The organism is Agaribacter marinus, assembly GCF_030160655.1.
GTDB classification, from domain to species: Bacteria; Pseudomonadota; Gammaproteobacteria; order Enterobacterales; family Alteromonadaceae; genus Glaciecola; species Glaciecola marina.
The window spans coordinates 865,073-922,743 of sequence record NZ_BSOT01000005.1; the positions used below are offsets into that span (position 1 = coordinate 865,073).

At 40.8% G+C, this 57,671-nt stretch carries 41 protein-coding genes and 3 tRNA genes (2 of these 44 running past the window's edge); 16 read left to right on the plus strand and 28 right to left on the minus strand.

Annotation, left to right across the window (positions count from 1 at the left end):
- Positions 1-3,067, minus strand: partial view of a TonB-dependent receptor domain-containing protein gene (locus QQK00_RS05385; RefSeq protein ID WP_284216454.1) — the 5' portion only. It extends 650 nt beyond the left edge of the window; 3,067 of the gene's 3,717 nt are visible here — the first part of the coding sequence; the start codon lies at positions 3,065-3,067; its stop codon lies off the left edge, out of view.
- Between the two features lie 809 nt (positions 3,068-3,876).
- Positions 3,877-6,549 (minus strand): type I DNA topoisomerase, encoded by a 2,673-nt coding sequence (gene topA / locus QQK00_RS05390; protein ID WP_284216455.1) that lies wholly within the window; start codon positions 6,547-6,549, stop codon positions 3,877-3,879.
- A 271-nt stretch (positions 6,550-6,820) separates the two neighbouring features.
- Here topA and astB point away from each other — a divergent pair, with 271 nt between their 5' ends.
- On the plus strand, positions 6,821-8,158 hold the full coding sequence (gene astB, locus QQK00_RS05395) for an N-succinylarginine dihydrolase (RefSeq protein WP_284216456.1): 1,338 nt from the start codon (positions 6,821-6,823) through the stop codon (positions 8,156-8,158).
- A 99-nt stretch (positions 8,159-8,257) separates the two neighbouring features.
- Here the strand turns inward: astB and QQK00_RS05400 are convergent, their stop codons facing one another.
- On the minus strand, positions 8,258-10,453 hold the full coding sequence (locus QQK00_RS05400) for an Ig-like domain-containing protein (RefSeq protein WP_284216457.1): 2,196 nt from the start codon (positions 10,451-10,453) through the stop codon (positions 8,258-8,260).
- 138 nt (positions 10,454-10,591) lie between these two features.
- Here QQK00_RS05400 and QQK00_RS05405 point away from each other — a divergent pair, with 138 nt between their 5' ends.
- Positions 10,592-11,938 (plus strand): dicarboxylate/amino acid:cation symporter, encoded by a 1,347-nt coding sequence (locus QQK00_RS05405; RefSeq protein ID WP_284216458.1) that lies wholly within the window; start codon positions 10,592-10,594, stop codon positions 11,936-11,938.
- A 1-nt stretch (position 11,939) separates the two neighbouring features.
- Here the strand turns inward: QQK00_RS05405 and QQK00_RS05410 are convergent, their stop codons facing one another.
- The 7 genes from QQK00_RS05410 to dnaQ form a co-directional block, all read right to left on the minus strand.
- Positions 11,940-13,181, minus strand: a complete 1,242-nt coding sequence (locus QQK00_RS05410; RefSeq protein WP_284216459.1) for an FtsX-like permease family protein — start codon at positions 13,179-13,181, stop codon at positions 11,940-11,942.
- A gap of 4 nt (positions 13,182-13,185) precedes the next feature.
- Positions 13,186-13,866, minus strand: coding sequence for a lipoprotein-releasing ABC transporter ATP-binding protein LolD (lolD, locus tag QQK00_RS05415; RefSeq protein ID WP_284216460.1), 681 nt, complete (start codon positions 13,864-13,866; stop codon positions 13,186-13,188).
- Positions 13,867-13,974: 108 nt separating this feature from the next.
- Positions 13,975-14,051, minus strand: a tRNA-Asp gene (locus QQK00_RS05420).
- 18 nt (positions 14,052-14,069) lie between these two features.
- Positions 14,070-14,146: transfer RNA gene (locus QQK00_RS05425), tRNA-Asp, on the minus strand.
- 21 nt (positions 14,147-14,167) lie between these two features.
- A tRNA-Asp gene (locus QQK00_RS05430) sits at positions 14,168-14,244 on the minus strand.
- A 136-nt stretch (positions 14,245-14,380) separates the two neighbouring features.
- Entirely contained in the window at positions 14,381-15,808 is a 1,428-nt protein-coding gene (locus QQK00_RS05435; RefSeq protein WP_284216461.1) for a TIGR03503 family protein, read from the minus strand.
- Positions 15,750-16,472 (minus strand): DNA polymerase III subunit epsilon, encoded by a 723-nt coding sequence (gene dnaQ / locus QQK00_RS05440; protein WP_284216462.1) that lies wholly within the window; start codon positions 16,470-16,472, stop codon positions 15,750-15,752. Before dnaQ ends, QQK00_RS05435 begins: the two co-directional genes overlap by 59 nt.
- An 89-nt stretch (positions 16,473-16,561) precedes the next feature.
- Between dnaQ and rnhA the strand changes: the two genes are divergently transcribed.
- Positions 16,562-17,023, plus strand: a complete 462-nt coding sequence (gene rnhA, locus QQK00_RS05445) for a ribonuclease HI (RefSeq protein ID WP_284216463.1) — start codon at positions 16,562-16,564, stop codon at positions 17,021-17,023.
- Positions 17,024-18,217 carry a class I SAM-dependent rRNA methyltransferase gene (locus QQK00_RS05450; RefSeq protein ID WP_284216464.1) on the plus strand — a complete coding sequence of 398 codons (1,194 nt, stop codon included), beginning with the start codon at positions 17,024-17,026 and terminating at the stop codon, positions 18,215-18,217.
- Positions 18,218-18,244: 27 nt separating this feature from the next.
- On the opposite strand, the gene QQK00_RS05455 is transcribed toward QQK00_RS05450, so the two are convergent.
- The 3 genes from QQK00_RS05455 to QQK00_RS05465 form a co-directional block, all read right to left on the minus strand.
- Positions 18,245-18,547 carry a PilZ domain-containing protein gene (locus QQK00_RS05455; RefSeq protein WP_284216465.1) on the minus strand — a complete coding sequence of 101 codons (303 nt, stop codon included), beginning with the start codon at positions 18,545-18,547 and terminating at the stop codon, positions 18,245-18,247.
- A 106-nt stretch (positions 18,548-18,653) separates the two neighbouring features.
- Complete coding sequence (hrpA, locus tag QQK00_RS05460; RefSeq protein WP_284216466.1) at positions 18,654-22,532, minus strand: ATP-dependent RNA helicase HrpA; 3,879 nt, start codon at positions 22,530-22,532, stop codon at positions 18,654-18,656.
- Positions 22,533-22,768: 236 nt separating this feature from the next.
- Entirely contained in the window at positions 22,769-23,017 is a 249-nt protein-coding gene (locus QQK00_RS05465; protein ID WP_284216467.1) for a hypothetical protein, read from the minus strand.
- 558 nt (positions 23,018-23,575) lie between these two features.
- Between QQK00_RS05465 and sbcB the strand changes: the two genes are divergently transcribed.
- The 6 genes from sbcB to QQK00_RS05495 all read left to right on the plus strand — a co-directional run bounded on the left by sbcB (position 23,576) and on the right by QQK00_RS05495 (position 31,198).
- Entirely contained in the window at positions 23,576-25,042 is a 1,467-nt protein-coding gene (gene sbcB / locus QQK00_RS05470) for an exodeoxyribonuclease I (RefSeq protein WP_284216468.1), read from the plus strand.
- 21 nt (positions 25,043-25,063) lie between these two features.
- Positions 25,064-26,707 carry a flagellar assembly protein A gene (locus tag QQK00_RS05475; RefSeq protein ID WP_284216469.1) on the plus strand — a complete coding sequence of 548 codons (1,644 nt, stop codon included), beginning with the start codon at positions 25,064-25,066 and terminating at the stop codon, positions 26,705-26,707.
- A 242-nt stretch (positions 26,708-26,949) separates the two neighbouring features.
- Entirely contained in the window at positions 26,950-27,738 is a 789-nt protein-coding gene (locus QQK00_RS05480; protein WP_284216470.1) for an enoyl-CoA hydratase-related protein, read from the plus strand.
- Between the two features lie 37 nt (positions 27,739-27,775).
- Positions 27,776-28,693 (plus strand): hydroxymethylglutaryl-CoA lyase, encoded by a 918-nt coding sequence (locus QQK00_RS05485; protein ID WP_284216471.1) that lies wholly within the window; start codon positions 27,776-27,778, stop codon positions 28,691-28,693.
- A 196-nt stretch (positions 28,694-28,889) separates the two neighbouring features.
- Entirely contained in the window at positions 28,890-30,143 is a 1,254-nt protein-coding gene (gene glgC / locus QQK00_RS05490) for a glucose-1-phosphate adenylyltransferase (protein WP_284216472.1), read from the plus strand.
- Positions 30,144-30,379: 236 nt separating this feature from the next.
- On the plus strand, positions 30,380-31,198 hold the full coding sequence (locus QQK00_RS05495; RefSeq protein ID WP_284216473.1) for an acyl-CoA thioesterase: 819 nt from the start codon (positions 30,380-30,382) through the stop codon (positions 31,196-31,198).
- Between the two features lie 18 nt (positions 31,199-31,216).
- On the opposite strand, the gene QQK00_RS05500 is transcribed toward QQK00_RS05495, so the two are convergent.
- Positions 31,217-32,044, minus strand: a complete 828-nt coding sequence (locus QQK00_RS05500) for an HDOD domain-containing protein (RefSeq protein ID WP_284216474.1) — start codon at positions 32,042-32,044, stop codon at positions 31,217-31,219.
- 24 nt (positions 32,045-32,068) lie between these two features.
- On the minus strand, positions 32,069-33,121 hold the full coding sequence (locus tag QQK00_RS05505) for a 2-dehydropantoate 2-reductase (protein WP_284216475.1): 1,053 nt from the start codon (positions 33,119-33,121) through the stop codon (positions 32,069-32,071).
- A 98-nt stretch (positions 33,122-33,219) separates the two neighbouring features.
- Here QQK00_RS05505 and QQK00_RS05510 point away from each other — a divergent pair, with 98 nt between their 5' ends.
- A complete protein-coding gene (locus tag QQK00_RS05510; protein WP_284216476.1) occupies positions 33,220-34,551 on the plus strand; it encodes a glycosyltransferase in 1,332 nt (443 codons plus the stop codon).
- Here the strand turns inward: QQK00_RS05510 and QQK00_RS05515 are convergent.
- The gene (locus QQK00_RS05515; protein ID WP_284216477.1) at positions 34,523-36,190 is read right to left on the minus strand and encodes an aminotransferase class V-fold PLP-dependent enzyme; all 1,668 of its coding nucleotides are present in this window, start codon (positions 36,188-36,190) and stop codon (positions 34,523-34,525) included. The two genes, QQK00_RS05510 and QQK00_RS05515, sit on opposite strands and share 29 nt — an antisense overlap.
- Before the next feature lie 210 nt (positions 36,191-36,400).
- On the opposite strand from QQK00_RS05515, the gene QQK00_RS05520 reads away from it, so the two are divergent.
- The gene (locus QQK00_RS05520) at positions 36,401-37,045 is read left to right on the plus strand and encodes an energy-coupling factor ABC transporter permease (RefSeq protein ID WP_284216478.1); all 645 of its coding nucleotides are present in this window, start codon (positions 36,401-36,403) and stop codon (positions 37,043-37,045) included.
- A gap of 24 nt (positions 37,046-37,069) precedes the next feature.
- Here QQK00_RS05520 and QQK00_RS05525 read toward each other — a convergent pair whose 3' ends face one another.
- From QQK00_RS05525 to QQK00_RS05535, 3 genes are all read right to left on the minus strand, one after another.
- Positions 37,070-37,999, minus strand: coding sequence for a hypothetical protein (locus tag QQK00_RS05525; RefSeq protein ID WP_284216479.1), 930 nt, complete (start codon positions 37,997-37,999; stop codon positions 37,070-37,072).
- A gap of 166 nt (positions 38,000-38,165) precedes the next feature.
- Entirely contained in the window at positions 38,166-38,729 is a 564-nt protein-coding gene (locus QQK00_RS05530) for a phosphoribosyltransferase (RefSeq protein ID WP_284216480.1), read from the minus strand.
- 95 nt (positions 38,730-38,824) lie between these two features.
- The gene (locus QQK00_RS05535; protein WP_284216481.1) at positions 38,825-40,024 is read right to left on the minus strand and encodes a lipoprotein-releasing ABC transporter permease subunit; all 1,200 of its coding nucleotides are present in this window, start codon (positions 40,022-40,024) and stop codon (positions 38,825-38,827) included.
- 110 nt (positions 40,025-40,134) lie between these two features.
- Here QQK00_RS05535 and QQK00_RS05540 point away from each other — a divergent pair, with 110 nt between their 5' ends.
- From QQK00_RS05540 to QQK00_RS05555, 4 genes are read left to right on the plus strand one after another with little or no spacing between them, the layout of a single operon-like run.
- On the plus strand, positions 40,135-40,725 hold the full coding sequence (locus QQK00_RS05540) for a PilZ domain-containing protein (RefSeq protein ID WP_284216482.1): 591 nt from the start codon (positions 40,135-40,137) through the stop codon (positions 40,723-40,725).
- A gap of 18 nt (positions 40,726-40,743) precedes the next feature.
- Positions 40,744-44,235: a transcription-repair coupling factor gene (gene mfd / locus QQK00_RS05545; protein ID WP_284216484.1), complete on the plus strand. Its 3,492-nt coding sequence runs from the start codon at positions 40,744-40,746 to the stop codon at positions 44,233-44,235.
- Positions 44,228-45,559 carry a CsiV family protein gene (locus tag QQK00_RS05550; RefSeq protein WP_284216485.1) on the plus strand — a complete coding sequence of 444 codons (1,332 nt, stop codon included), beginning with the start codon at positions 44,228-44,230 and terminating at the stop codon, positions 45,557-45,559. Before mfd ends, QQK00_RS05550 begins: the two co-directional genes overlap by 8 nt.
- Before the next feature lie 28 nt (positions 45,560-45,587).
- Positions 45,588-47,939: a penicillin acylase family protein gene (locus QQK00_RS05555; RefSeq protein ID WP_284216486.1), complete on the plus strand. Its 2,352-nt coding sequence runs from the start codon at positions 45,588-45,590 to the stop codon at positions 47,937-47,939.
- Between the two features lie 57 nt (positions 47,940-47,996).
- On the opposite strand, the gene QQK00_RS05560 is transcribed toward QQK00_RS05555, so the two are convergent.
- The 9 genes from QQK00_RS05560 to thrS all read right to left on the minus strand — a co-directional run.
- Entirely contained in the window at positions 47,997-50,375 is a 2,379-nt protein-coding gene (locus tag QQK00_RS05560; protein ID WP_284216487.1) for an alkaline phosphatase D family protein, read from the minus strand.
- Positions 50,376-50,526: 151 nt separating this feature from the next.
- Positions 50,527-51,150, minus strand: a complete 624-nt coding sequence (locus QQK00_RS05565; protein WP_284216488.1) for a hypothetical protein — start codon at positions 51,148-51,150, stop codon at positions 50,527-50,529.
- 5 nt (positions 51,151-51,155) lie between these two features.
- Positions 51,156-51,455 (minus strand): integration host factor subunit alpha, encoded by a 300-nt coding sequence (locus tag QQK00_RS05570; RefSeq protein ID WP_284216489.1) that lies wholly within the window; start codon positions 51,453-51,455, stop codon positions 51,156-51,158.
- A gap of 5 nt (positions 51,456-51,460) precedes the next feature.
- Positions 51,461-53,848: a phenylalanine--tRNA ligase subunit beta gene (gene pheT, locus QQK00_RS05575; RefSeq protein ID WP_284216490.1), complete on the minus strand. Its 2,388-nt coding sequence runs from the start codon at positions 53,846-53,848 to the stop codon at positions 51,461-51,463.
- A 12-nt stretch (positions 53,849-53,860) separates the two neighbouring features.
- Positions 53,861-54,841 (minus strand): phenylalanine--tRNA ligase subunit alpha, encoded by a 981-nt coding sequence (gene pheS / locus QQK00_RS05580; RefSeq protein WP_284216492.1) that lies wholly within the window; start codon positions 54,839-54,841, stop codon positions 53,861-53,863.
- Positions 54,842-55,081: 240 nt separating this feature from the next.
- Positions 55,082-55,438 (minus strand): 50S ribosomal protein L20, encoded by a 357-nt coding sequence (gene rplT / locus QQK00_RS05585; protein WP_284216493.1) that lies wholly within the window; start codon positions 55,436-55,438, stop codon positions 55,082-55,084.
- Between the two features lie 23 nt (positions 55,439-55,461).
- Positions 55,462-55,659, minus strand: coding sequence for a 50S ribosomal protein L35 (rpmI, locus tag QQK00_RS05590; RefSeq protein WP_284216494.1), 198 nt, complete (start codon positions 55,657-55,659; stop codon positions 55,462-55,464).
- A gap of 106 nt (positions 55,660-55,765) precedes the next feature.
- Positions 55,766-56,329 (minus strand): translation initiation factor IF-3, encoded by a 564-nt coding sequence (gene infC, locus QQK00_RS05595; RefSeq protein WP_284216495.1) that lies wholly within the window; start codon positions 56,327-56,329, stop codon positions 55,766-55,768.
- Between the two features lie 82 nt (positions 56,330-56,411).
- Positions 56,412-57,671 carry the 3' portion of a threonine--tRNA ligase gene (thrS, locus tag QQK00_RS05600; protein ID WP_284216496.1) on the minus strand. 657 nt of this gene lie beyond the right edge of the window, so the window shows 1,260 of its 1,917 coding nt (coding positions 658-1,917); its start codon lies beyond the right edge, outside the window; its stop codon occupies positions 56,412-56,414.

The following is a 57,671-nucleotide window of genomic DNA, read 5'->3' on the forward strand; positions in this document are numbered from 1 at the left end:
AAAGATCTCTGTAATCATCAGAAATAACCAGAGGGTCATTACCTTGGAAACCTAAGTCTGTGGTTGTTCTCACTGGTGAACAATTATTTAGACCAAAGTTATCAGCTTCACTATCAGTAGCTTCTAAGCGCAGATCTGCAGGGTCAAATACGCCATCAACTTGTCTCAAATCAGCGATATACTGGTTAATGGTAGATTCTGTTTCAACAAAGTTGATAATATCTTTTTGGAAGTAGGCAATACTTACATAAGAAGAAGGATTAAAATACCACTCCAAAGATAAATCTAAATTATCAGACTCAAGTGGTTCTAATTGCGTATTAAATAAGTCAACTGTACCTCGGCCAATATCGTCACGATGACCGCCGCCCCAATAGGTAGCCCATTGCTGATTAAAGCTAAAGCCCGCACGTGTATCCTCTAACTCTGGACGAGTCATTGTACGAGAAATAGCAAATCGACCTACTAGCTCATCACTAATGGCGTAATTCAGGTTTAAACTGGGGAGTACATTTGTATAACTATGTGAACCCGCCGTTGGAAAAGATACTAGCGAAGCATCTCGTGTATTTAGTACAGTATAGTTAGCCCAACGGCCATCGGTTACGCCATTCCACTCAACATTTGGTGATGTAAGCGTAGGATCCCAGCCATTATCAGATGTTACCGTTACATCCGCGTAACGCCACATGGTTTGCCAACCAATTGCTGGTCCATTATATTCAGTGCCATTTCGTTGCGCATCTGCCCAATCCGCATAATTAGCATCGTGACAAGCATCTTGTATGCCATCGCCATTTGGATCAAATACAGGGATACGTGTCCAATCAGCTGGATCTGGACTACCATTAGTCTCCCACCCTGTACCATCAATACGACTAAATTTCTCTTCGTATTGTAAACGGTTGTCGGGATCAATATAAGTTGCCGCAGGACATTCAGGTAAACTTCTATCTCGTAAGTCTTTTAATGTAAGCCAATCAAATTCTGATTCATCCGCGTGCTGAGGGAAATCATGGAATTTACCACCAGAAAAGCCTACAGTTTCGATATCGGTCTTAACATATCTCAGGCCTATATCACCTGTTAACCTATCGTCAAATAAGGCAAAGTTAACTTTTAAGTATGCAGCCTGTGTATCAATTTCAGTAGAGCGCGTATCTGTATTGTCTACATTCCTGACCAAGCTGTCTGTATCAGAAACTAGATCGAACGCTCTACGTACATCAATGATAGTAGGATTTTGCGTAATGCCCGATCTTGGAATACCAAGCGAATCAAGAAAATCACTGACACCGATCCCATTGGGATCTAAAATATCAACCGCTCGTATATTATTTAATGGGCCAGAAGGACGGCCAATAACAACACCTTCATTATTTTGAACAGGTTCACTTTTTGTAATCGAGTTAAAAGTAAATTCTTGGTCATCAACCAATTTTTCACGACTAGTTACCTTAGCACCAAACTCAATTTTTGTAATTGCATAATCATAAAGCTCGTAGTCAAAATCGACTTGTGCGCTTTTTATTGTGTCTTCAACTGTGACCGCGTCTTCGGTAAAACTACCCAATGAAAATGCATTAGGATCTGAAGGGTTAAATCCTGTTAGAACATTAGAATTGTCAAACCACCCAGGACGATTGATAGTGCTACCGTCGTCTTGAAGTTCATCGTAGTTACCAATATTTTCACCAATATCTATGAGTTCAGTTCCAGCAACAATTATACATTGGCCACTTGTACAATCGACACCAACTGGCTGTACATTTCTTCCTGCTTGTTCAATTAGCTGGTTAGGCACCTGCAAAAAGTTTTGAAGGTTACTAAAGGCATTCGGTAAGTTCTCTGATTTAGAATCAGAAACACCAACTTGCGCACTCATAAATAAATTATCAGTAAACTCATGTGTCAAATTTAGTGAAAATGCACTGTTTGTATTCTCTGTTCCGCCATCAGAACGTGAGATATCACCGACAGCAAAACGGTCCAATCGTCTAACTAAGGAATTTGTACGCGTATCAACATGATACCAGTCTTGTTGTGGATCGGTAAATGGCGCAGGTAGACTTGTAGAGTCACTTAGCGGAACAACACCCTCAACAAAATTCTCTTGACCAGGAAAACGAACAGTAAGACCAGTGTAGTTGGTTTCGCGAGTTTGCTTGCTGTATGTCGCGTTAAACATCAATTCAGTTACGTCACCCAGAATGTACTGAATACCTAAAGAACCACCTTGTCTGTCACTGGTATTCTGATTGAGGCGATAATCTAAGCCACTCGGTTCTATCGCTCTAACATTGTTGATGATTCTTCCATCCCAGTCTGTAGCGACTCGATAATCTGTTGATTGACGGAAAGTATTAGCAATGACTTGGTCTTTACGATATGAGTTTGTTTCATCACTTATAGAAAGCGCGAAACCCAAAGTTTCATCAAGGAACTTTTTGGTTGTAGTGAACTGAAGTTTGTGATCATACTCTTCAGATAATTCGTTAAAACGCCCTTGAGCAGTAACAGACACTACGTCGTTAGCGACATCCAGTGGACGAACAGTAATCAGGTTCACACTGCCACCTAGTGAACCTTCGTCTTGATCAGCGCTTGAGGTTTTAAAAACCTCTAATTTAGACAAAATATCAGCAGAAAATGAACTTAAATCAACACTCTGGTTAAAATCAGTTGATGATAGTTGCTGTCCATTTAACGAAATATTGTTTTGCGTAGAGCTAGCACCGCGAATACTTACCTGAGCGCCTTCCCCGTCACGGCTAACAATACTAACACCAGTAACCCGACCGAGTGCATCAGCAATGTTTTGGTCTGTGCTTTTGCCTATATCTTCAGCATTAATTGTATCGACGATGCTAGATGAGAATCTCTTATCGTTGATGGTTTTCTTTAAGCTGCCGCGAAATCCCTGCACGGAAATCGTTTCGACGTCTTCTGCTACCGGAGCATCTTCTTGTGTTGCGTCATTCTCTTGAGCATATACATTTGTGCCCATTGCAGAGATTACAGCAGCACAGACAGTGCTCAGATAAAACTTCTTGTGTGCGTCTACCATTTTGTCTAATCCTAGTAGTTTATATGTTTGTGTGTGGCTTATTTTGTAAATAGCTTGTGTGTGTTCTATCTGTAAAAAAGCCTGTTTTAAAACCAGTGTGTGAATGGCTTACTATAAAGGTCGTTTTAAGAAATCCTCATAAAGTTTCTGTATTTACAGCTATTGTTATACAAATGTAAATTCATAAGAGGTAAGTGTCAACTATTTTTGTTAACAATTTTCAATATTATTGTAAACAAGAAAAAATCAAGATTAAGTATTTTTTATATAATTAACAATGAGATACAAAAAAACAATAAAAAATATTAAATACATAATTATTCAATTTATATAAAAAATATTGATTTTATTGATGAATTAGCTAAAGCGCTATAACAATAAAGTTAATCTTTAGACCAAATAAAGTAAATGCCTAATTCCAGTCGTAAGGTATATGTGAGAGGTTTTGGGTATATTTTCTCATATCATTTAAATTACCAATACAAAGGCAAATTTAAATATGATTTTCTAGTCAGGAAATGGCTTCAACAACATACCTAATAGCTTGCTTATGTAATAAAAACTTACAAATGATTTGCAAATGTGTCTTTACATTTACTGATAACAGTGGGGTAACATCGTGATGTAAATTCAGAAAAGGGGTTATAAAATAGAAATTCAAGTTAGGTATAGTATGTATAGTTAGTCAATATCTTTAACAAACATTCACTATCAATCTCGAAACAAAATTTACAAAGAGTGATGTGACACAACTTAATTTGGCATCACTCTTTGTATAATAAAATTTATTTGGACGTTATTACGCCCATTTATTTTGCTTTTTTACGTTTATCTTCGACCACCCATTTCCCATTTGAATGCCATGCGGCCCACCCTGACGCTTTAGGCTTTTTTTCCTTCGCTGATGACTTCTCTTCTGACATTATATACTGTTGTTTAGTCTTGCGACTATATCTAACGATACTGGGGTTCCCATCAGGATCTTTTTCAGGTGCGTCGGCTAAATAATAAAATTTAGGGGATATTCTTTCTCTAAAGCGCTTTAGCTCACTCACTAGAGGCGCACGCGTTTCTCTAGACTTAGGAAACGTAGATGCGGCTAAAAATATGCCAGCAGCGCCATCCCGCAACACAAAATAAGCCTCAGAGTTTTCGCATTCAAGTTCAGGTAAGTGCACAGGATCCTCTTTTGGTGGTGCAGCCTCACCGCTTTTTAGTAATTTACGTGTGTTTTTACACGTCTCACTCGTGCAGCCAAAATACTTACCAAAGCGCCCGTTTTTAAGCTCCATATCGCTTTGACACTTATCACATTCGATGATTGGCCCGTCATAACCTTTGAGCTTAAATGTACCGGCTTCAATCTCAAAACCGGTGCAAGAAGGTGTATTACCACACACATGCAAACGACGTTTCTCATCAATCAAATAGCTGTCCATTGCAGTATCGCATATTGGACAGCGCTTCTTAGCTCTTAATACTTCGGTTTCTAACTCTTCTTCGGACGCACTTACGACTTCTTCACCGGGCGTCAAGTTCATTGTTGTGGTACAACGTTCTTTTGGAGGTAAGTTGTAACCTGAACAACCTAAAAATACGCCTGTACTAGCCGTACGTAAATTCATTTGTCGTCCGCATTTTGTGCATTCAACATCAACCGGGACTGCTTGATTTGGGCGCATACCGCCCTCATCAATATCCAATTCAGCTTTACTTAGTTTATTTGAAAAGTTCTCATAAAATTGGTCGAGTACCTGTTTCCAACTCAGTTCTCCATGCGCTATATCGTCGAGGTGTTGCTCCATATTCGCGGTAAAATCATAGCTAATTAAGTCAGAAAAATTATCTACTAAGCGATCATTAACAATCTCTCCCATCTTTTCAGCGTAAAACCTTTTTGCATCTAATCGAACATATCCTCTGTCTTGGATCGTAGAGATAATATTCGCGTAGGTAGATGGACGACCAATGCCACGCTTTTCCAATTCTTTAACTAACGATGCTTCATTAAATCGCGCAATTGGCTTAGTAAAATGTTGCTTGGGATCGAGGCCATGTAGAATAAGTGCATCGCCTGGTTTCACGTTCGGTAATTCTGCTTCTTTATCGTCTTTTTTCTTTATCTGCGAAAGTACTGCCGTCCAGCCATCAAAAACGAGCACACGCCCTTTGACTGTTAACTCAAATTCTCCACTTTCTTTTGTCGGTATTGCATTCGCTCGAATAGTCGTTGAATCATATTTTGCATTTGTCATTTGGCATGCGACAAATTGGCGCCAGATTAAATCATAGAGGCGCTGAGCGTCTTTCTCCATGTCTGACAGACTAGCAGACTTAACAACGACATTACTCGGCCTAATCGCTTCATGAGCCTCCTGCGCACCTTCTTTGCTACCATACTGTATAGCGTTAGCTGGCATATATTTATCACCAAAGTGTTTACCAATATATGATCTACACGCTTCAACCGCTTCGGTACTTAAGTTGGTCGAGTCAGTACGCATATAAGTAATGTGCCCGGCTTCGTATAGGCGCTGGGCCATCATCATTGTCTTCTTAACGCCAAAACCTAAACGTGTGCTCGCTGCTTGTTGCAGTGTAGACGTAATAAAAGGGGCTGATGGCCTACTTTGGGTCGGCTTGGAATCTCTACTTACAATTTCATAGTGGCTTGACTCTAGCGCGGCTACCGCTTCATCCGTTTGAGATTTACTCACTGGTTTGAATGCTTTGCCATCGCGCTTTGCAACGAGCATGTTAAGCGCATCGCCTTTTGCTGTATTTAGGGCAGCATGAACATCCCAAAACTCTTCAGGCACAAAGGCCTTAATCTCTCTTTCACGTTCAACAACCAGTCTGACTGCAACCGATTGAACTCGACCAGCAGATAAGCCCCTTGCTACTTTTTTCCAAAGTAACGGCGACAGCATAAACCCAACAACTCTATCTAGAAAGCGTCTAGCTTGCTGGGCATTCACTCTTGAAATATTAACGTCACTGGGTTTTGAAAATGCGTCTTGAATAGCACTTTTGGTTATTTCATTAAAAACCACTCGCTGAAACTGCTTGTCATCGTCTTTTAGCAATTCCTGCAGGTGCCATGCAATAGCCTCTCCCTCTCTATCCAAGTCGGTTGCGAGATAGATAGTGTCAGCATCTTTTGCGAGTTTTTGTAACTCATTAACGACTTTTTCTTTACCTTGTAGTACTTGATAATGCGCATGCCAGTCGTTTTGAGGATCAACGCCCATCCTGTCGACTAACTTTTTATACTCATATTCCTTTAAATATTTTTCTTTCTTCGCATCCGTCCACTGCTTCAATTCTTTTGCAGGTTTTTTAGGCGCAACCTTGCCAAGAGATTTAGTTGGTAAATCTCTCACATGTCCGACACTCGACTTCACGATGAAGTTTTTACCTAAATATTTATTTATTGTCTTTGCTTTCGCAGGTGACTCTACTATAACTAGTGATCTACCCATTTAAAGAGGAAACCTTATATTATTTATATACTTACAACTTATTTGAACAACTTTCCTGCAAGTATGAGTGAATGCTTCTTTTTTAACATATATCTATAAAGTGCATAGAAAACAAGTTGTTCTATATAATTATCTTGCAAAGGTAAAGCAAAGTAATTGTTTTTACTATACTTTTCTATAAATAAGGATTGGAAAATAAATTTTTGGCCGTATAATCGGCGTTTTCGCCACAATACTGTGTAATATTCAACCATATTCGAGAGGTAAGTAAATGTCTGCAATCGAAGCAAATTTTGATGGCCTAGTAGGGCCAACCCATAATTATGCAGGCCTCTCATACGGCAATGTCGCATCTCAATCAAACGCGACAGCTATCAGTAACCCCAAGCAAGCCGCATTACAAGGTTTGGCTAAGATGAAGGCGCTTGCTGATATGGGCATGATACAAGGTGTGTTAGCCCCACAAGCTCGCCCAGATACGAATATCCTTAGACGTCTTGGATTTTCAGGAACTGATGCACGTGTATTGTCTGATGCTTATCAGCGCGCACCATATTTACTTATGGCGGCAAGCTCAGCGTCAAGTATGTGGACTGCAAATGCTGCGACAGTGTCGCCAAGTGCAGATACCCAAGACAAGAGAGTGCATTTTACGCCCGCAAATTTAACTAACAAATTTCACCGTTCCATCGAACCGCAAGTAACTGGCAACATCTTAAAGGCAGTGTTTAGTGCGGATGAATATTTTATGCATCATGATCACTTGCCCGAAAACGATCATTTTGGCGACGAAGGCGCTGCGAATCATACGCGATTTTGCGCCGACTATCATGATGCTGGCGTCGAGTTTTTTGTGTATGGCAAATATGCCTTTGATACAAGCAAACCTGCCCCAGAGAAATATCCGGCTAGGCAAACATTAGAAGCCAGTATGGCCATTGCTAGGTTACACGGATTAGATTCAAATATGACCGTTTATGCTCAGCAAAATCCAGCGCTAATTGACCAAGGTGTTTTTCACAATGATGTCATCGCAGTAGGTAATAAAAACGTTATGCTTTGCCATGAACAAGCATTTTTAAGTAACCTAGACGTTAAGCAGCAATTAACCCATTTATTCCGAGAAGGTGACTTTCATTTTATTGAAGTTGCCACGGAGGACGTTAGTGTTGAAAATGCAGTAAAAAGTTATCTGTTTAATACACAAATAATTAATTTACCAACGGGTGAAATGGTCATTATTGCGCCTAAAGAATGTGAACAAAATATACAGGTAAATACCTATCTAAATAAACTAGTTGAAAACGCCAATCCGATTACCGCAGTCCACTTTTTTGACGTAAAACAAAGCATGCAAAATGGCGGAGGGCCAGCGTGTCTTCGCTTAAGGGTTGTATTAAATGAGTCTGAATTAAATGCTACGAACGCCGCATGTTTGATTAACAACAAGAGTTACGCGTTACTATGCAGCTGGGTAAATAAACATTACCGCGACCAATTATCTGACAAGGATTTAGCCGACCCACTATTGCTAAACGAATCCCAAACAGCGCTAGACGAGTTAACGCAATTATTAAATCTAGGTTCAGTCTATCCGTTTCAAAATTGAGCATTAATTGGCATTAAATGAAATCCTCGACACGTTTAACTTAAAAAAATGTCCTGCAAAATTGCAAGACATTTTATTCATGTTAAGTTGTTGTGTTAATTAGTCCAAATCGTTACAGTTTGCACTTTGCCCGAATGGATTTGGCGGTGGTGGCGTTGAGCGCTCAGTCAAATCATCTGCAGCCACTGTTAGAGTGTAGCGTTGGAATTCTGATGATTCAGTTCCTAACGACTGGCCGAACACTTTAGCATCAATCGTGACCCAAGGCGCAAATTGTTTGGCATAGCGAATTTCTATTGTCGCTTGACCAAATTCATTTGTTCTTGCAACACCGTCCTTGAAAGAAACGGTAGCAACGTTACCTGGCGTTAACTGGCCATCGTCATTCAAATCTTCACCCATGTCCAGTCGATTATTAGCTTCAATAATACTGTCTTCAGAATCACATACAGCAGTTACAAACGTTTGCCATACGTTCTCATCAGTATTCCAAAGCCAAAACCCTTTTCGATATGCATTGCGCAATGAAGGCGTGCCAGATGCAGTCAAATCTGCATCATTTACTGGACGACCTGCAGCATCCGTCACAAATACGGCAAACTCTTTCAAATAACTTGCATCGTCTGGGCTTTGAATTAAGTTACCAGTACCTAAAGAAATATCAAACGCACGATCACCAACAGTCAATGCAGTTTCACCTTGCGCGTTACCGCTAAATGCACGTATTAGGATGCCATTTTCAGAACTCACTGCATTAGATGTATAAACGGTGCTCGCGATACCATTGGAGTCTGTGGTCGCGGTATTTGGAGAAATACTGCCGCCTGTAGAATCAGCAACAATCGTAAAATCTACAATTGAGCCTTTCACCAAGTTACCGGCACTGTCTCTTACGATTGCAGTAATTGTAGATGTTTGTCCTTCCGGTCCAATTAAATCAGGTGTTGCATCAACGGCAATACTATTTGGTTCCGTCGCAATGAATTCAATGGTGGCTCTAGCCGTTACCGTTTCTCCGTCACTATCTGTGCCCACAGCCGAAATGGAAGCTGGACCAGCAAACGCTGATTGAATCTGGATAACGGCAATGCCGTCACTATCCGTTGTTGTCGTATTTATATCAGCGCCATTTACACTAATAGTGCCTCTAGATGCGGTAACAACAATGTCTCCATTTGCAAATGGCGTGCTGTTTTTAAACCAACGTAATGATATATCTTCTGGCGCATTTAATTCTATTTCTTGCGTTGGCAAGTCAACAAAACTAAAGTCATCCTGTTGGATTTCAACATTAAAAGATGTACTTGCGTTCAATGCACTGGCGGTTATTGTCGCCTCACCAGAGACTGATGAAGAAAATTCCACTGTTACTTGTCCATTCGCCCCTGTTTTTGCGATTTCAGTAGACAAGGCGCCTAAATCTGTACTTAGTATTATGTCTTGATTGGCAATGCCCACCCCATCAGAATCAGACACAATAATGGTAATGGGAGACACGTCATCAATGATGATAGATGATGCACCGTTGACATTAATTTCAGTACCGACGACGCTGATGTTAATTTCTTGAGATAGATCTCCCGTAGTTGCAACTACGGTAATTACGCGATTTTCAGGGTCATTTTGCGTTGATAGTAAAGCTCTTGCTGTGCCGTCTTCACCAGTACTCAAATCAACAGATGACAACGAGGCATTTTGATCTGCAGAAAACGTCATCGGGATATTATTTAATAAGATGTTTTTATCATTTTTTACAACAGCAATCAGCTCAACACTATCCGAACCACTTGATGGTAATTGGACGATATTAGCAAATAACTCTAGACTAGACGCTTCTTGCTGACGAGTACCTGTTGAAGTAAACCCTATGTCATCGGAAGCTCCAGCGTCGATGGTTGCTGAAATAGTGCCACTACCAGCGAGCGCTTCTGCATAAATATTTATTGACGCAACGCCATTCTCATTCGTTAACGCAGTACCAGTATCATTATCAAAACGAGCTAGTCCTGGCTGATTAAATGAAAATGTCACCAACTCATTATTTATAGTATTGCCATCTTGATCGCTTAGCGTCGCACGTAAAGTAAGTGGGCTGCCGTCATCCACTTGAGTGGATACGTCACCTTCAGCATTTACCATACTCAAACTTAAACTTACGACAGGTTCACTAGGTGTAACCGGAGGCGTAGGTGTATTTCCATTGTTTGTTCGCTCTAATGGTTCTCCCCCACCGCCACATGCGAAAAGGAACAAGGCTACTGCTAATAACCCAAATATTCGTATACTGTGTTTCATGTTTATAACCCGTATTATCGCTCTAAAAGCGCAGTTGGCATCAATATCAAATTAATTTAGCAAAGTATCTTTTGCTTTTAAGCCATTGTTGTTAACCTTTGGTATCAAGACACATAACCAAAATAATAAGGTCTGCATATGCCCCACTCGTCCAAAAAATCAAATTTGACCCTTAAAATCTTTATCGGCATGGGAGCCGGAATCATAATAGGCTTATTGCTTCAGGGGGTTCGCGCCCTGTTCGGCGACGGAGATGAAGATTTAATATTTTCAATACTAGGTTTTACATTTTCTACTTACGGATTTTTTGTAGAAGGTATATTTAATATTGGAGGGAGCATTTTTGTTAAAAGTTTAAAGATGCTAGTTGTCCCATTAGTATTTGTTTCATTGGTATGTGGTGTATCCAGTCTATCCGATCCGGCTAAACTTGGTCGTCTCGGCGGAAAGTCTGTCGGCCTATATTTAATGACAACTGCCATCGCGGTCTCAGTTGCACTAAGTGCCGCTCTAATCATTCAACCTGGTGCTGGATTTTCTCTCACTGAACAAGCCAGTTACGTAGCTAAAGAATCGCCTGGTTTTGCTAACGTTGTGATTAACATGTTTCCATCAAACCCCATTGAGTCAATGGCAGAAGGCAATATGCTACAAATTATTGTCTTCTCAATTTTAGTCGGTATAGCAATATCAATGAGCGGTGAAAGCGGGAATAAAGTTCGCTCTGGTTTTGAAATGCTCAACGACGTAATAATGAAAATCGTCACCATCATTATGAATTTAGCGCCTTACGGCGTTTTTTGCTTGATTGCCAAATTGGCAAGTACTATTCGCTTAGAAGATTTTAGCAGTATTATTCAGTACTTCGTTCTAGTCTTTGTTGTACTGATTATACATGCAATTGTCACTTACCCTATTTTACTGTCAGTATTTGCGCGCTTAAATCCAATTAATCTACTTATAAAAATGAAAGACACCGCAATGTTTGCTTTTAGTTCATCCAGTAGTAACGCTACGTTGCCCATTACGCTAGCAACCGCCAATAAACGACTAGGTGTAGACAATAGTGTTGCGTCTTTTACCGTACCATTGGGTGCAACCATTAACATGGATGGCACCGCCATAATGCAAGGCGTTGCGACAGTATTTATAGCGCAAGTATATGGCGTAGATTTAACAACGTCACAACTTTTAATGGTGGTTGCTACAGCTACACTAGCGTCGGTAGGCACTGCTGGTGTGCCAGGTGTCGGCTTAATAATGCTAGCGATGGTATTGCAACAAGTAAATCTACCTGTTGAAGGTATTGCCCTAATTATTGGTATAGACAGACTGTTGGATATGACCAGAACGGTCGTCAACGTGACGGGTGATTGCACCGTCACCTGTATCGTTGCAAAATCTGAGGGCGCCCTTGACGAAACGGTTTACAATGATATGTCGTCATCGATCGAGGTTGTTCCTACAGAGAAGCAGTCGGCGTAATTTAATGAAGATTAGCTGCTGGCTTTACGCTAGCAGCTTTATTCGCAGGGTAAAGGGTCGCCAATAAACCAATTAACACAGCGACCAAAAAAGTACCTGCAACATTCCACCAAACAACTTTAGAGGGAATGCTACTTGTAAAATAAACACCTGCATTTAGTATTTCCCATCCAGTAAGCATTTCTATTGCATTTACCAAATCGGGTAAAAAAATACTCAACATAGTACCCAATGTACAGCCAATGAATGCACCAACAAACGTGCTTTTTATACCTTTTAAAATGAAAATCTGGCGAATCTGTTTATGACTGGCGCCCATCGTTTTTAGAATAGCGATGGCTTTGCTCTTTTCTTTTACAGACATCACCAAAGAAGAAACGACATTAAAACAAGCAATACAAATCAATAAAAACAACACGATATATATGACTGTTCTGACCAACTGTATGTCGTAAAATAGATGTCCTTTTGTCAAAAACCAACTCGACATGTATACCGCTTGATTAAATTGGTAGCCGTATTCCCTAACAAATGACTGAGCGATGAACGGATCATGTAGAACAAATTCGATGTTACTCGTCATTTCGGGCGAAAACGCCATTAATTCGCCAAGTTCCTGAGTATTCACAAACGCAATAAATGCATCAAGTTCGCCACCTAGTTTCACATCACCGACAACAGAAAACCACGCACTAATAGGCGCCTTAAAGCTTAAATCTTTACTTGTTTGAGGAAGTAAAAGCTGTATTTTGTCGCCTACCTCAACATCTAAGGCCTGCATAATACCTTCGCCCAATAAGATTGGTTTTACTTTGTTACCTGCCGTATTGATATCGAATAAATCAGCAGCATTAAATAAGTTAGCGTATTTAGCTTGGTAATAATCAGAATTAATACCGACAATTTCAGCAGACTTAATACGATTCCCTCGCTGCAACAAAGCAGATGCCTTGTTTAATTGAAAAACATGTTTAAGTCTTGCATCAGCGCTCAGTTTGTTTTTAATGTCTGTTGGTAAGTTAATACCGCTACCATCAACATTGATAAACTCTGCGTGGGGAATCAACTTCAACAAATTTGTTCGAAGTTCGTATTCGAAACCATTCATTACTGACAATAAGATAATTAATGCAGCGCATCCTAAGCCAACGCCAATTGATGACATTTTTGCCACAAAACGGATAAAACCCTGTCCTTGACTAGTTTGAAAACCTTGAGCAAGTAGTCTGACTGCGTAAGCCATTATTTTATCCTTCTACAAAAGAACCTTTGTGTAACTTGAGCGTACGATCCAATTGTGACGCTATGGATTGATCGTGAGTAACAATGACAAATGCTGTTCCTGAAGTTGCATTAATGTCTTTAATTAGATCTACAATTGATTGGCTTGTATCGGCATCTAGGTTACCAGTGGGTTCGTCCGCCATAATAATACTTGGTTCATTAATGAGCGCTCGTGCAATAGCAACGCGTTGACGCTCACCACCTGATAACTGATAAGGTTTGTGGTTCGTTCTCTCAGCTAAACCAACCTTAGTAAGTAATGTAGATGCTCTATCTAACGCCTCTGACTTATTTTTGTTTGCGATAAACAGAGGCATTGCTACATTCTCAAGCGCGCTAAACTCCGGCAACAAATGATGGAATTGATATACGAACCCCAAATGCTCATTTCTAAACGCGGCTTGTTGATTAGCGCTTAAATCGAGTAAGTTCTGTTTATCAAATATTAGTTCACCTGCATCAGCCTCATCCAGAGTACCCATGATATGCAATAAGGTGCTTTTACCTGAACCAGAACTGCCTAGGATAGCTAGCATTTCGCCATTTGAAACATGTAGATTTACGTTTTTTAGCACATGTAGCTTATTTTCGGCTTCTTGAAAACTTTTCGAAATACCATTACAGGCAAGTAGTACTTGATTCATTTTAGGTTTGTTATTGTTTTTGATAGAAAATATTATGAGGGGAGTGTAACGAAACTAATTGTCTAACCCAAGAAAATACTACATAAATATTCACTTGATAAACCATAATGGCGGAGTGGACGGGACTCGAACCCGCGACCCCCGGCGTGACAGGCCGGTATTCTAACCAACTGAACTACCACTCCAATGGTAGATATTTTTTCTGGCGGAGTGGACGGGACTCGAACCCGCGACCCCCGGCGTGACAGGCCGGTATTCTAACCAACTGAACTACCACTCCTCAGAAAAAAGTTGTTTGAAATGGCGGAGTGGACGGGACTCGAACCCGCGACCCCCGGCGTGACAGGCCGGTATTCTAACCAACTGAACTACCACTCCTAATTTCAAACTGCGCACTCAATTATTAAGTCATCCTTGAGTGCGGCGCAGATAATACGGTGCTGCAGAGCACTAGTCAACTGGTTTTTTTACACTTTTGTGAAGTTGACTAAATAAAGCACAATGCGACTGTTTTTTATGCTTTATTTTCCGCTTCTTCATCTTTTTTGGGCTTTCTTTTTACTTTCAAAGAGAGGCGTTTAAAGAAAGGATTTTCAGGATTTTTGCGTTTATCCAGTATGATGAATATCACACCACACCCGATGAAAAGTATGCCAATATTTATCCCTAACACGAGTGCAAGCGTACTGCCAGTCGATTCTTCAACGGGCGTTTCAACAACCGTTAACTCTTGAGCTTCAAGCGCTTCCTCGTTAACAATAGGTTCTTCGAGAATTGGCATTTTGTGATCAAAAGTATACTCCGGCACATTCAACACGAGGTCTCTACCCGATACAGAATTTGAAAATACCGTCATGTTAATTTTATATTCTCCATAGCCAGCATTTATAATATCAACGATACGTGCATCTTCAGATATTTCTGTCACCGAAAAACGCTCAATATCACCATTTGGATGTTCGATAGTACCATCAAGAAGCAAGCTATGGATATCTACATAATCCCTATTTACATCGACATGCAGCAAGTGATAACCAGCCGTTGTTTCATCTAGGGTGTGTGACACCGAGACTGGGCTTTCGAGCAACACGACAGGTGCTGGTAATTGTTCCCGTGAAAACAGAGGTGTCCGCACAGTGAATATCGGTTGCCATTCACCTGGTGAGATTTTTAAATCAAACTGCCCAGTAAAAATGCCATCACCATCTTGCTCATCGTATCCTCGTCCATTGTCTTCAAACCTTGCAACTGACTTTGTGCCTAGCCCAAAGTTCTCATAATTGGGGTTGTTTGTACTCGAAAACTCTACTGATAACGAGACCACATCTTTAAAGCCGCTAAAATCAATTTTATTGCCCGCATTTTGCAGTTCAGATGTAATTTTTATCGTCTCTCCGGAAAATACAGGTGACGGAACGGGATCTGTGTCTAAGGTAATGTCCGCAATAACCATTACCCTACTTTGAGGTAAAACACTACCGACCGCCTGCCAGGGGCCTGGCATTGGATCATTTAATGAAATCATGTCGTAGGTATCAGTGTCATACCAATCGTAACTATCGTCTACGCCCTCATTATCTAAATACAACTTAGAACCATCGGGGCGGACTAATACAATGGGCGCACTGCCGTATTCACGGAAAAAGATTAATGTGACCTTCTTAACGTCACTGTCTATTCGGAAACGGTTATTTAGCAATTGAATACTGTTTTGATACTCGTTTCCGATTGGATTTACTTTTTCAAGGACTTTTCTTGCATCTAAGTCTGCTTGGTATCTTTTTTCCGCATCAGATGTTTGTGAGTTTTCTGTGGTTTCCTGAGCAAATATATTTACACTAAAAACAGCACAAAAAAGAACAAATAACCAAAGGTATTTATCCTTAAGAAAGTGTATCCGCTGAAAGCGAACGCCAAATAACTTTTTCCGCTTTTTTTTCAATGCCGTCTAAATAGTTTTCATGCTTTGATAATTCATCGGCAGAGGCACGCAAAATCTTTAAATTTGGTTTATTTATCAGCTTTTTAACTTTTACCTCTGAACCGCCGAGTGCACCGTTATCTTCTTCCGAAAGGCTTAATGCTGTCTGACCACCGGTCATATACAAATAGACTTCGGCAAGAATTTCACTATCTAATAATGCGCCGTGGTATGTTCGATGGCTATTGTCAACATTGTAAACTCTGCACAAGGCATCTAGGTTGTTTTTCTTACCCGGTCGCATTTTGCGCGCAAGTTCGAGAGAATCAAGTACCCCACAAATGTCAGCCGTCATAGGCAGATTTCGGCCACACAACTTGAATTCGTGATTCATAAAACCTACGTCGAACGGCGCGTTATGAATGATTAACTCAGCCCCTTCAATGAATTCAATAAAAGCATCAGCCACTTGATTAAACCTTGGCTTGTCTACCAGAAATTCATTCGTAATTCCGTGAACATCAATAGCCTCCTGCTCAACTTCTCGTTCAGGATTAATAAATTGATGGTATGTGTTGCCGGTCAGTTTACGGTTTATCATTTCAACACACCCAATCTCGATGATTCGATGGCCATCTTGCGGATTTATGCCCGTAGTTTCCGTATCTAGTACTATTTGACGCATATTATTTTACTTGTTGTCTCTATTAATGACAGTATACTGCCGTTTGCTTACAGAGGATACGTCAACTTGTTTAGAAACTGCGCAATTAAATGAAAAAAGTAATCGTATATACAGATGGTTCTTGCTTAGGAAACCCTGGCCCAGGAGGTTACGGCGCCTTGCTAATGTTTAACGGCCACGAAAAAGAGTTAAGTCAAGGGTTTACCATGACGACGAACAACCGCATGGAGCTATTAGCAGCAATTGAAGGCTTAAATGCGCTAACAACAAGCTGTGACGTGACACTTTACACGGACAGCCAATACGTAAAAAATGGTATCCAACAGTGGATTCACAACTGGAAGAAAAATAACTGGCGCACGGCTAGCAAAAAACCAGTCAAAAACGCAGATTTATGGAAAAGGCTCGATACTGTTGTAAAAACTCATCAAGTCACTTGGCGTTGGGTCAAAGGCCACTCTGGTCAACCCGAAAATGAACGTGTAGATGACCTAGCACGCTTTGCAGCAGAGTCTGATGACCATATTGTCGATACAGGATTTACCGAATAAATGCAGCTACAAATGGTTTTAAAAGCAGGTAAAGAGAAATCTTTAAGCCGAAAACATCCTTGGGTATTCAATGGAGCAGTTGACAAAATCATTGGTAAGCCCCGAATAGGCAGCACAATAGATATCATCAGCGACAAAGGTGATTTTTTAGCAAGAGGCGCATACTCTCCTAATTCCCAGATTAGCGCACGAGTATGGACGTTTGATGAAAACGAAAGTATTGATGATGTTTTTTTCAAGCGCAAAATTGCGACTGCAATTTCTGTTCGTCAACGATGGTTAACATCAGCAAACACAAATGCCTATCGCGTTATCGCAGCTGAGTCTGATGGTTTACCTGGCATTACTGTCGATAAATACGCAGACGTCATCGTGATTCAACTATTGAGTGCGGGTGCAGAAAAGCACCGAAGTAAAATTGTCAACGCGCTTAAAGGCGCTTTTCCTGACCATGTTGTACATGAGCGCAGTGACGTTGCTGTAAGAGAAAAGGAAGGTTTACAGCCAATAGTACAAACGCTAGAAGGTACGCTTCCAGAAAAAGTGGTCATCACTGAAAATAATGTAAAAATTGAAATCGACCTAATAAATGGACATAAAACGGGTTTCTATCTTGATCAACGTAAAAATCGCCAAATTGCGGGCAACCTCTGTAAAAATAAACGCGTACTTAACTGTTTTAGTTATACCGGAACGTTTGCCTTATATGCACTGAACAATGATGCAAATGAAGTCATTAACATGGATGTTTCTGCTAACGCCTTAGAAACATCTAAGCGAAATTTGTCACTTAATTTTGATGCCGAAAGGGCTGGAAACGTTAAACATTTGAAAGTTGACGTATTCGAGCAACTAAGAAAATTTGATGAGAACGGCGAAAAATTTGATGTGATCATCATGGATCCTCCCAAATTCATCGAGAATAAACACCATCTCGAGAAAGCAGCAAGAGGCTATAAGGACATTAATCGACTAGCCTGTAAATTACTCCATCATAACGGCTTGTTAATTACCTTTAGTTGCTCAGGACTAATGCCTGCCACTCTATTTCACAAAATCATCGCCGACGCCGCATTAGACGCGGACACCGAGCTAAATTACGTAGAATATCTGTATCAAGATAGCGATCATATGACCGCTAGCTTTTTTCCAGAAGGGATGTACCTGAAAGGTTTAGTGTGTGTTAAGCGATAAGTTTTACTTTGCGTAATCGCGAGACAATTATTTCATCTCGGTAATTTCGACGCCAACTAAACATGTCTCATCTTCACCTGCGTCGCATCTCACCACTTTAGCTTTTGCTTCAAGTGTTGGGATTTGGTCGCTATTAGATTCGATTGTAATTTCCAATGCTGAACCCATCTCAACACTGGGTAAGTCAAGTTCAATCGACATACCAGTCGCACTTATGTCACGACATACCGCTGACAAACTGGTTACCGATGGTTGATCCAATAATTTCACATCACACGGCGAATTAACCATCATTCGATAAAAATTCCGTTTATCGTCATACCCTAACATCAGGTTACCTCTATTTAGTAAGAATGATTTCCCCCCATTTATAGGGGTATGTGTAAAACGTGTCAACTATTAATTATGTATAAAAAAGAGCTTTTACACATGCTAGTTACAATTCATCAAGCTTATTTTTTATACGTTTCAATGATATAGGATAATTAGTTCCGAGTTGTTGCGCAAACAATGAGACTTTAAATTCTTCAAGCATCCACTTCACTTCGTCTAAGTCATCTGTAGATAGCATTTGTTGCTTGCGTTTATTTAACGCTGATTGATATAGGCCTTCCGCTTTATCAAGCTCAATTTGATTTAGCCTATCGCGATTAGGATCAATTTTAAGTTTTTCTGCCCGTTGCAATAAAGCAAGTAAGTAGCGGTTCCAGTCGTTGAGTTTTCCTTCTCCAAAATGTTCAACAAAGCCTTTAAATACAAGTAAATCTAGTTGTTTTTTCACGTGCCCGACACTAGTGATCATGTTTAAGGGGACATTTCCTTTAATGAGTTTTTGGATACTGTTCGCAGTAGCAAGCCCCAGCTCTACGTCTTTTGCAATTTCAAGTGCCTTATCATTCAAATTCATTCTGCCATGTTCAAGTAAACGATTGAAGTCAATCGTTTCGCGTACCGCTTGTATGGGCATTAGGTCGTTGCATAGACTGTTTAGAGACGCATAAATAATGTCGTCAATTAAAATGGATATTTGTCCAAATGGATTAAAATATAAACTCAATTTTGCTTTATTGGGCAGTTTTTGTTGCAAATATTTTACGGGGGACGGGATATTTCGCTTTATGAGTGTTAAGACGCCATGTGCGTGCGATTTTTTAGCTAAACTCTTGTCGCTCAATACAACCACATCAACTTTATTGTTGTTAACCTGTAGCGCCGGAAAGCCGTTAATTTCAAACCCGGCCTGCTTACGTTTGTAAACTGTGGGTAAGCTACCGATTGTCCATCGCTGCAAATCTTTGTCTTCTATCTCAACAGACGCAACCTCTTCAATGGTTTGTTTTACTTCACTTTGTAGTTTTTTCTTCAAGGCATTTAACGACTTGCTATGCGAAATAATTTTGCCTTTCTCGTTTACCACTGCAAAATTGAACTGCAAATGTGCAGGTAAATTCGTTAACTCAAAATCTTCGGCATTAACACGCACACCAGACATCCTAAACAGTTTTTGAGCGAGTGCGTCTAGCAGAGCAACTGCTGCACCATTTTTATCTTGCCACTGTATCTCAGACAAACATGCATGCGCATAATCAGGCGCCGGCACAAAATTGCGACGCAAGCGTTTAGGTAAGGCTTTTATCATATTTACAACTAGTTCGTGACGCATGCCGGGTACTAGCCAGTCAAAACCAATGTTATGCACTTGATTCAACACGCTAAGTGGAATGTGCAAACAAACACCGTCGATATCTTGATTTGGTTCAAAATGATAGCTCAGTTTGAGTGTAAGATTACCTTGCTTCCATTCATCTGGAAAGTCGGATTTACTGATACCATCAGGTGTTTTCTTTAATAAATCGTTGTAATCAAAGTTGAGTAAATTGGGGGATTTTTGCGAGGCTTTTTGCCACCATTTTTTAAAATCAGCTTCTGTGTTAATACTCGGTGGAATTTTTTCTTGATAAAAGTCACTTAACACTTCTTCATCAACTAAAATGTCTCTGCGACGCGCCTTTTTCTCGAGCAATTCTACTGCGTCAATCTGTGATTGATTGTGACGTAAAAAGGCGTATTTCAAGCGGGTGTGACCAAACACTAGCGCTTCTCGAATAAACAGTTCACGACTAACGACAGGATCCACCTTTGAATAATCTGTACGTCGACGATTTACGATAGGCAAGCCAAAAAGTGTAATGGTTAGAAATGCTTGCGCGCAGCCCCTTTCTTTACTCCAATAAGGCTCAGCGTAATGTTTCTTGGCAATGTGTTCACTTATCTGCTCTAGCCACTCAGGCTCAATTTTTGCGGCTTGACGAGCAAATAATTTTGATGTTTCAACGAGTTCTGCCGCCATTACCCATTTAGGTTGAGATTTGACAACGTTAGAACCTGGGAAAATCATAAATTGACTATTCCGACATCCAAGGTAAATTTTATTTTTGTCCTTCATCCCAATTTGCGATAAAAGTCCTACAGCGATTGAACGATGCACAGCTTCATAGTCGGCTGATGACGAGTTAAGGCGCAAATTCACTGCGACAAGGGTTTGTTTTATTTGACTAACAATATCTTGCCATTCGCGCATACGTTGAAAGTGAATAAAATGATTTTTACACCATTTACGCAATTGATTATTCGTTAAGGCCTTTTGCTGTTGTTTAAAACATTCGTATAAATTTAATAGACTGATCAAGTCAGAACTTTTATCTGCAAACTCCGCATGCGCTGTATCAGCCTGTTGTTGTCGCTCTTGAGGTCGTTCACGTGGGTCTTGCACACTCAAACCGGAAGTGATGACAGCTACCTCATACACTGCATCATGCTTTGATGATTCAATCAACATACGGGCATATCGCGGATCTAAGGGTAACTTCGACATTCGCTGACCAATATCTGTTAGCGCCCATTGTTGCTTTCGTCGAATGATAGCATCCAGTTCTTCTAGCAGTTTAATACCGTCGTTAATCTGCCTTTCATCTGGCGGCTGAACAAAGGGAAATTGACTAACATCACCTAAGCCTAATGATAACATTTGGAGAATAACGCTAGATAAATGAGTACGCAAAATCTCAGGATCGGTAAAGCCATCTCGACCATCATAGTCTGATTCAGCATACAAGCGAATAGCGATACCGTCAGATAACCGACCGCAACGTCCAGACCGTTGATTTGCCGAAGCCTGTGAGATGGGCTCTATTGGCAAACGCTGTACTTTACTTCTAGCACTGTATCGAGAAATCCTTGCGAACCCTGTATCAACCACATATTTAATGCCTGGTACGGTAAGCGAAGTTTCTGCAACATTGGTAGATAATATTATTCTTCGCCCACTGTGTGGCGCAAATATTCGCTGTTGTTCACCAGCCGATAAACGCGCATATAATGGGAGAACTTCAGTATTGCGATATGCTCGTTTACGTAACACATCTTCCGCGTCGCGAATATCACGTTCACCGGATAAGAATATTAAGATATCACCAGGCGCTTCTCGCATCAATTCGTCAACCGCTAGAGTAATGAGGCCTAACTGGTCCAAGTCATCGTGATCAACAGGATCTTTATAACGGATCTCGACGGGGTATGTACGGCCGCTAACTTCAATAATTGGCGCGTCATTGAAGTGCTTGGAAAATCGCTGAGGATCGATAGTAGCAGAGGTTATAATAACCTTAAGATCCGGTCTTTTTGGTAATAAGCGTTTTAAATAACCTAAAATAAAATCAATGTTCAGGCTACGTTCATGCGCTTCATCAATAATTATGGTGTCGTAGTCGTTTAAAAAACGGTCATTTTGAATTTCAGCTAATAAAATACCGTCAGTCATCAATTTAACAAGACTATTGCCACTAACCTTGTCATTAAACCTGACTTTAAAGCCAACCTTGTCACCAAGTTCAGAATTAATTTCATCCGCAATGCGATTTGCAACACTTCTCGCGGCAAGTCTGCGTGGCTGAGTATGACCAATATAGCCATGCACGCCCCGCCCTAACTCTAGGCACATTTTTGGTATTTGAGTTGTTTTACCAGAGCCAGTCTCCCCAGCAATGATAACCACCTGATTGTCAGTGATAAGTTGTTTAATCTCTTCCTTTTTATCAGACACTGGCAGTGACGGGTATTCGATTGCAGGTAATATTGACTGTCGATATGTCACGATTTGTTGCGACGCAGATACTCGATTTAAAAACGCTTCCCACTGCGCTTGAGAAATAGCATCAGTAGGTTTAGCTTTCATCTGAGTAAACTGCTTAGACAAACGAAAACGGTCTTTAATCGCGCATTTAGAAAGCGCTGTATGAATATCAAAATCAATCATGGGTAATTAAGTGCTTTCTTGTAGAAATTGAGAATACTAATTAGCAGTAAAATGTAGGTGCAGTTGAGGGTTTTTCAAGGTTTTTACTAACAAAATACACGTGAAACAGGGTTTTAAATCAAAACAAAGAGTAATGTAAGGCACAGCGTTTTACATAAATTTAATTTGCATCAAGCAACAAAAACACTACTTGATGCAAATATAAAAATATCATATTTCTTACAGAACTGTAAGCATTAACGACGAGATGCTATCGCTTGCCACTTACTTAACTCTATCTGCGGTGCGACAGAAGAGAGAACATTCTGTTTAAAATCATCAAAATTCGAAAACTCGAAGTCGCGAGACCCCATTAATTCGTTATATACTAAACGCAGTTTTCTCATTGAAAAAAACGGCGCGACAACGCCTCCATTGCTTGAGCTACCAACGAAATACTGGTCCATATAATCTTCTTGTGTATTAAATGTTGCTGATTCGTTCATTAGCATTCTCCTGTAATGTTCTATTATAGTTTATCCCCTTCTATCAAAATTTTTTTATTCCATTAAAAACTGAAAAAATGGATATTTATTCCTTTTTTGTTCTTGCTTTCTTGAAAGTAAACCCATGATGAGCATGCGTAGGTGCGTCAAATGATTGACACTTAGCGTGTATAAAATTTTAGTCTTAAAAGCTAATCATTAAGACCCATATAGACTAATTTTAAAAACAAGCACTTAGCAAAGTGATGCGTGCTATACAATTGATTTTTATAACAATAAATTTATATAAAAAAAGAAAAGAAACACATTTATGTAGATAGAAAACGTCAGTAAGTATATCGAAATATTGTAAGCTCAATGTTTTCATCGCTTAAAAACAAGCTAATGCGCTTCTTACATTGTTAGTGACTTTTATTAGAGCTTGTCCTGCTTTAGCCGAACGAAACAAAATCAACGCTTTCTACCAGTTATACATTGATGCCAAATAAAGTAATATTAAGAAAACAAGCAGTAAAAAGCAACGCGCTTTAGCATAACAACAATAATTGATGGGTATTAATGAAAAAAGACATTCAACGTACAGAAAACGCTACCGCGAGCATACTCTGGCACGATTATGAAACCTGGGGAACTAACCCACAACTTGACTTCCCAGCGCAGTTTGCAGCGATTCGTACCGATGAAAATTTAAACATTATTGGCAAGCCCATTAATTGGTTCTGCCAAATACCGAATGACTATTTGCCGAACCCTGAGGCCTGTTTAGTGACAGGTATTACCCCACAACAGAGCTTAAGAGACGGTTACATAGAAGCGGAATTTTGCAAAAAAGTACATGCTGAAATGGCACTAGCGAATACCTGTACAGCTGGTTACAACAGTATTAAGTTTGACGATGAAGTTAGCCGACACATGTTTTATCGTAACTTTTACCCCGTATACGAACGAGAATATGCCAACGGAAATAGTCGCTGGGATATCATTGATTTGGTAAGAGCCGCATATGCACTCAGACCGGAAGGCATTCAATGGCCCGAATATGACGATGGGCGTCCCTGTTTTAAACTTGAGGCATTATCTAAAGCCAATAATATTCAACATGAATCCGCTCATGATGCGTTATCTGACGTATATGCAACCATTGCTATTGCAAAATTAATCAAAGAAAAACAACCGAAGTTATTTGATTTTTACTGGCAATTACGCCAAAAACATCAAGTAGCAGCGCAAATAGACTTAGCAAATAAAAAACCCTTTTTGTATATTTCAGGTTTTATCCCTGCGCAGCAAGGCGCGTGTACATGGATGATGCCCGTTGTACAACATCCTACAAACAAAAACGCCGTAATATGCATTGATCTCACTAAATCAATAGATACTCTGTTAATAAATGACGCGAACGCCTTACAATCTGCAATATTTAGTAAAGAAAAAAATGATTCAAGGCCAGGCGTCCAAATGATCTCGATAAACAAATGCCCATTTGTTGCGCCAGCCAAAATGTTAGATAAAGACAAAGCTGTACGCTTAGGCATAGATAGAGATAAATGTTTAGCAAATTATAATCAGCTTAAAGCGCTAGGATACTTAGAATCCTTGCTTTCGGACCTATACACTCACGACAAATTTCAAAATAAACAGCCCGTTGAAACAAGTGAAAATGTCGACACACTGTTATACGCTCGAGATTTTCCAACTTATGCCGATAAACATTGGATGGAGAAGGTTAGAAATTCGTCAACTGAAAGTTTATGCTTAATGTATGACAATACTGAAAGTGAGCTTTACAGGCGACAACTGTTTCATTATCAAGGACGTAACTACCCTGCAAGTTTTGAACATGAAATGCAGGAAAAGTGGCAACAGCATCGTCAACACCGTTTTTTACTGGGCGGTATTGAAAATGGCAGCCTATCTGCAACAGAATTTTTACAAAAAATTTCTATGCTTGCGGATAGCTATGCTGAAGATACGAAAAAAATTGGGCTACTTAAATCGTTAGAGGTTTACCTAGGCTCTTTATGATACTTGAGGTCTATTCCATAAATGAAAGGCGTGACATTTAGCGAAAACACCGAAAAAATGCAACTCGATGTAGAAATCGATCCATTGCTTATTGAAGACGTGCTAAAAGCAGACGTATTCATCAACTATATAAAGACGACGTCATTTGCTGCATTTTATATATTAAAGAACTCGATACAAGAGCTCGTAGGCACGGTAAATACCGCCCGAGATGAAGGCAAAATGAATATGATCACCTGGAAAATAGGTGAATATCGAGATGCTGAATTGTCTACGCACGCCTCTAAAGATCATATGAGTGTTGAAATCACAATTACATCTGCGTACAAAGGAGATACGCCAGATCTTGAAGATGTGATAGATAGCTTAAATCGCCAAGGTGTCGTTCGCGGTATTAGCAAAAAACGTATACAGCGCTTGGTAAACGCTAGCTTGGAAAGTGAACCAGGAAGTAAACATTCCGATATTGTTGCTATTGGGCTGCCACCTCGACGCGGAAAATCTTCGCATATCATCCCCTTGGTACAAAATGCACTAGACCGAATACTTAGCCCTCGACAGGCAGACAAAGATAAAGTCAACATGCGAGACTTAGGCGAAATAATATGTGTACCAGTGGGCACCGCTGTCGCGCGAAGAGTCGCACCGACTAATGGTCGAGTAGGGTTTACGGTTAAGAATCATCCTGTCAATGCTGATCCTGGTGAATGGCATCATATTAAGCTAGGCCAAAATACTACGATCGATAAAGATGATGAAAACATCATCCGGTCGACCGTTGCAGGTTTACCGAAGTTTGAAAAATTAGTGATGAATATTGATGATACCTTCGTTACCGAAGGTGTTAACGTAAAAACTGGCAATGTGCACTATAAAGGCGCAGTGATTGTAAATGGCGATGTAACTGAGCAAATGCAAATCATTGCAGATGGCGATGTAACGGTAAATGGCTTTGTAGAGTCAGCGCTCATAAAAGCAGGCGGTGACATTATCATCACGCATGGCGCCACCGGGAAAATGGATGAAGATGACTGCCAACTCTATGCTGACGGTAATATATTTATCCAACATGGCCAAGGCCTAGACATTGTGGTTGATAAAAACCTGACGGTTAAAAAACAACTGGCGTATTCTAAAGTGAAATGCAAAGGCAGCATTACTATTGGCGATCCAAAGAAACCAAGAGGCAAGTTATTCGCCAGTAAAATCAATTGCGCAGGTATTATCCGTGCCGGTTGTATTGGCGCAATATCTGGTTCATCACTTGAGATTGATTACAGCGAAGCATACAACAAACTTTGCGGTCGCGTTGATGCAATTGGAGATTTACTGAAAGACTTACAGCGCACAAACGCGAACCATGAAATACGGATGACTGAAGTGCACGGTAAACGCATACATAATGCCCTACTCTCGAAATTAACTAACCTGACAGACAAGTTGGAATCCGAACGTGTACTCCTTGATTGGTTACGAAACTCGGAAAAAGAATTGCGAGAGGCTAAAGTACAATACGAAGAAAGCGCGAGAGTACTCGCCTATCAAGAAATGTACCCTGGCGTAACAATAAAACTTAACAATAGAATTTGGAAAGCAGAAAAAGAATATCTTCGTTCTCGCATCGCCTACGAAGGCCGAGTGTGGAAGTATGAACCAATCATTTAACTGCACTAGCCCAAAGTAGCTTAAAACGAGGCATCACTGCACTCTAGCCAATAACACTGTTTTAGTGCTAAACATCTGCATGCGTGAACGCCGTCCTATGCATCTTTAATATTATTCACTTTGCACTTTCCCTTTTTTATCACTTAGTATTTACTTTGTGGTTATACTCACTATAAAAATATGTCTCAAAAATTTGACGACAAAAATCATTGCCCTGAAAGCGAAAAAGGATACTGACAAGTATGCAAAATATTGAATTTGAGATAAATGCAATAAATGTTGCAGTAGTAACGTTAAATAGACCAAATATTCACAATGCCTTTGATGAAATAACCATCGCTGAACTAATGTCTGTTTTCGATATTGTCAACGACGACAATAATATAAGAGCGCTAATTCTTCGCGCGTCGGGCAAAACGTTTAGTGCAGGCGCAGATATTAACTGGATGAAAAAAATGGCGTCATACAGCCAATCAGAAAACGAGGCCGATGCACTGCAGTTAGGTCGAATGCTACATAAGCTGTATACACTAAACAAGCCAACCATCGCACGAGTACAGGGAGCGGCCTATGGCGGTGCATTGGGCATCATCGCCTGTTGTGATATTGCAGTAGGCTCTAAATTAAGTAAATTTTGCTTAAGTGAAGCTAAGTTTGGTTTATTGCCTGCCACTATCGCCCCTTACGTTGTTAAGGCCATTGGCGTACGAGAAGCCAAGCGGCTATTTATGACGGCTGAGGTAATAAGCGCGCGCCGGGCTAGGCGTTTAGGTTTACTTAGTGAAATTGTGAGTGAAAGTGAATTAGACAGTACCATTGGTTTGATGATTGGCAGAATTCTGAAAAATGGTCCGCGGGCAGTATCACAAGCAAAGGCGCTTGCATTAATGGTAGACGAAGCGGCTATTTCAGAAGAGTTAATGGAAAAAACCAGTAAGATAAATGCCATGGCTAGAACCTCAGAAGAGGGTCAAGAGGGACTTTCATCTTTTTTGTCTAAGCGCGATCCGTCGTGGCTAACAGATGTTTAAAAAGCACATGACTAAGCAGTAGGAAACGAGCACCGATATGGATCAAAACAACTATCCAACGAACGTAAAATTAGTGGAAGTTGGCCCTAGAGACGGCTTACAAAACGAAAAAATCACCTTATCGGTTAAAGATAAGGTCGCGTTTATTGACGCCCTATCAAATACCGGGATAAAACATATTGAAGCGGGCAGTTTTGTATCTCCTCGTTGGGTACCACAAATGGCAAATAGCCAAGAAGTATTTACATCAATAAACAAGCATATCGATCTTACGTATAGTGCGTTAGTGCCAAATTTAATCGGCGCACAAGCCGCTGTTGACGCAAATGTGAACGAAATTGCAATTTTTAGCGCCGCATCAGAGACTTTCTCAAAGAAAAACACTAACTGCTCTATTGATGAAAGCATTGCTAAGTTTGTCCCTGTATTAACACTCGCCAAATTACACAACATTCCTGTTCGAGGCTACGTTTCGTGTGCATTTGGATGCCCTTATGAAGGCAAGGTCGACCCGTCGCTTGTATTAAGCCTCAGTGAAAACATGTTAGCGATGGGTTGCTACGAAATATCATTGGGTGACACGATTGGCGTCGGCACGCCCAAGTCCGTTTATCGTCTACTTGCGACAGTTTTATCCCGAGTAGAAAAAAGCAAAATCGCGCTGCATATGCATGACACATATGGTCAAGCACTAGCCAACGTGCTGATTGGTTTACAAGAAGGACTGACAACATTCGATGCAGCTGTTGCTGGTTTAGGGGGCTGTCCTTACGCAAAAGGGTCATCTGGCAATCTAGCGACCGAAGATTTGGTATACATGCTCCAACATATGGGAATTAATACTGGCATCGATTTACATGTATTAACAACGATTGGCGATAAAATATGTAAAACACTCAACAGAAAAAACCAATCAAAAGCAGCGAATACCTTGCTAAATTTGAAAAGAACGTAGCATGATTTCATCAATGTGCTCCGACCACCAGCCACTAGCGCGCTTTATCGACATTTTTTGATCAACATCACTTTATTAATCAAATTATTAGACCTATTATCAAGTTGAACGAATTTTTCGTACTCGCGTTTAATACTAGTGGAAAAGCCTAAGATGATTCTATAAGATTAGGTTAACAAGATGTTAAGGAAGCTTCATGTCGACGAATAATAATCGCTACATCAGTAATTTAACAAGAGACACTTACGCCTTGGTCTTGGCAGGAGGTAGAGGTTCTAGGCTGCACGAATTGACGGATTGGCGTGCTAAACCTGCACTCTACTTCGGTGGTAAATTTCGTATTATCGATTTTCCTTTATCCAATTGTATTAACAGCGGAATAAGAAATGTCGGAGTATTAACCCAATATAAATCCCATTCGCTTATTCGCCATTTGGTGCGCGGTTGGGGGCATTTTAAAAAGGAACTTGGCGAATCAATTGAAATCCTGCCCGCATCTCAACGCTTTTCCGAAGACTGGTACCAAGGTACAGCAGATGCGGTATTTCAGAACATCGACATTGTAAGAGATGAACTACCTAAGTATGTGATAATTTTGTCCGGCGATCACATCTATAAGATGGACTATGGTCCAATGCTTGCCCAGCACGTAGAGTCAGGTGCCAAAATGACGGTATCTTGCATGTCAGTACCGATAACAGAAGCTAAAGGCGCATTTGGCGTCCTTTCTGTTGATGAAAATAATCGTGTAACCGATTTTACTGAAAAACCAGAAAACCCGTCGCCATTACATGACGATCCAGAATATTGCCTTGCGTCAATGGGGAACTACGTATTTGATACCGACTTTTTGTTTGAGCATTTAGAACGAGATGCATCAACATCAGACTCGGCCCATGATTTTGGGAAAGATATTATTCCGAGTATTATAGATAAGCACAAAGTACTGGCTTTTGACTTTAGGAAAAGTGCAAAAAATGATGCTTATTGGCGCGATGTAGGTACTTTGGATAGTTTTTGGGATGCCAATATGGAGTTAGTTGCGCCCATTCCCGAACTCAACCTCTACGACAAAACTTGGCCAATTTGGACATATCAAGAACAGCTGCCACCGGCAAAATTTGTATGGGAAGAAGAAGATAGACGAGGTGAAGCGCTCAACTCGGTAGTCTCCGGTGGTTGCATCATATCAGGCGCCACGTTGCGAAGAAGCATATGCTTCAGTAACGTTAGAGTGAAATCATATAGCGTCGTCGAAGAAGCCGTCGTACTGCCTAACGTTGAAATTGGTCGACGTTGTAGAATAAAAAAGGCGATCATCGACCGAGGTTGTAATATTCCCGATGACATGATTATTGGTATCGATCACGAAAAAGATAAAGCAAGAGGCTTCCGGGTGTCCTCTGGCGGTGTAGTGCTCGTGACTAGAGAAATGTTAGAAAAGCTATAACGATATACCCCATATCTTCACCCCGGTCCCAGTGATAACTTGCTAAGATGGCGGGTTATCACTGTTGTCTGAGCCACTCCCATTAGCTAATACGCCTTTACTATACCTGTTATTCAATACATTAATCATGCAAGAGTAACTTTAGCGTTATCAGACTAAAATTATTAGGTACTTGTATTCATGTATATTTTGTCCTAAAGTTACATCTCATCCGACCAGATAACATTGATTCAATTATGCCGTCAACAAAACAAACAATAGATGAACTACTGCATCTCGCCAGCCTTCACAAAGACGTGCCAGACGCGAATTACCTTGTAGATAAATACTGGTCTCAAGGACGCACTGTATATGGTGGGTTAAGTGCTGCAATGCTATATATGGCAAGTAAAAGCCAAATCCACTCGTTGCGTGTTTTACGTTCAATATCAACTAACTTTGTGGGTCCGTTGTTGGTAGATGTGCCTTTTACAATCCAAGTAGAAGTAATAAGAGAAGGGAAAAACGTATCTCAGGTGCAAGCAAGGGCGATTCAAGAAGATAAAGTGGCGGTAGTGGCGCAATGTTGCTTTGGAGAAAATAGGGCGTCAAAGATCAGTGTTAAAAATGCAGAACTTCATGACTTACCTACGCCAACTAACGCTAAATTCATCCCTCAAATCCCGAAAGTAACTCCGAAGTACTTTCGACATATTGATTTATCGATAAATGACGGTGGTATACCATTTACCGGTAAAAGTTCAACATCTTACGGCGGATGGATGCGATACACCACCGCCCCCGAAAATATTACTGATGGCCATATTATTGGCTTAATAGATGCTTGGCCTCCGACGGTTATTCAGATGTTAAAGTGGCCTGCGCCAGCCAGTACCATTAATTGGAATTTAGAGTTTATTCACCCTCATAGAGATGTAAAACCAAAGGATTGGTTTGCATACAAATCTCATACACGACATGCTGATGCAGGGTATGCCCACTCAGAAGCTACGATTTGGGATAGTCACGGAAAGGTTATTGCATTATCTCGGCAGACAATCGCAGTATTCGATTGAATGAACACTTCATAAGGCTCAATCAGCAAACAATGAAACCGTTTCTTGCGTTTGGTGGCGCGCATCTTCTAAAATATCAGTTACTCTATTTAAATCTAACCCGATACTTGCATGGAGAAACTCAGGAAGCATTAAATTAATACGGTAGTATTCAGGATAAGTTGCCACTAAAGAGAGCACATAAGAAAGCTGTAAAATCTGCACCTCATCTATTGGCGCAGGCGTGTCATCGTGATGTTGCATTGCCACAGCCGAGACTATCGAATCAGGTAATAGCCATTTTTGAAGCAACGATGCTGAGATTTCAGCATAACTAAACCCTAACAAGTCTTGTTGGTGATGTTTGGGTAACTTGAGTTCCGAAAAGCCTTGGCAGTCTTTTGCTAGTCCAGGATTAATTCTGAGTACCGCTAGTTCTCCAATATTATGAAACAAGCCCGCCATAAACAGACGAGAAACATCCTTTTCTTTGCATGCTAATGCAATTTTTTTTGCTAATAAACCACAGCATAAACTTTGAAACCAGAAATTTTTAACATCGATAAATTTTCGATGCTCACGTGTTAAGGAATCTGATACAGAAAATGCCAAAGCAAATTCATAGACAGAATTAACCCCAATGATTTGAATCGCCTTTTCTAAACTCTCTATTTTTCTTGAAAAGCGATAAACGGCACTGTTTGCAAGTTTAAGTACGTGCGCAGCTAAGCCGGGGTCACCAGCAATAACTGTCGATATATCTTTCATATCCGCTGTACCGGAATCGGATAACTTCTTTATATCTAAAGCAGTTTGCGGTACTGCAAATAATTTCGATGCTTTTTGTGCATACTCAATTGCATTCATTAACCCTACACTCTCCAAACAAAGCTATTTGTGCGATTTCAACAAGGAATCAAATCGTTTCAATATGTCTACGTGAGTATCCGTCTTTCCGTGCTCACGTTTTTTTATCAAGGCGGTGATTAGGCGATTTCCTGGTGCTGAAATATCCAATTTAGCGGCCTCGTCAATGACCTTACCGTTGATAAAATCGACTTCCGTTGTTTTATTTGCTGACAAATCCCAAAACATTGATGAGCGAGCCAAGGGATCAATCGTAAGCATTTTTTGCGCAAGCAAATTAAAAATGGCATTGGGTAAGCGCAAAAATACTGGTAACCATTTATTCGGCAAATTTGTGATTTTCGGTAGTTTAATTTTTTGTTTTTTCGTTACTTTTAGTAGTTCATCCATCAAAAGTGCAATTACTAGTCGGTATCGCCTATCTTGCAACATCTCTTTTACCGGTACATCGATTAGTGCATTTACAGCATTACTTAGGTTAAGTTGCAGTTTTGCCCATTGTAATGCTGTCATTTGATAGGAAATGTCTATTGGTAGATTGTCCGAGGCTAACTGGCTTACTAACCACTTAATCGATGTTTCGATAGTAGAGGTGACCTCTAAGGTTAGATTGCCTTCAGAACTTCGATGAAAATTGCCGGGGTGTTTTTGCACGACATTAAATGGCACCATTGCCCGAATGACTTCGTTCTGAGGAAATGCTAGCTTAATGCCCTTATGGGTATTCACCCCATTTTGACAACAAATAATTATCGTTTGCTCGTCGATACAGTTTTTTACTTCTTCAATCACGTCTTCTAGCGACGTACACTTAACTGTTAGCCAAAGCACATCCGCTTTTTCATGTAAATTATCAATGTTATTTTTATCTACTAAATTCGGTAAATTACTGACAGTGTAAGTGTTTCCTAGATAGTCACTGATTGAGTAATGCGCGTGTAATTCATCCGCTTTTTCTGGCTTTATATATAGACTAAGTAATTGACGGGATTTAATAAGAGACGCGCCTAAATAGCACCCAATCAAACCCGCCCCAAAGACAATGTGATGAGCATCATGTTGTGGTATCTTAGGCATTTTCACGACTCCTAGATAAATGAATCAATAGGCACTTTAGTTGATTGTCTGTCTATTTATCTCAACCGCTTAACGGACATTTTCAATGTTGACTATTTATGTTGCAAGTGATGACGCACGCTAAAACCGCTATTTTTATTGGTTATGTATGGCCAGAACCAAATACGACCGCTGCTGGTCAAAATATTCTTAGTTACATGACGACCCTTGTCGAAAACAATTGGCATGTTCACTTTTGGTGTGCAGCGGATAAAGGCGTGCACGCCGTTGATTTAGAACAACATAATGTTAATGTACAGCAAATAAAACTGAATGACGACAGTTTCAATCAATCATTAAAAACTTGCATGCCGAGCATTGTCATTTTTGATCGTTTTTTAACGGAAGAACAATTTGCATGGCGGGTAGCAGAAACATGTCCTGATGCTCTAAGAGTACTGGATTGCGAAGACCTACATTTTCTGCGTCACGGCAGAGAAGTTTTGCATAAACAATCACTAAAAATTAGAAAAAAGACCTTAAAAGCAACCCAGCCAGAACAATATCAAACAAGCAACGATATATTTGCCGAGGTATCACTTTCCTTATTACACACACCACAGTTTCACAGAGAGTTAGCGAGTATTATGCGCTGCGATTTGGTAATTACGCTCTCTTCATTTGAGAGGCAAGTACTGCAAGATAAATACGGCGTAGCAAAAGATAACACAATGCACCTCCCCTTTATCAGGCCTAAGCCTAAAGGTCACTCACCCACATTTGAAGCTCGACAAAACATAGTAACCATTGGTAACTTGAAACATCGACCAAATGTTGTCGCAATTGAGCATTTGGTTGAACGCATTATGCCGCCCCTACGTAAACATATTCCTGGCATAGAACTGCATGTTTATGGTGATTATGCTCCCCCCAGAATATTGCAATTACACAACCCCAAGAAAGGCATTTTTATACTGGGCTTTGTGAAAGATCATATACACGTTATTAGTCACGCTAGATTACTTGTTGCTCCCCTGCACTTCGGTGCAGGTGTGAAAGGGAAGCTTTTGGACGCAATGACATGCATGACACCTTCTGTTACTACCCCTATTGGTGCTGAGGGAATCAATATAGTCCATTGGCCTGGTGCAATTTGCACAGATGACGCAATGTTTGTAGATAAGACAATCGCCTTATACACCGACAAATCTCTGTGGACAGAAGCGTCTGAATTTACTCGAAGTCAAGATAATGTGCATTTTTCTATAAGCGATAATCAACGATATTTGATCTCTAGGCTTACTCATGCGCTAGAAAATCGTCATCTCTACAGAGCAAAGAACTTCCTACAAGGCATAATGATGCAACAAGGCATGCAAGCCTCAAAATATATGAGCCAATGGATAGTGGCGAAAAACAAACTTAAAGTACTGATTGAAGACGAGAAATAATTTTATTAACGCCGTCTCTTCTACCAACGCTAAAATATGAGGATAACCCTAGCTCTTCTAAATAATTAGAGTAGTTTACCTTATTACCCGCTTTAGTAACATAAAGAAGCAATGCCAGTATTCCTCGAATGACTTTACTGTCTGAATATGCCTGCCACCCATGTTCAACATTAAACCTTAGCCAAACAGCCGCTTCACACCCATCGATTGCGCTTAATTCATTCCGCTCTTCCTGTGGCAGTGTCTTGAGACATTTGCTTAACAACAACAATGCGCGGTGTTTTGTACTCCAATCAGACGCTTGAATAATATCGTCAATCAGCGCTTTTTCGTTTGATGGCCTTTCCTGCATCTCGTTTTTGAGTAATAAAGACTTTTTGTCATTGTTTTTGATATCACCAAGTGAATGCAATAATGCAGAAATAAAGCGGTCTACATCTGTTTTGTCATTATATGCACCCAAAGATATGCGTAAACACGCACCAAGCGCTAGACTACTGAGCAATGGCATAGCGCAATGATGGCCGTAGCGCAGCGATATATCTTGATGCCATAGTTGCTCGGCAAGGCTATGATTGTCTGCACTTTCGTGGATAAATGAGACGATGCCAATGTTGCCTTCTGGTGCCTCAATATTCTCATTTGTATTAATTTGTGCGCTTTCATTCAGTACACTCGACAACCCGATATTGCCCAATATTCTTAAGTCATTCACCTTGCGTAGTTGCTGCAATAGGTATTGAGATAGCCTTCGCTCGTGAGAAATAATTTGATGGAAATTTTCCATCAAAAATAACGCGGCATGTTTTATGCCGATAACACCAGTGATGTTGGGTGTCCCCGCTTCAAATTTCAGTGGTGGTGGTTGTGCAGTAAACGTTTGATAAGATACATTGCTCACCATTTCTCCACCAAGTTTAGATACCTGCATTGTCGCTAGTTGGTGATATTTACCAAAGAGGATCCCAACACCCGTTGGTCCATACATTTTATGCCCACTAAATACATAGAAGTCGCAATTCAAATCTGTCATATCGACACTTAAGTGGGCAACGGCTTGCGTACCATCAATCACCGTGATGGCGTTGTATTTATTGGCAAGCAGACACAATTGCTTAATCGGATAGATGTTGCCCAGTACATTTGAAACATGCGCACAGGCTATTAAACATACATCCTCATCGATAAGCTTCACCCATTGTTCAAAAGTCGTTGGAGAAAACGTACCATTTTCAGACAGTGGCAATACTTCAATTGACAAATCTAAACGCTTAGCCAATTTTTGCCATGGCAATAAATTAGCATGGTGTTCACTCGCGCATACTAGAATTTTAGTGCCCACTAAATTGGATGTCGATAGACCATCTGCAATCATATTGATGCTTTCTGTCGCGCCACTGGTAAATACTATTTCGTCGCTATTGGCATTAATTAGCTTGGCAAGCACTGCTCGTGAACTTTCATATGTTTCCGTCGCTAATGTCGCTTTGCGATATGCAGCACGGTGCACAGTTGCATTATCTGTCGCTAAAAAACGTTGGTTTGAATCAATTACATGCTGCAGACGCTGCGTTGTAGCAGCACTGTCTAAGTAAGTCACAGAGGGGTTTGCAGTAAAAAAAGGAAAATGATGCTTCACAAATTTTTATAACTTTTCTTTATAATCTTTTTACAGTATAAATTGAACACTCAGGATGACCAAAACTTTGTTTCAAAGTAGATGTTATATTTAACGCAACACTGACATAATTCACGACCTTTGCGACTGACTTTGATACACTATTTTACTTACACAAACATATTACCCACCAATCACCTATTCAAGTGATTTTGTTATACGGGATGACTAGTGACATTTATTCAACTCATTTGCACAATAACGTTCTGTGCCATCTTTGCATACGCCGTTAAAAATACCGAACTAAGGACGTTGACGAAGGATAAAAGGTTACAACATCGATTATTTGGCACATCAACTGCCTTATTTATCCTATGGTTATTTAGGGTCAGTATTCATGACGGTTTAGTAATGCACTTCTTAGGTTTAACCGCTCTTACCCTTATCTTAGGTTTTCGATGGTCACTGATTAGTGCAACGGCTGTTTTGCTAGCACTAACAGGTTTAGGATACGAGAACCTTGAATCCTTCGGTGTAAACGGGCTACTGGGTATATTGTTGCCGTTGATTGCCAGTTACAGCATTTATACTGTAACGTTTCACAAAATGCAGCGGCATCTATTTATATATATCTTCTTATGTGCATTTTTAGCGGGCGCTATTTCCATTGCCTTAAAAATGGGGTTAATGAGTGCATATTTTTATGTTGACGGTTTATATGCATGGGACGTCATTGCCTACAACTATACGCAAATGATTATCTTATTGGTTTTTCAAGAAGCATTTTTTAACGGTATGCTAATGACTTGCTTAATCATATACAAACCGCAATGGGTTTATACTTTTAGCGATAAATTTTATTTAGACGGTAAATAACCTGATGTGATAGTTAAATAATAACTAAGGCAAACGTAATTTTTCCCTTAACGCGCCATCTTCCACCCGTTTTTTGTTCCAATAGTCTGTTTTTAAGGTGTCGATATACTCCGCGCTTGTCGTCATATAGCTTGCGGCTTCGCCAAAACCACTCACATAACTTTCATACCAGCTCATAATTTTATGTGGGAAGGCACGTTCAAAATTAATCACTAATTCACGTTCCAATTCAGGATAGCTAATTATGTAGGTGTATTCCTTTTCATTCTGCGTAAGTTTGGCGTCTGCTGAGTAGGCGGTAACTTTTTCATGTCTCAAGCGCAGATACTCAAATGACGGTATTATCGAAATGTTCCCTTGGGGCAAAGCGCTTGGCGCTATGCGAAGTTTTACCCACAACTCACTTTCTAAATGCGTTGGCGTTAAGTTAAGTGAGAAATCCCCCTCAGATTCAAAATATGAAAAGCCTTGAATCTCATAACTTTCACGATGATTAAGTTGCGTAAACACATGACCACACCATTCCTGGACACTTGACGTTACCTTTAACGCGTGGTCACGCGATTCAACAGGAAAAAATACGCTTGTCATAATTGAATATGGGTACAAACCTGTTTCAAATTTTTTAGTGGCATTTAGTTTTAAGGTATGAATATTGTCTTTTGCAGTATAATCATCTGCTTTAATCTGGGTCGTCGGATTAGTTGGTTCTGTGACATATATCAGGGTTGATGTGCCTTCGTGAATCTCGCCATATCTAGCCTGCTTTAACCGATAAGAACTCAATTCCGCCTGACCAGAATACCAATAGGATTTAGCGGGTTCAGACCAAATAGAGGTATTCCGCTCTTCAGCTGCGTGATGCGCAATAGCATTTGCATTCCAAACAACAATAAAAAGCGTTAAAAGAATAAGGGTGGCGCGATTTTCAAAATAAGTGCGGGCAGTGTCCATAAGTATCTAGCTTAGCTATTTGCTTCATTTGCAAAGAATCATAGCGTTAACTTACAACAGAAGCACAAGTGAATTTATAAAATTTCTGTAAAGAATGTCTGTCAAAACCTTATAAATTCAATGCCCTAAACGCACTGTATAGGACGACTGCCTGATTTTAAACCTACTATTTGGCTGTTAAAATATCTAAAATTGGTGCTAACTCTTGCTTGCCATTCATTATTTCTTCAGGCGTTAAACCAGATAGTTCATGCGGGAAAACCAACCATTCGCTACTTTCATGTACGTAGTAATCAGGCGTAATGTCGGTCTTGTTATTTTGTGGTTTATACCAAGGCGTCGCGACGCGGATTTCTTTTGGCGCATTTAGGCGCATAAGTACGTTAATTTGACTAACCAAGGCTTGGATACTTCTACCAGAATCGAATACGTCATCAACGATTAGTAATTTATCTTCGGCATTCGCATTTTCGACAAGGTAGTGTAAGCCATGCACACGAATTTCTTTAGATTGCTGATTAATACCATAGTAAGAGGACGTGCGAACAGCAATGTGATCAGTGGGTGCATTGCGATATTCGAAATATTCTTGAACAGCAATACCAATTGGTGCACCACCGCGCCATATACCTACAATAAAATCAGGTCTAAAGCCGTCTTTATACGCTTTATCCGCGACCAAAAAAGAATCTCTCAGTAACGCGGCAGAATCGATAAAATGTTTATTCAAACTTAACCCTTTGGTTTCATGTACTTTGCATTAATGCACAAAGTCAAAATCACTATGGCGCGAAGTATAGCACCAAATATCATAAGGTGAAGTGCTTATGCCGTTCGCAACCCATTTGCCGGTTTTATGGCCGCAGCCATTTTTGCCGGATATAAAGAAGCCAGGCCACAAAGTAAAATGGTACAGGATAAAATTAGGGTAACTTGTAGCCAGCGCACGTCAATCGGCAAGCTCTGTCCATTGTCACCAAACGCCAAGCCGAAGTTCATCAAGTCTAACAGAGGATTCAACAAATAAACGCCACCAAGGCCTAAAATTACACCCCCAACTACGCCCACACAGCCATTAAAAATGCCGTTAAGGACGAATACTTGTGTTATTTGTCGAGGCAACATGCCTTGTGTTTGCAATATGGCGATATCGGCTCGTTTTTCAGCGACGACCATAACTAACGCCGACACCACATTAAAGCCAGCGACTAAAATCACTAGCGTAAGCATCAAGGTCATCATGTTTTTTTCCATCTTAACTGCGTCGAATAACGCCCCCTGACGCTCTCGCCACAATGTAAAGTCGATATTTGCGTTACGTAAGGTACGGACTATTTTTTCATATTCAAAAGGATCTTGTAAAAATAAACGAGTAGTGGCAATTATTTCCGGTTTTTTACGCATCAACTTAGCAGCATCATGCCAATGTACGACAACTACCTTGTCATCCATTTCAGATGCCACATTAAATATGCCAGTGACAGTAAAAAGGCGCTGGCTAGGCAGCTTACCAAATGGCGAATGTACGCTCGTTTGTGGGCTAATTAAGCGCACCTTTTGCCCAACGCTCACCGACAACTGATTTGCTAGCGTTTGACTCAATACTAGGTTAAATTCACCCGCCCCTAAACTGTCGTAACTACCCTGTCTCATTGACTGCGCAATCATCGAATATGCTGCATTTTTCTCAGTATCGACACCTTGTAAAATCACACCTTTCACATGTGTACGTGACTGCACAACAACTTCCTGTTCAAGATAACTTGCCGTGCTTAATACACGCTCGTCGTCAAAATTCAATCCACTTACTTGATTTGGTGATGCACTCGCGACAACGTGAGGCAAAATACCCAATATTCTTGATTTGAGTTGTGCTTCTAGGCCATTCATCACAGATAACACAATGATGAGTGCCGCTATTCCTAGTGTGATCCCTAAAATCGAAAAACGATTAATGAACGCGACAAAACTACGTTTGCTTCCAGCTCTTGCATACCTAAGCGCAATAAACTGCGGTAACAGCATGAAAAATTAACCTTTTATTTCTGAATTACTTAAAGTTTACTATCATTTACTGGTCTTTGTATGAGAAAATTTAAGGCTACAAAAGAAAACTAACAAAATAGGAATTTGCTTTGGATACCTTAGTCGAAAAACAAGCGCAATTTGCGTCTTTCTTTTTAATGGAACATCCATTGCCAATTAATATTCTACCGGCAAGCTCTGCGCAAACTACTGCGAGCATGCCTGAGTTTGAGCAGTCAATGCCTTACGCATTTAGAATTGCCGCAGAAATGTCTGAAATTGAAGCACAAGCATTGCGCCCATTTCGCAGTATGGGCGATAAATTTGAAGAGCTAGTGACCTACCTTCAACTCCAAGCAAAAAAAATGGACTTGATGATGTCTTATATTTTGCAGGAGCAAGATGATCCAGAATATCGCCATGTTACGCAAAAGTTTGGTGGTGGCGGGATTATTGTCCAAACACAAATGCAAGTAGAGATAGGCGCAGCGGTTGTTATTAAATTATTTCTTGAAGATGAATCAGCTGCAGTTTTTTGCCTTGCAGAAGCGGTGGATTCAGTAAAAACAGACGACGGATACGAAACCAGTTATTACTTTACGCATATTCGCGAACAAGATCAGGAACTCCTTGTAAGAGCCAGCTTGCATCTACAAACTAAATTATTGCGCAAACAAAAATCGAAAAATAACAAACAATAGGCTTTACACCCAAATTATATGAGCTTAAAAACCCCAAGATTACCTAAACTTTCAGCAACAAATACCGACCATGTCCATTGGTCTTCTCTTGCAGGCAGCAGCCAAGCGATGGCAATCGCACAAACAAGTGTACAGCACAAAGGTTCGCTGATCGTTGTTACTGAAGACATGGCACATGCCTATAAACTCGAAAAGGAAATAGCATTTTTTCTCAATGAAAGTGAAGGTGCAAATGTCCACTTGTTCCCTGATTGGGAAACTTTACCCTACGACGCATTTTCGCCGCATCAAGACATCGTATCAAAACGTTTAGAAACACTCTATTTGCTGAGTAAGAACCACGCGAGTATTTTTTTATTACCGGTTAACACGCTCTTGCAACGATTGGCCCCCGTTGAATACGTTGGGCAACATTTGCTGTATTTAACAGTCGGTGACAAATTAGACCCAGCAAATTTTCGTCGAACCCTAGAAAAATCAGGTTATTTGCATGTCAGCCAGGTCATGTCTCATAGTGAATTTAGTATACGTGGGTCAATCATTGATTTATTCCCAATGGGCAGTGATCAACCATTTAGAATCGATTTATTTGATGACGAAATTGATACTATCCATTACTTCGATACAAGCTCTCAGCGAAGTATGGACAAAATAAATGAAATTCGTTTGCTACCTGCGCGTGAATTCCCCACGGATAAGGCGTCAATTACTCGTTTTAGAAATCGTTACTTAGAAAAATTTCCAAATGCAAACAATGGAGACCAAGACTCCGTATTTTATCAGGTGAGCCGTGGGACGATGCCTGGCGGAGTCGAATATTATCTACCATTATTTTTTGAACAAACGGCGACACTGTTCGATTACTTACACGATGACAATATAGTCATCATTAACGAACAGTTGGAACCGGCTTCAAACCGTTTTTGGCAAGATTTAATTCAACGTCATCAGCAATACCAGTTTAATTTGGCTAGGCCCTTGTTGCCTCCTGAAGATTTGTATTTAGATACGATTAGCCTGCTCACTGCTTTAAAACAGCGACCGCGTATTACCATTACGACAAAAACTGGGGGTGATGCTAAAGGGTTTGCTGATTTCAATACTAAGCCCATTAATAATATAGGCATTGATACCACTGCGACCAACCCATACAGCGCTATACAAGCTCAAATAAAAGCTGCGCATAATGCAAACTCACCAGTGCTGTTTGTCGCTGAATCTGCTGGGCACAGAGAAGCACTCATAGACATATTGCATAAAGCCAATATAAAACCTAAGCCTATAGATAAATTCTCATTAGATAACACAAGCTCAAATGATGTGCTAATTACTATTGGTATAGTTGAAGATAGCTACCGTTGTGAAGATAGAGACGCAAAACACCTTGTAATTACAGAAAAACAACTACTTGGTCACAAGGTAAGCAAACGTCGACATGCTAAACGTGCGAAACACGTCGACGAAAGCGCTATTATCCGTAATCTTGCTGAACTGTCCGAAGGCTCCCCCGTGGTGCATATGGAACACGGTGTTGGGCGTTTTCTCGGGATGCAGACATTGGATGCAGGCGGCGTAACAACGGAGTTTTTGAGTATTGAATACGCAAAACAGGCAAAACTCTATGTACCGGTTTCGTCGTTGCACTTAATTAGCCGATACAGTGGCGGTGATGTAGAACAAGCTCCCCTGCACAATTTAGGTAATGACACTTGGAGCAAGCAAAAGAAAAAGGCCGCTGAAAAAGTAAGAGATGTTGCAGCTCAACTGCTCGATATTTATGCAAAACGTGCCGCAAAGCCTGGCTTTGCTTATCCGCTAGATTGGCATGATTATCAAACCTTTGCTGATAGTTTTCCTTATGCTGAAACCGACGATCAAGCCTCTGCAATTAATGCCGTAATACAAGACATGGCAGCGAATAATGCCATGGACCGATTAGTCTGCGGTGATGTCGGCTTTGGTAAAACTGAGGTGGCGATGCGTGCAGCGTACATTGCCGCTTCATGCGGAAAACAAGTGGCCATATTGGTCCCCACTACCCTGCTTGCCCAGCAGCACTATGATAATTTTAAAGATCGCTTTTCTCAATTTCCCTTTAAAATTGATGTTATGTCACGCTTTGTCACTGCAAAAGAACAACGCAATGTGATTGAAAATATTACATCAGGCAAAACGGATATCGTTGTTGGTACCCATAAACTGTTACAAAAAGATATTAAATTTAAAGATTTAGGTTTAGTTATTATTGATGAAGAACACCGCTTTGGCGTTCGTCAAAAAGAACAATTCAAAGCCTTGCGTGCCGACGTCGACATACTGACATTGACAGCCACGCCCATTCCTAGAACCTTAAATATGGCAATGAGCGGTATGCGAGATTTATCCATCATTGCCACACCGCCAGCAAAGCGTTTAGCCATTAAGACCTTCGTACTTCAAAAGAACAATGAAGTGATTCGCGAGGCTATCATGCGTGAAATTCTGCGCGGTGGCCAAGTATATTTCTTGCATAATGAAGTAAAGACGATTGAGCAAACTGCCGCAGATATCGAAGAAATTGTGCCAGAGGCACGCATCGCGATAGGGCATGGCCAAATGCGAGAGCGTGAACTAGAAACCGTCATGAATGATTTCTATCACCAACGGCACAATGTACTTGTATGTTCTACGATCATCGAAACAGGGATAGACATACCGACAGCAAACACCATTATTATGGATAGAGCAGACCACCTTGGCCTTGCACAAATGCATCAATTGCGTGGCCGTGTTGGCCGTTCGCATCACCAGGCGTATGCCTATTTGTTAACGCCACACCCCAAACGCATGACCAAAGACGCAAGCAAACGACTAGAGGCGATTTCTTCACTTGAAGGACTCGGTGCAGGTTTTGCCTTGGCAACACATGATTTAGAAATTCGAGGTGCCGGAGAGTTACTTGGTGATGGCCAATCTGGACAAATCAACTCTGTTGGTTTTTCGATGTACATGGACATGCTCGACAAAGCAGTAGATGCATTAAAACAAGGCAAAGAACCTAGCCTACATGATGCAATGAGCGAACAGACTGAAATAGAGCTTCGTATTCCAGCCTTGTTGCCAGAAGATTACATTGGTGACGTAAATACACGCTTATCACTATATAAAAAGTTGGCAAGCTGTGCTCATCAAGACGATATTGATGACTTCCAGATAGAATTAATTGACCGTTTTGGATTACTACCACAGGCAGCCAAAAACCTTGTGAAAATTACTAGTTTCAAACTGAACGCATCACGCCTTGGTGTTAAGAAGGTAGAATTCACAGAAGTCGGTGGTATGATTGAATTTGATGCAAACACAGTGGTTGATCCTGGTTATCTAATTTCCCTCATTCAGCAAAAGCCGAATGTATATAAATTTGATGGCCCACAACGCTTACGTATCAACAAAAAATCGACAGAAAGTGCTGAACGGATTGAGTTTGTTGGAAATTTATTGGCGACGTTTTCGAAGGAATCTAATGGGTAAATTAATCAAGCTTCGCTATGTAGGCCGTGTCCGCCTATGCATCATTTCTTTTTTGTTAATAAGTAATGTAATGAGTATTACAAATGTGCATGCGCAGGACGAACAAGCGTGGTGGTTTGACGTAGAATTTGCAGTATTTAAACGTCAACTCGATGGTTCATCAGTTGAAGATTTTAGCGCAGCGGCATTTATACCGTCAAATGACGTAGGGATGGATCTTTTTAGTTTGCCAGTACTTGAGCAACAGACACCCTATCTAAGCATTCTAAACGCGTTACCTAATTGTGAACCTGCTCCCATGCCTCAAATAATAGATATGTCTGCGACTATAGAAGAAATATCTGCAACACCCATAGATGCACTAAATAAATATCTAGCCACTCAAGCACTCAATAATGTCGATACACTAGGGAATCCGCAAAATACTCAAGCTGAAGCAGTATCATTTGATGTATTGCCAACACTACCCAAGCTAAAAATACCACATGGAGAGTTTGCTCAAACCCTTTGGCGAGACATAGCAAACCTTCCCCAGCAGCCCATGGCGCACGAAAGTCAGGTAAGCGTTGATAAAGGTGCGCTAGAAAATGAAGCGCAAGACCTCGAAGTCATTACTCCCAGTTTAGACATTTCTTTGAGCTGCAACCAAAATAAACTCCCGCCTGCAATTGACAAAATGCCCACGACGTTGTTTTCAAGCACTGCCTACATTGTCGGCAACAATTCAATAATCAGCGAAGACGCTCTGAAAATGAAGACATTCGTTGAAAATACGTTTAGGCAAAGAGACATTGTTCCACTGCTTTATACTGCCTGGCGTCAACAAGTCGTGTTTGGCGAAGAAAATGCCCGCTTTGTACGCATATTCGCCGGTGAAAAACTAACGAAGACGCTCGATGATAATGTTGATCAAACACAAAGTACCGACAACATTGACATGACGGATGACTCAATTTTGTCTGTCTTAAATAGTATTGAAGCGGCGCTAGGCAGTAATAAAGACATCCCTTGGGAAGACGAAGTCCTTCCATTAAAAAACGAGAACCTTGAAAGTAAACAGGACTTTTCTGCATTTGAGGTAGAAGGATTGTTTAAAGTGTATTTAGACTATGTAAACCGCGTACCCTACTTGCATATTGATAGCGAGTTTATGCATTATCGAATGGAATTAGATGCCAACGGTGAGAGCAGAATTGAAGAATTTCCCTTTAAACAACGGCGACGAATAATTAGTAAACAAATTCATTATTTTGACCATCCGGCGATTGGTATTTTGGTCAGGCTACATCGCTATAAGCCACCCGTCGAAAACCCAATAAATTAGCGCCTAAACAAGCAAAAGGTAAACATAAGTGAAAACAATAAAAATACTTAGCTGGTCGCTAATCATCTTGTTATCTCTTGCTGCATTGGCATCTTTAGGGGCCTACTTAAGCTTGAAATCTAGCTTACCTATATTGGATGGCAAAATACTGAATGCCAATGTGTCTGCTAATACCACGCTACAGCGAGACCGTTTAGGCACAGCTATTATCAACGCACCCAATAAGCTCGACAGCGCATATGCCTTAGGATTTGCCCATGCACAAGATAGATTATTTCAGATGGACTTACTGCGCAAAAATGCTGCAGGGGAATTGTCGTCTATCGTTGGCAGGCGAGCATTAAATGTAGATAAAGCGCATCGCGTTCATCAGTTCAGGCAACGCGCACGAAGTATATTCGAAAAACTACCGGAGCAACAACGTGCCTTGCTCCAGCACTATGCCAATGGCGTAAATGATGCCGTAAAACAGCAAGACGTTTCAGGCTTTGAATATATTCTGACAGGCACAAACTTTACTCAATGGTTACCTGAAGACAGTTTACTTGCCACATTTAGTATGTATATAGATCTTCAACAAGGTCAAATCGAAAGAGATTTTCACTTCACAGGCATCCAACATTTTACAAGTGAAAATTTGCTGTCTTTTTTTACACAAGCGAGTAACTACCAATCAACGATGGACTTCAGCGTCGAAACAAATGCGCCGGCTGAAATCCCTCCCCCACCGCGCATCAACAATGAGTTGGTGACGGCTTACAAAGACCTCATAGAAGTCCCCGATATCGGCAGTAACAATTGGGCGGTTGCGGGTGATTTAGTGGCCAAAGATTTAACGAACAATACGTCAACCACAAGCAACACCAGTGCTATGCTTAGTAACGACATGCATTTAGGTTTACGAGTGCCAGCGCTATGGTATCGCGCTCAACTTAACTATATGCACAACGACAGCAACGTAAGCGTTACTGGTGTTAGCTTACCCGGCACACCTGCGGTAATAGTTGGCAGCAATGGCCACATCGCGTGGGGGTTTACAAACTCGAATGTAGATAATGTGGATTGGATAGCGTTATCTGACAATACTGCAGTACGTCAGCAAACGGAAAGCGTTACCTTGCCCAATGGCGAGATAGAAAAATTTACAATTGCTATCAGTGATTTTGGCCCTGTACGCAACATTGACGGAATAAATTACGCGCTAAAATGGGTAGCACATGAAGATTACGCTATTAATATGTTAGTTGCGGATTTGGCTGAAAAAACGAATATTCATGATGCATTGTCTTTAGCCAAACACATTGCTATTCCAGTGCAGAATATGGCAATCGCCGACAGTATTGGTGAAGTAGCGTGGCAACTAACTGGCGCAATTACATCTCGAACAACGCCGTCTAAAGTAGCGGTTATTGAAGAGAATTTTGACCCTGCATGGAAATTTGCAGAACAAGCACCTGCGAATATCGTTAACCCTGAGCATGGCCGAATATGGAGTGCCAACGCGCGCGTTGTCAGTACAAAAGACTTACCTCGTTATGGTGATGGCGGCTATGCTCTAGGGGCAAGACAGCAGCAAATTGCCGACAAGCTAATGGGTGGAAATAACTTTACTGAAGATGCATTTTATCAACTACAGCTCGACAATCAGGCGCAATTTTTAATGCCTTGGCATCATTTGTTATTGAGTACACTAAAACAGAATCCACAACGCTACGAAAAGGATATTGCGTTACTCGATAGCTGGCAAGCATGTGCTTGCGCTGATTCCATTGGTTACACGCTTGTGAGACGCTTTCGGTCACGCTTCATCAATGAAATATTAAAACCGATAAACGGTGCAATTAAAGCGCAAGATCATGCAAATGTTGTAAAAACACGTTATTTATTGCGCTCAATTGAACCCGCTATCTGGCAATTAATAAACAATCAAGCAAATGATTGGCTTGATGCAAAGTATCCAAATTATGATGAAATGATAAAAAATGTGTATGTTCAAATGAAGCATACACTAATGGCGCAATTTGACGCTACTGAAGAAGATTTATCTGCACTTGCTTGGGGCAACGTAAACGCATTGACGGTTAAACATCCATTGGCATCGTCGCTAGGATTTATTGGAGAGTATTTGAATATGCCAACGGTGCCAAGTTTTGGTGACAGCTATATGCCAGCCGTTCAGTCTCCTGCTTTTGGCGCCTCGCAACGCTTAATAGTACAACCAGGGCATTTAAAAAATGCCATACTTACTATTCCCGGAGGACAATCGATGCACCCGCTGTCACCCTTTTATTTTTCAGGGTTTGACGAATATGCGACACATCAAAAAACGCCTTTATTGCCTCAATCAGTTGAACATACGCTGCAATTCAATAAAAAATAAGCAAGACACCAATTAAGGATGAGGGATAACCGAGGCTACCCCACACTATAACTATAATTAAGCGAGTTGATTCTCACCTTTATTTTCTTTTTGGTGAATAGTCACAGGCCAGCCAGTAAATTGATTGCTTTCTTTGCCGTCTGTTACATCCACTAAAAATTTGTACGCCGACATAGTGTAAGTTAACGCCTTAGTATCGAAGGTAATGAAACCAAACCCACTGCCTTTTTCATGCGCTTTTACATATCTATTCCCAGATTTACCGACATCAGGATTACCAACCGCATATACATAAATGTTATTTCCAAAACTGTCTAGATACTCCCCCGTTTGTGGAATACCATGTTGCGGTCTGTTTTTATGCGCTAAACCGACATCGTCTGGTAGCCACCACCTAGGCCAACCCGCAGATATCGCGGGCGTGCAAAATGCCCAATTGCTATCACGTTGCTTGTTTACCCCGTATTGGGATAATGAGCCAAGGTGAGTATCACCGCAGATGTGTAAAGCCATAGAGGGACGCATGCAATCAATCGCTCTGTTTCTAGCGGAGGCCGGCCATCCGCTGCTATCAAAATCGTATTTTAAGTAACGATCTGGTTGCGGTTGATGAGTAGATATGCCAGCAAATACTGTTTGGCTTAGTACCGCTTTTAACTTGTGTCCTCGCCAATCATCAGACCATTGTTTCAAAAACTGCTCTTGGCGGGCGCCTAGCAGTGCCAAACTATCATTGTCATAGTTGGGGTTCACATAGCTCGGCTCTTCATCCTGCCCCGTTTGCCCGACATCAACATTAATACGTTCAGGGCCGCTTTTCCACTGACGGTCAGCTAAAATAGCAAACCCAACATTTCCATAAACCATATCGCCATAATATGAAGTAATCCCGTTGGTGGGTGTTGGGTCAAAGGCATCAGGGTGGTGGCCAAGGCTGGTTCTGTGTACGGTATTTACGACCCGAGCTGGCTCTATATAGCCACCTAATATAGATGCAGAATAGTCTTTGTTTATATTCTGCATCTTGGCGCCGCCCTCTCCCCATAAGTTGCCTTGCAGCACATCATGGTCGTCGGGCAAGCATATGGTTGGACAATTTCTCATTACTTCTCTGAATGCCCAACCAAATTGATAAAATTTACGTAAGTAATTTAGTATCGCTAAATTTTCAGGCTCTCTAATGTAGCCAAAGCCGCCATGTTGCTCATACAACTGATCACCAGAGAAAAACACAAGGTCAGGATCTAAGTTCTGTACGTTGTCGGCAACAGGTTGATAAGGGTAACCGTAATCGTTTTGACACGTTAGCGCTGCCATACGCAAATCTCTATTTTCAGGGTTAGCCTTTATTACGCCCGCAAAATATGAGGGGGTACTTGACCCATCTGTATGATTTTCGATATAGACTGCCCGATACTTAACATCATATTTTGCTTGCCAATTTGGGATGCGAAATGTGGTCACCCAACCATCGGTATTTAACGCTTGTTCACCAATAGTAAGCCACTGAGAATCTTTATAAATCTGAAGCGTTACGTTTTGATTGTCTTGCTCGCCGATTGGCCCAGTGTAAGCACTTAGTTTCATAACAAAGCCTTCGTCTGAACGAGAGTCGCTTAATGAGTACATTGTCCACAGCAAGGGACCAAAGCGTTGCTCTTCTTTTACTTCAAACGCTTCACCTTGCATACGCCATTGGCTAAAGCGATAACGATTACCTAACTTTTCTTTAGCAGGATGTTGATGCTCAACAGACTCAATAGCGAAGTTACTCACTACAGCAACGTTACCTAGTAGCTCGTCTTCAGACGCTAAATGAGAAATACTCCCAATGCGTATACTATCGATTTGAGCGACTAATGTAATTTGTGACGCACCAAGTTGCGGCTTGGCGCTCAAAAGTAAGGTCACATCTTTATCTTTAACATCATCAGATAACGCTATACTTTTGTTGCCTAAAACTAAGTTCCCGCCTTTTATTCCGGCGTCATACCCTGATTGCACAAAACAATTACTGCGATATTCATTTAATTCGCTTCTCGCGCCTAATCGGAGTCCAGCACCACCGTCATTTTTGCTTGAGCTTAAACGGCGTATTGTAACAGACATAGTAAAAGCTTTATCTATCCTCGTCAGTTGATGAGTTAAGGAATGCACACTGCGATTGCCGCCATTGCTTAAACATTCAGCACCACCATCAATGACACGCCAATCTTCCATCGGATTAGCCCAATACTCACCGCCTAACCACACGCGATCATGCGTTTTAGACCAATTGTCTGTTTTCACTTCCTTTGCATATTTTGCAGAAGAAGTATTTTTAGTAGAGGAATTCTCGGCGTGTAATGGTTGTCTAGCACACCCTACGACACCTGTCGAAACCACACCGGCAGCGACAAATTTCAAAGCATCGCGACGTGAAACTTTTTTACTCATAATCTTCCTATACAGCAGGTATTTACATTGTTGTTTGTATATTGTTAACTAAATGAAACATAGGAGGCAAGCAAGGGCGAGAGATTATGCAATATGGTAAATTTAAAAATAAAATTCTTAAATCTATACACGCAAGTTACACATAAAGTTGCTATTGATTGTGTTGTGACGAATTGTGTTGTGACGAATTGTGTTGTGACATGGCTGCCTGCCATTGGTTCTTCGCTTCAGCCAAAGTATCACCAGTATAGCCGCGCTCTTCCAACGTCACTTTAGTTTGCAAAATGAGTTGGTCACGTTTACGCACTAAGTCACGCCCTTTCTCATGCAATGACTCAAACGCAGGATAAGTGACAAATACTTCGTTTACATCTTCAAAGTTAAAAAATGCCTTATCAAACGCCTCTTGATAATTTATCTTCATTCCCTGAAACTCAAGAAACATCAGCCCTTGCTTACCACTTATTAGCTTTCGTTCAGATGGCACTAAATACACTTCATCTGCGGCAGATAACAAGCGTGTTTGCCACGTTTCTAGTGCAATAATATCTTTTGTTATACTGGCATTGGCTAAACCTTGCCGAACGTCATCAGCTGCAAGCAGCTCACTGAGGCTAAGTAATGGTTGTTGCGCTTCAGTTATCTCAACTGATGTATTTTCAGGTGTATTTACGGCATCAGAACAAGCAACCACAGTAAAAAAAACGCACATAAAAAATGTGCGTTTTACTATTTGAGTAGCGTTGTAGAAAACTGAAACTGTACTAATAAGCATTAATACTAAGCATCTTTCCTAGGGATATTTTCAACTCTTGATTTGAGCTTTTGCCCTGGGCGAAAGGTAACCACTCGCCGAGCTTTAATTGGTATATCTTCACCCGTCTTAGGGTTTCGCCCAGGACGTTCGTTTTTCGTACGTAAATCAAAATTGCCGAAGCCCGATAACTTAACTTGCTCGCCAGACTCTAAGCATTCTTTGATTTCCTCAAAAAACAACTCTACTAAGTCTTTAGCTTCTTTCTTGTTTATGCCAAGTTTATCGAACAAATGTTCGGCCATATCCGCTTTGGTTAATGCCATATTGACTAATCTCTCAATGTTGCACCGAAGTGTTCCTCTAGATGACTAACAACGTTATCGACCGCTTGTTGGATTTCTTCATCTTCAAGAGTACGTTCTTTACTCTGTAACCACAAAGAAATTGCGAGGCTCTTTTTACCCTCAGCAATACCCTTACCTTGGTATACGTCAAATAAGTTTATGTCAACTAATTCTGATATGCCAATTTTTTTTATACTTTTTAGTAGTTTACCGGTTTCAACTGTTTCATCTAGGCTAAATGCAAGGTCTCTTCGGTTCATTGGGAACTTAGATATTTTGCTCGCCCAAGGTAATTTTCGTTGTAAAATTGCATCCAATTTCAATTCAAATGCAAACGTTCTACCGTTAAGGCCTAGTGGTTTTTCTAACTGAGGATGTATCGCACCAAATATTCCAACTTTATTTCCATCTACTAAAATATTCGCACTTTGCCCTGGATGAAAAGCTGACTCCTTTGAGCGCTCAAAGCTAAACTCAACACCGTCACATGCGCTAGCCAGTAATTGTTCAACAACACCTTTTACGTCAAAGAAATCCAACGGTGTATTCGAAATATTCCAATGCTCAGAGTGCGTATTACCAGACAACACACCAGCAATCACTGGGTATTGTGCTACGCCTGCTTTTTCAGTCTCATCCGGTATGAAAACCAAACCAGTTTCGAACATTTTCATGTTCAATTGCTGACGTTTTTGATTGTATGACAAAGCGTGCAGTAGACCCGTCAACAAGCTCACCCGCATTGCCGACATATCCGCAGATATTGGGTGTGGAAGCAGTTTCCCTTCTAGGGCAGGAAAAAGTAAATTCTGCTTTTTAGGATCCACAAATGAATACGTAATAGCTTCATTAAAACCCGCTTGCAAAAGCGTACTTTTAATTGAACTTAGGCTCACATCAGCTTCTTTGTGAGGGATCATATTCAAACTGGCTACAGGTGCTTGAGTTGGAATGCTGTTGTACCCATATACCCTTGCCACTTCTTCAATGAGGTCTTCTTCAATCGCGATGTCAAAACGATAATTCGGCGCACTTACTTGCCATTCATTATTATTAAACGATGGATTTACACCCAAACGAGTAAGAATATCAGTCACACGCTCATTACTTAGGGTGACGCCCAGCACTTTATCTAAACGAGACTTACGCAAGGTGATATCTTCTCGCACCGGTAAGTGGTCAGCAGATACTGCTTCAACAATATTGTGAACTTTACCGCCCACAATGCTCTGCAATAGCGCTGTCGCACGCTCCATTGCTTCACGTTGAAGAGAGAAATCTACGCCACGCTCATAGCGATGGGATGCATCAGTGTGCAAACCGTATTGTCTTGACTTACCTAATATGGCATCAGGTAAGAAAAAGGCAGATTCTAGAAAAACGTGCTTAGTATTTGACGTTACGCCAGAGTGTAGGCCACCGAAGATACCAGCTAAAGCAAGAGGTTTTTCGGCATCAGCGATGAGCAAAGTATCTGTATTCACCGTTACTTCTGTTTCGTCCAACAGAACAAGCTTCTCGCCTTTTTGTGCCATCCGTACAACGATGTCGCCACTTAATGCATCGTTATCAAACGCGTGCATCGGGTGACCCAGTTCCAGCAAGACATAATTGGTTACATCGACAACAGGGTCAATACTGCGGATGCCACTACGACGAAGTTTTTCTTGTAACCACAAAGGGCTACTTTTTGTTAAATCAACACCTTCAATTAACCGCCCTAAATAGCGAGGGCAAGCGTCAGGGTTCTCGAGTGTTATGTTTCGCGTGTCGTTCCCCGCTGTCGCTACGTCAGGAATATTAGGATAAGACACGTCTAATTGATTCAATACGCCTAAATCGCGCGCAACACCTTTAAGTCCAAGGCAATCTGCACGATTCGGTGTTAAATCAATTTCGATGATATTGTCATTTAGTGACAAATAATCTCGGATATCTTCCCCAACCGGCGCATCAAGCGGTAATTCTACAATACCTGAGTGGTCTTCACCCATGCCTAACTCAGAAAAACTGCACAGCATACCAAAAGACGGTTGCCCTCTTAGTTTCGCTTTTTTAATCTTAAAGTTTCCGGGAAGCACAGCGCCAACTTTTGCCACGGCAACCTTTAGCCCTTTACGACAATTGGGCGCACCACAAACAATATCAAGCAGCTCTTCGTCGCCAACATTTACTTTGGTCACTTGTAATTTATCAGCATCAGGGTGTTGGCCACATTCAGTTACTTCGCCAATAACTACACCTGAAAACTCGCCCGCCACTGGCTCAATGCCGTCGACTTCAAGGCCCGCCATACTTAATTGTTCACACAACGCATTTGTATCTAGTGATGGGTTTACCCATTCTCTTAACCAAGATTCACTGAATTTCATCTTTTACTCTGCTTACTTAAACTGCTTGAGGAATCGAACATCGTTTTCGAAAAATGCACGAAGATCATTTACACCGTAACGCAACATAGTCAGGCGCTCTACGCCCATGCCAAATGCAAAGCCCGTATATTTTTCGGGATCAATATTTACTGCGCGTAATACATTTGGATGAACCATTCCACAACCAAGTACTTCTAGCCATTTACCATTTTTACCCATGACGTCAACTTCTGCCGAAGGTTCAGTAAATGGAAAATATGATGGTCTAAAGCGAATCTTTAAATCTTCTTCAAAAAAGTTATGTAAAAAATCGTGCAATATACCTTTCAACTCAGCAAAGCTCACATCAGTGTCTACCATCAAGCCTTCCACTTGATGAAACATTGGCGTATGCGTTTGATCATAATCATTCCGATATACGCGCCCCGGAGAGATAATACGCAATGGCGGTGTTTCTACTTCCATTGTACGAATTTGTACCCCAGAAGTTTGTGTCCGTAACATCACATCAGGACTAAAATAAAAAGTATCATGGTCTGCTCTTGCAGGATGATTTTTTGGAATATTTAAGGCATCAAAATTATGAAAACCATCTTCAACTTCTGGGCCTGATTTAACTTGAAATCCAAGATCAGCAAAATAAGCTTCAATACGTTCAATGGTGCGACTTACCGGATGTAGATTACCAGCCGTAACACATTTACCTGGTAACGTAACATCAACAGCTTCTTGCGCAAGTTTCGCATTGAGCTCAGTTGCTTTAAGCGTATTTAACTTTTCGTTAATTAAACCCTGTACTTGCTGTTTGATTTTGTTGATTGCCTGCCCCGCTTTTGGCCTCTCTTCGGCAGTCAACGCACCTAAACCTTTCATTAGGTCAGTAATTTTACCCTTCTTGCCCATGAAATTTACGCGCACGGCATCAAGCTCATCAGGCGTATTGGCGGTTTCTACCGCCAATTGAGCTTCATTAATTATCGCTTCAAGCTCCATGTGTTCCTCTTTTTTGGGTTTTCAATGTCGTATCAGAAAACCGCGATTTCAAATTAATTCAATAAGCCTCACATTTTACACGCTTTTTTGTAGATTAAGGTAACACTTTTAAGGATTTTTTGAGTTTGAACCGTGGGGGCAGGAATGCAATATAATAAGCAACGAATTTCAAGCAAAAAAAAGACGAGCATCCTGCTCGTCTTTTTCCAAAGAGCTTAAATCTATTTGTTAAACGTTAACTTAAGCTAACGCGCCTTTGGCAGCGTCTGCTAGTGCAGTAAACGCTGCTTTGTCATGTACTGCGATGTCAGCAAGGATCTTACGATCGATTTCAACAGACGCTTTTTTCAAACCGTTGATGAAACGAGAGTAACTGATACCGTTTTGACGTGCCGCAGCATTAATACGTGCAATCCATAATTGACGGAATTGACGCTTACGCTGGCGACGGTCACGATATGCATATTGACCTGCTTTAGTTATTGCTTGAATAGCAACGCGATATACACGACTACGAGCTCCGTAGTAACCTTTAGCTTGCTTTAATACTTTTTTATGACGTGCGCGGGCAATTGTACCGCGTTTTACTCTAGCCATTATTTAGTCTCCTTAAGTACAGGTTATACGTACGGCAACATACGTTGGATAAGTGCGGTATCATTTTCATGAACCAATTTCTTACCACGTAGATGACGTTTACGCTTAGTACTCTTCTTGGTCAAAATGTGACGCAAGTGAGACTGTTTACTCTTAAAACGACCAGAGCCAGTCTTGCGGAAGCGCTTCTGCGCTCCACTAACAGATTTCATTTTAGGCATTGCTAAAACTCCGCATTGTTTAATTAACTGATAGTTGCAGACAAATCAGTTGTTGATATTTACAGCAAGGTGATTGAGGTTGTGCAGACCTTAATACTTTAGACCATTACTGCTTCTTAGTTGGGGCAAGCACCATGATCATCTGTCGACCTTCCACTCTACGAGGGAAAGACTCCACTTGAGCAATTTCTTGTAAATCGTCTTTAACACGATTTAGTAAGTCAATGCCGATGTCTTGGTGAGCCATTTCTCGACCACGAAATCTAATCGTGACCTTGGCTTTATCACCACCTTCGAGAAAGCGACGCAGGTTGCGCAGTTTTACCTGGTAATCGCCTTCATCAGTGCCAGGGCGAAATTTAATCTCCTTGACCTGAATTTGCTTTTGTTTTTTCTTTTGTTCTTTAAGAGCTTTACTCTTTTCAAACACGAACTTCCCGTAGTCCATAATTTTACAGACTGGCGGATTTGCGTTAGGGCTAACTTCTACTAAATCTACCCCGGCAGCTTCTGCAGCTTCAAGAGCTTGTCTAATTGACACAACGCCGGCCTGTTCGCCTTCTGCATCAATTAATCTAACTTCATTAACAGTAATTTCTTCATTAATACGAGCTTTATCGCCCTGTGCTTTATTAGCTCCGCCTTTAATACGCGAGTCCTCCGAGAACATTAAAAAACAGCATAGCCATGTTCATTTTTTGTACGCCATGGCTACACGAACGGCGTTATTATACCGATTCTATTTATTTGTGCTATTGAATTTTTTTAGAATTTATATCTTCTAACAACAGTGTTGTAAATTCATCAACGCTCATTACACCCAAATCTTTACCTTTACGTGTGCGAACCGCTACAGCACCCGATTCTTTCTCTTTTTCACCAATCACAAGCATATAAGGTACTTTCTTTAAGGTGTGCTCACGTATTTTAAAGCCAATTTTCTCATTTCTGACATCACGTTTCACTCGAATACCAGAAGATTTCAATGCAGATTCCACTTCAGATACATATTCCGCTTGGCTATCCGTAATATTTGCAATTACCACTTGTGTTGGCGACAACCACGTAGGGAAAGCGCCTGCAAATTCTTCGGTCAAGATACCAATAAAACGCTCCAAAGACCCTAATATTGCGCGATGGATCATCACCGGCACTTTACGCTCGCCATCTTCATCAACAAACGTAGAACCTAAACGTCCAGGCATTGAAAAATCTAATTGAACGGTACCGCATTGCCAAGCACGGTCTAAACAGTCATATAGGGTAAATTCGATTTTAGGACCGTAAAATGCGCCCTCACCTGGTTGATACTCAAATTCAATATCATTGGCTTTTAACGCATCTGCAAGTGCCTTTTCTGACTTATCCCAAATTTCGTCACTGCCTACACGCTTTTCAGGACGTGTGGATAACTTAACGGCAATTTTGTCGAAGCCGAAAGTACCATAGGTGTCATATACCATTTTGATACACGAACTAACCTCATCGAGGATTTGCTCTTCAGTACAAAAAATATGTGCATCATCTTGCGTAAAGCCTCTCACTCGCATTAAACCATGCAGTGCACCAGAGGGTTCGTTTCTATGACAACAGCCAAACTCTGCCATTTTTAACGGTAAATCACGATAAGACTTTAGTCCTTGATTAAAAATCTGTACGTGTCCAGGGCAGTTCATCGGCTTAATTGCATATTCGCGCTTTTCAGATTCCGTGGTAAACATGTTTTCTGCATATTTATCCCAATGACCAGACTTCTCCCAAAGAGAACGGTCCATCATCAATGGCCCCTTCACTTCATCATAATCATATTCGTGTAATTTACGGCGTATAAAACTTTCAAGCTCGGTGTAGATTGTCCACCCGTCGTTGTGCCAAAACACCATACCTGGCGCTTCTTCTTGCCAATGGAATAAATCTAGCGTCTTACCAATTTTACGGTGATCACGCTTTTCTGCTTCTTCTAAACGATTTAAATACGCTTTGAGTTGTTTTTTATCCGCCCATGCTGTGCC

Bases quoted from the DNA above. Each gene is read 5' to 3' on its own strand.
- QQK00_RS05495 (WP_284216473.1), top strand. From the start codon at position 30,380: ATGCCGTCAACAAAACAAACAATAGATGAACTACTGCATCTCGCCAGC.
- dnaQ (WP_284216462.1), bottom strand. From the start codon at position 16,472: ATGCGTCAAATAGTACTAGATACGGAAACTACGGGCATAAATCCGCAA.
- hrpA (WP_284216466.1), bottom strand. From the start codon at position 22,532: ATGATTGATTTTGATATTCATACAGCGCTTTCTAAATGCGCGATTAAA.
- QQK00_RS05560 (WP_284216487.1), bottom strand. From the start codon at position 50,375: ATGAGTAAAAAAGTTTCACGTCGCGATGCTTTGAAATTTGTCGCTGCC.
- QQK00_RS05475 (WP_284216469.1), top strand. From the start codon at position 25,064: ATGAAAGGCGTGACATTTAGCGAAAACACCGAAAAAATGCAACTCGAT.
- rnhA (WP_284216463.1), top strand. From the start codon at position 16,562: ATGAAAAAAGTAATCGTATATACAGATGGTTCTTGCTTAGGAAACCCT.
- QQK00_RS05450 (WP_284216464.1), top strand. From the start codon at position 17,024: ATGCAGCTACAAATGGTTTTAAAAGCAGGTAAAGAGAAATCTTTAAGC.
- topA (WP_284216455.1), bottom strand. From the start codon at position 6,549: ATGGGTAGATCACTAGTTATAGTAGAGTCACCTGCGAAAGCAAAGACA.
- rplT (WP_284216493.1), bottom strand. From the start codon at position 55,438: ATGGCTAGAGTAAAACGCGGTACAATTGCCCGCGCACGTCATAAAAAA.
- infC (WP_284216495.1), bottom strand. From the start codon at position 56,329: ATGTTCTCGGAGGACTCGCGTATTAAAGGCGGAGCTAATAAAGCACAG.
- QQK00_RS05510 (WP_284216476.1), top strand. From the start codon at position 33,220: ATGTTGCAAGTGATGACGCACGCTAAAACCGCTATTTTTATTGGTTAT.
- mfd (WP_284216484.1), top strand. From the start codon at position 40,744: ATGAGCTTAAAAACCCCAAGATTACCTAAACTTTCAGCAACAAATACC.
- lolD (WP_284216460.1), bottom strand. From the start codon at position 13,866: ATGAATCAAGTACTACTTGCCTGTAATGGTATTTCGAAAAGTTTTCAA.
- QQK00_RS05485 (WP_284216471.1), top strand. From the start codon at position 27,776: ATGGATCAAAACAACTATCCAACGAACGTAAAATTAGTGGAAGTTGGC.
- QQK00_RS05505 (WP_284216475.1), bottom strand. From the start codon at position 33,121: ATGCCTAAGATACCACAACATGATGCTCATCACATTGTCTTTGGGGCG.
- QQK00_RS05410 (WP_284216459.1), bottom strand. From the start codon at position 13,181: ATGGCTTACGCAGTCAGACTACTTGCTCAAGGTTTTCAAACTAGTCAA.
- QQK00_RS05570 (WP_284216489.1), bottom strand. From the start codon at position 51,455: ATGGCATTAACCAAAGCGGATATGGCCGAACATTTGTTCGATAAACTT.
- QQK00_RS05500 (WP_284216474.1), bottom strand. From the start codon at position 32,044: ATGAATGCAATTGAGTATGCACAAAAAGCATCGAAATTATTTGCAGTA.
- astB (WP_284216456.1), top strand. From the start codon at position 6,821: ATGTCTGCAATCGAAGCAAATTTTGATGGCCTAGTAGGGCCAACCCAT.
- QQK00_RS05480 (WP_284216470.1), top strand. From the start codon at position 26,950: ATGCAAAATATTGAATTTGAGATAAATGCAATAAATGTTGCAGTAGTA.
- sbcB (WP_284216468.1), top strand. From the start codon at position 23,576: ATGAAAAAAGACATTCAACGTACAGAAAACGCTACCGCGAGCATACTC.
- pheS (WP_284216492.1), bottom strand. From the start codon at position 54,841: ATGGAGCTTGAAGCGATAATTAATGAAGCTCAATTGGCGGTAGAAACC.
- QQK00_RS05565 (WP_284216488.1), bottom strand. From the start codon at position 51,150: ATGCTTATTAGTACAGTTTCAGTTTTCTACAACGCTACTCAAATAGTA.
- QQK00_RS05525 (WP_284216479.1), bottom strand. From the start codon at position 37,999: ATGGACACTGCCCGCACTTATTTTGAAAATCGCGCCACCCTTATTCTT.
- QQK00_RS05405 (WP_284216458.1), top strand. From the start codon at position 10,592: ATGCCCCACTCGTCCAAAAAATCAAATTTGACCCTTAAAATCTTTATC.
- QQK00_RS05465 (WP_284216467.1), bottom strand. From the start codon at position 23,017: ATGAACGAATCAGCAACATTTAATACACAAGAAGATTATATGGACCAG.
- rpmI (WP_284216494.1), bottom strand. From the start codon at position 55,659: ATGCCTAAAATGAAATCTGTTAGTGGAGCGCAGAAGCGCTTCCGCAAG.
- QQK00_RS05535 (WP_284216481.1), bottom strand. From the start codon at position 40,024: ATGCTGTTACCGCAGTTTATTGCGCTTAGGTATGCAAGAGCTGGAAGC.
- QQK00_RS05400 (WP_284216457.1), bottom strand. From the start codon at position 10,453: ATGAAACACAGTATACGAATATTTGGGTTATTAGCAGTAGCCTTGTTC.
- glgC (WP_284216472.1), top strand. From the start codon at position 28,890: ATGTCGACGAATAATAATCGCTACATCAGTAATTTAACAAGAGACACT.
- QQK00_RS05550 (WP_284216485.1), top strand. From the start codon at position 44,228: ATGGGTAAATTAATCAAGCTTCGCTATGTAGGCCGTGTCCGCCTATGC.
- pheT (WP_284216490.1), bottom strand. From the start codon at position 53,848: ATGAAATTCAGTGAATCTTGGTTAAGAGAATGGGTAAACCCATCACTA.
- QQK00_RS05455 (WP_284216465.1), bottom strand. From the start codon at position 18,547: ATGTTAGGGTATGACGATAAACGGAATTTTTATCGAATGATGGTTAAT.